50 protein-coding genes (1 of these 50 cut by a window edge) are annotated in these 56,659 nt (G+C 74.4%); 28 read left to right on the forward strand and 22 right to left on the reverse strand.

All coding sequences use genetic code 11. From position 1 onward, the window contains the following. Positions 1-47 precede the first annotated feature (47 nt). On the reverse strand, positions 48-1,013 hold the full coding sequence (locus M0638_RS17315) for a BKACE family enzyme (protein ID WP_248668254.1): 966 nt from the start codon (positions 1,011-1,013) through the stop codon (positions 48-50). 2 nt (positions 1,014-1,015) lie between these two features. Continuing rightward, a complete protein-coding gene (locus tag M0638_RS17320) occupies positions 1,016-1,960 on the reverse strand; it encodes a 3-hydroxyacyl-CoA dehydrogenase (RefSeq protein WP_248668255.1) in 945 nt (314 codons plus the stop codon). 354 nt (positions 1,961-2,314) lie between these two features. Between M0638_RS17320 and M0638_RS17325 the strand changes: the two genes are divergently transcribed. Together M0638_RS17325 and M0638_RS17330 are read left to right on the forward strand one after the other, a co-directional pair. Next, a complete protein-coding gene (locus M0638_RS17325) occupies positions 2,315-3,034 on the forward strand; it encodes a GntR family transcriptional regulator (protein WP_248668256.1) in 720 nt (239 codons plus the stop codon). Between the two features lie 28 nt (positions 3,035-3,062). Then, complete coding sequence (locus M0638_RS17330; RefSeq protein ID WP_248668257.1) at positions 3,063-3,830, forward strand: SDR family oxidoreductase; 768 nt, start codon at positions 3,063-3,065, stop codon at positions 3,828-3,830. Between the two features lie 244 nt (positions 3,831-4,074). Here M0638_RS17330 and adhP read toward each other — a convergent pair whose 3' ends face one another. The 3 genes from adhP to M0638_RS17345 all read right to left on the reverse strand — a co-directional run bounded on the left by adhP (position 4,075) and on the right by M0638_RS17345 (position 7,805). Then, positions 4,075-5,106 (reverse strand): alcohol dehydrogenase AdhP, encoded by a 1,032-nt coding sequence (adhP, locus tag M0638_RS17335; protein ID WP_248668258.1) that lies wholly within the window; start codon positions 5,104-5,106, stop codon positions 4,075-4,077. Positions 5,107-5,166: 60 nt separating this feature from the next. After that, positions 5,167-6,684: an aldehyde dehydrogenase gene (gene adh, locus M0638_RS17340; RefSeq protein WP_248668259.1), complete on the reverse strand. Its 1,518-nt coding sequence runs from the start codon at positions 6,682-6,684 to the stop codon at positions 5,167-5,169. Between the two features lie 137 nt (positions 6,685-6,821). After that, a complete protein-coding gene (locus M0638_RS17345; RefSeq protein WP_248668260.1) occupies positions 6,822-7,805 on the reverse strand; it encodes a GAF domain-containing protein in 984 nt (327 codons plus the stop codon). Between the two features lie 289 nt (positions 7,806-8,094). On the opposite strand from M0638_RS17345, the gene M0638_RS17350 reads away from it, so the two are divergent. Continuing rightward, complete coding sequence (locus tag M0638_RS17350) at positions 8,095-9,474, forward strand: LLM class flavin-dependent oxidoreductase (RefSeq protein WP_248668261.1); 1,380 nt, start codon at positions 8,095-8,097, stop codon at positions 9,472-9,474. A 189-nt stretch (positions 9,475-9,663) separates the two neighbouring features. Further along, a complete protein-coding gene (locus tag M0638_RS17355) occupies positions 9,664-10,200 on the forward strand; it encodes a cupin domain-containing protein (protein WP_248668262.1) in 537 nt (178 codons plus the stop codon). A gap of 13 nt (positions 10,201-10,213) precedes the next feature. On the opposite strand, the gene M0638_RS17360 is transcribed toward M0638_RS17355, so the two are convergent. Beyond that, on the reverse strand, positions 10,214-10,867 hold the full coding sequence (locus tag M0638_RS17360; protein ID WP_248668263.1) for a TetR/AcrR family transcriptional regulator: 654 nt from the start codon (positions 10,865-10,867) through the stop codon (positions 10,214-10,216). 257 nt (positions 10,868-11,124) lie between these two features. Between M0638_RS17360 and M0638_RS17365 the strand changes: the two genes are divergently transcribed. Both M0638_RS17365 and M0638_RS17370 read left to right on the forward strand, forming a co-directional pair. Next, entirely contained in the window at positions 11,125-12,255 is a 1,131-nt protein-coding gene (locus M0638_RS17365) for an aminotransferase class IV (RefSeq protein WP_248668264.1), read from the forward strand. Further along, the gene (locus M0638_RS17370; RefSeq protein ID WP_248668265.1) at positions 12,252-13,919 is read left to right on the forward strand and encodes a N,N-dimethylformamidase beta subunit family domain-containing protein; all 1,668 of its coding nucleotides are present in this window, start codon (positions 12,252-12,254) and stop codon (positions 13,917-13,919) included. Before M0638_RS17365 ends, M0638_RS17370 begins: the two co-directional genes overlap by 4 nt. A gap of 137 nt (positions 13,920-14,056) precedes the next feature. On the opposite strand, the gene M0638_RS17375 is transcribed toward M0638_RS17370, so the two are convergent. Then, positions 14,057-15,061, reverse strand: a complete 1,005-nt coding sequence (locus tag M0638_RS17375; protein ID WP_248668266.1) for a Bug family tripartite tricarboxylate transporter substrate binding protein — start codon at positions 15,059-15,061, stop codon at positions 14,057-14,059. 692 nt (positions 15,062-15,753) lie between these two features. Here M0638_RS17375 and M0638_RS17380 point away from each other — a divergent pair. After that, positions 15,754-16,800: a polysaccharide pyruvyl transferase family protein gene (locus tag M0638_RS17380; protein ID WP_248668267.1), complete on the forward strand. Its 1,047-nt coding sequence runs from the start codon at positions 15,754-15,756 to the stop codon at positions 16,798-16,800. Positions 16,801-17,558: 758 nt separating this feature from the next. After that, positions 17,559-19,037 (forward strand): lipopolysaccharide biosynthesis protein, encoded by a 1,479-nt coding sequence (locus M0638_RS17385; RefSeq protein ID WP_248668268.1) that lies wholly within the window; start codon positions 17,559-17,561, stop codon positions 19,035-19,037. Positions 19,038-19,366: 329 nt separating this feature from the next. On the opposite strand, the gene cysS is transcribed toward M0638_RS17385, so the two are convergent. The 4 genes from cysS to M0638_RS17405 form a co-directional block, all read right to left on the reverse strand. Beyond that, the gene (gene cysS, locus M0638_RS17390) at positions 19,367-20,821 is read right to left on the reverse strand and encodes a cysteine--tRNA ligase (RefSeq protein WP_248668269.1); all 1,455 of its coding nucleotides are present in this window, start codon (positions 20,819-20,821) and stop codon (positions 19,367-19,369) included. A 214-nt stretch (positions 20,822-21,035) separates the two neighbouring features. Further along, entirely contained in the window at positions 21,036-22,112 is a 1,077-nt protein-coding gene (locus M0638_RS17395) for a hypothetical protein (protein WP_248668270.1), read from the reverse strand. A gap of 189 nt (positions 22,113-22,301) precedes the next feature. After that, positions 22,302-23,630 carry a glutamate--tRNA ligase gene (gene gltX / locus M0638_RS17400; RefSeq protein WP_248668271.1) on the reverse strand — a complete coding sequence of 443 codons (1,329 nt, stop codon included), beginning with the start codon at positions 23,628-23,630 and terminating at the stop codon, positions 22,302-22,304. A gap of 28 nt (positions 23,631-23,658) precedes the next feature. After that, the gene (locus M0638_RS17405) at positions 23,659-24,039 is read right to left on the reverse strand and encodes a hypothetical protein (protein ID WP_248668332.1); all 381 of its coding nucleotides are present in this window, start codon (positions 24,037-24,039) and stop codon (positions 23,659-23,661) included. Positions 24,040-24,432: 393 nt separating this feature from the next. Here M0638_RS17405 and M0638_RS17410 point away from each other — a divergent pair, with 393 nt between their 5' ends. Continuing rightward, positions 24,433-24,852, forward strand: a complete 420-nt coding sequence (locus M0638_RS17410; protein WP_248668272.1) for a DUF3597 domain-containing protein — start codon at positions 24,433-24,435, stop codon at positions 24,850-24,852. Positions 24,853-25,066: 214 nt separating this feature from the next. On the opposite strand, the gene M0638_RS17415 is transcribed toward M0638_RS17410, so the two are convergent. Continuing rightward, the gene (locus M0638_RS17415; protein WP_248668273.1) at positions 25,067-26,020 is read right to left on the reverse strand and encodes a cupin domain-containing protein; all 954 of its coding nucleotides are present in this window, start codon (positions 26,018-26,020) and stop codon (positions 25,067-25,069) included. A 433-nt stretch (positions 26,021-26,453) separates the two neighbouring features. Between M0638_RS17415 and M0638_RS17420 the strand changes: the two genes are divergently transcribed. Then, a complete protein-coding gene (locus tag M0638_RS17420; RefSeq protein WP_248668274.1) occupies positions 26,454-27,290 on the forward strand; it encodes an IclR family transcriptional regulator in 837 nt (278 codons plus the stop codon). 92 nt (positions 27,291-27,382) lie between these two features. Here the strand turns inward: M0638_RS17420 and M0638_RS17425 are convergent, their stop codons facing one another. Continuing rightward, on the reverse strand, positions 27,383-27,637 hold the full coding sequence (locus M0638_RS17425) for a hypothetical protein (RefSeq protein ID WP_248668275.1): 255 nt from the start codon (positions 27,635-27,637) through the stop codon (positions 27,383-27,385). Between the two features lie 99 nt (positions 27,638-27,736). Here M0638_RS17425 and M0638_RS17430 point away from each other — a divergent pair, with 99 nt between their 5' ends. The 9 genes from M0638_RS17430 to M0638_RS17470 all read left to right on the forward strand — a co-directional run bounded on the left by M0638_RS17430 (position 27,737) and on the right by M0638_RS17470 (position 39,796). Continuing rightward, entirely contained in the window at positions 27,737-29,011 is a 1,275-nt protein-coding gene (locus M0638_RS17430; protein WP_248668276.1) for a dihydroorotase, read from the forward strand. Positions 29,012-29,018: 7 nt separating this feature from the next. Continuing rightward, positions 29,019-29,663, forward strand: a complete 645-nt coding sequence (plsY, locus tag M0638_RS17435; protein ID WP_248668277.1) for a glycerol-3-phosphate 1-O-acyltransferase PlsY — start codon at positions 29,019-29,021, stop codon at positions 29,661-29,663. A 2-nt stretch (positions 29,664-29,665) separates the two neighbouring features. Further along, positions 29,666-30,847, forward strand: a complete 1,182-nt coding sequence (gene dprA, locus M0638_RS17440) for a DNA-processing protein DprA (protein WP_248668278.1) — start codon at positions 29,666-29,668, stop codon at positions 30,845-30,847. A gap of 18 nt (positions 30,848-30,865) precedes the next feature. Continuing rightward, positions 30,866-33,589, forward strand: a complete 2,724-nt coding sequence (gene topA, locus M0638_RS17445) for a type I DNA topoisomerase (protein WP_248668279.1) — start codon at positions 30,866-30,868, stop codon at positions 33,587-33,589. Between the two features lie 340 nt (positions 33,590-33,929). Further along, positions 33,930-36,062 (forward strand): ribonuclease R, encoded by a 2,133-nt coding sequence (rnr, locus tag M0638_RS17450; RefSeq protein WP_248668280.1) that lies wholly within the window; start codon positions 33,930-33,932, stop codon positions 36,060-36,062. A gap of 185 nt (positions 36,063-36,247) precedes the next feature. Further along, the gene (locus M0638_RS17455; protein WP_248668281.1) at positions 36,248-37,720 is read left to right on the forward strand and encodes a S41 family peptidase; all 1,473 of its coding nucleotides are present in this window, start codon (positions 36,248-36,250) and stop codon (positions 37,718-37,720) included. Positions 37,721-37,986: 266 nt separating this feature from the next. Beyond that, positions 37,987-38,385: a host attachment family protein gene (locus M0638_RS17460; protein WP_248668282.1), complete on the forward strand. Its 399-nt coding sequence runs from the start codon at positions 37,987-37,989 to the stop codon at positions 38,383-38,385. Between the two features lie 101 nt (positions 38,386-38,486). Beyond that, positions 38,487-38,762, forward strand: coding sequence for a hypothetical protein (locus M0638_RS17465; protein ID WP_248668283.1), 276 nt, complete (start codon positions 38,487-38,489; stop codon positions 38,760-38,762). A 239-nt stretch (positions 38,763-39,001) separates the two neighbouring features. After that, positions 39,002-39,796 (forward strand): hypothetical protein, encoded by a 795-nt coding sequence (locus M0638_RS17470; RefSeq protein ID WP_248668284.1) that lies wholly within the window; start codon positions 39,002-39,004, stop codon positions 39,794-39,796. Positions 39,797-39,946: 150 nt separating this feature from the next. Here M0638_RS17470 and M0638_RS17475 read toward each other — a convergent pair whose 3' ends face one another. Together M0638_RS17475 and M0638_RS17480 are read right to left on the reverse strand one after the other, a co-directional pair. After that, positions 39,947-40,411: an RES family NAD+ phosphorylase gene (locus M0638_RS17475; protein WP_248668285.1), complete on the reverse strand. Its 465-nt coding sequence runs from the start codon at positions 40,409-40,411 to the stop codon at positions 39,947-39,949. Between the two features lie 4 nt (positions 40,412-40,415). Then, positions 40,416-41,045, reverse strand: a complete 630-nt coding sequence (locus M0638_RS17480) for an antitoxin Xre/MbcA/ParS toxin-binding domain-containing protein (RefSeq protein WP_248668286.1) — start codon at positions 41,043-41,045, stop codon at positions 40,416-40,418. 190 nt (positions 41,046-41,235) lie between these two features. Here M0638_RS17480 and M0638_RS17485 point away from each other — a divergent pair, with 190 nt between their 5' ends. The 6 genes from M0638_RS17485 (at position 41,236) to M0638_RS17510 (ending at position 47,052) form a co-directional block, all read left to right on the forward strand. Further along, the gene (locus tag M0638_RS17485; RefSeq protein WP_248668287.1) at positions 41,236-41,964 is read left to right on the forward strand and encodes a transposase; all 729 of its coding nucleotides are present in this window, start codon (positions 41,236-41,238) and stop codon (positions 41,962-41,964) included. Positions 41,965-42,065: 101 nt separating this feature from the next. Then, a complete protein-coding gene (gene purL, locus M0638_RS17490) occupies positions 42,066-44,357 on the forward strand; it encodes a phosphoribosylformylglycinamidine synthase subunit PurL (RefSeq protein ID WP_248668288.1) in 2,292 nt (763 codons plus the stop codon). Positions 44,358-44,371: 14 nt separating this feature from the next. Beyond that, entirely contained in the window at positions 44,372-44,602 is a 231-nt protein-coding gene (locus M0638_RS17495; RefSeq protein ID WP_248668289.1) for a BolA family protein, read from the forward strand. A gap of 22 nt (positions 44,603-44,624) precedes the next feature. Further along, complete coding sequence (grxD, locus tag M0638_RS17500) at positions 44,625-44,960, forward strand: Grx4 family monothiol glutaredoxin (protein WP_248668290.1); 336 nt, start codon at positions 44,625-44,627, stop codon at positions 44,958-44,960. Between the two features lie 156 nt (positions 44,961-45,116). Continuing rightward, the gene (locus tag M0638_RS17505) at positions 45,117-46,736 is read left to right on the forward strand and encodes a S8 family peptidase (RefSeq protein WP_248668291.1); all 1,620 of its coding nucleotides are present in this window, start codon (positions 45,117-45,119) and stop codon (positions 46,734-46,736) included. Positions 46,737-46,794: 58 nt separating this feature from the next. Beyond that, complete coding sequence (locus M0638_RS17510) at positions 46,795-47,052, forward strand: hypothetical protein (RefSeq protein WP_248668292.1); 258 nt, start codon at positions 46,795-46,797, stop codon at positions 47,050-47,052. Positions 47,053-47,083: 31 nt separating this feature from the next. Here M0638_RS17510 and M0638_RS17515 read toward each other — a convergent pair whose 3' ends face one another. From M0638_RS17515 to M0638_RS17530, 4 genes are all read right to left on the reverse strand, one after another. Beyond that, complete coding sequence (locus tag M0638_RS17515) at positions 47,084-47,935, reverse strand: phytanoyl-CoA dioxygenase family protein (RefSeq protein ID WP_248668293.1); 852 nt, start codon at positions 47,933-47,935, stop codon at positions 47,084-47,086. A gap of 58 nt (positions 47,936-47,993) precedes the next feature. Further along, the gene (locus M0638_RS17520; RefSeq protein ID WP_248668294.1) at positions 47,994-48,707 is read right to left on the reverse strand and encodes an endonuclease III domain-containing protein; all 714 of its coding nucleotides are present in this window, start codon (positions 48,705-48,707) and stop codon (positions 47,994-47,996) included. Between the two features lie 134 nt (positions 48,708-48,841). Further along, positions 48,842-49,306, reverse strand: a complete 465-nt coding sequence (locus tag M0638_RS17525) for a PaaI family thioesterase (protein WP_248668295.1) — start codon at positions 49,304-49,306, stop codon at positions 48,842-48,844. Positions 49,307-49,645: 339 nt separating this feature from the next. Next, positions 49,646-50,059, reverse strand: a complete 414-nt coding sequence (locus M0638_RS17530) for a hypothetical protein (protein ID WP_248668296.1) — start codon at positions 50,057-50,059, stop codon at positions 49,646-49,648. A 120-nt stretch (positions 50,060-50,179) separates the two neighbouring features. On the opposite strand from M0638_RS17530, the gene M0638_RS17535 reads away from it, so the two are divergent. The 3 genes from M0638_RS17535 to M0638_RS29135 are packed head-to-tail and all read left to right on the forward strand — an operon-like array spanning position 50,180 to position 52,799. Then, complete coding sequence (locus tag M0638_RS17535; RefSeq protein WP_248668297.1) at positions 50,180-50,521, forward strand: PepSY domain-containing protein; 342 nt, start codon at positions 50,180-50,182, stop codon at positions 50,519-50,521. Then, complete coding sequence (locus tag M0638_RS17540) at positions 50,521-51,198, forward strand: response regulator transcription factor (protein ID WP_248668298.1); 678 nt, start codon at positions 50,521-50,523, stop codon at positions 51,196-51,198. Before M0638_RS17535 ends, M0638_RS17540 begins: the two co-directional genes overlap by 1 nt. Then, a complete protein-coding gene (locus M0638_RS29135; RefSeq protein ID WP_248668299.1) occupies positions 51,195-52,799 on the forward strand; it encodes a sensor histidine kinase in 1,605 nt (534 codons plus the stop codon). Before M0638_RS17540 ends, M0638_RS29135 begins: the two co-directional genes overlap by 4 nt. A 92-nt stretch (positions 52,800-52,891) precedes the next feature. Here M0638_RS29135 and M0638_RS17550 read toward each other — a convergent pair whose 3' ends face one another. From M0638_RS17550 to gltB, 3 genes are all read right to left on the reverse strand, one after another. Beyond that, positions 52,892-53,263, reverse strand: coding sequence for a hypothetical protein (locus tag M0638_RS17550; protein WP_248668300.1), 372 nt, complete (start codon positions 53,261-53,263; stop codon positions 52,892-52,894). 211 nt (positions 53,264-53,474) lie between these two features. After that, the gene (gene fzlA, locus M0638_RS17555; protein WP_248668301.1) at positions 53,475-54,143 is read right to left on the reverse strand and encodes an FtsZ-binding protein FzlA; all 669 of its coding nucleotides are present in this window, start codon (positions 54,141-54,143) and stop codon (positions 53,475-53,477) included. A 338-nt stretch (positions 54,144-54,481) separates the two neighbouring features. Next, a protein-coding gene (gltB, locus tag M0638_RS17560; RefSeq protein WP_248668302.1) for a glutamate synthase large subunit crosses the window boundary here: on the reverse strand, positions 54,482-56,659 show its end. The gene runs 2,394 nt beyond the window's last position; 2,178 of the gene's 4,572 nt are visible here — the last part of the coding sequence; its start codon lies off the right edge, out of view; it ends in the stop codon at positions 54,482-54,484.

A 56,659-nucleotide genomic window follows, 5' to 3' on the forward strand; every position in this document is an offset into this window, starting at 1 on the left:
GGGGCGCGCCCCGCCGCCGGGCGGCCCCGGCGGGCCGGCGCGAGGCGTCAGAACGCCACGCGGTCGCCGCCCTTGAGCGAGAGGATCTCGCGCGCCTCGTCCGGCGTCGCGACCTCCAGGCCCAGCCCCTCGATGATCTGGCGCACGGCGCGGACCTGCACGGCGTTGGTCTCGGCGAGCTTCCCGGGCCCGGCCCACAGGCTGTCCTCCAGCCCGACGCGGACGTTGCCGCCCATCGCCGCCGCCATCGCCGCGATGGGAAGCTGGTTGCGCCCGGCGCCCAGCACGGACCACCGGTAATCGTCGCCGAACAGCCGGTCCGCGGTGCGCTTCATGTGCAGCACGTCGTCCGGGTGCGCGCCGATGCCGCCCTGCAGGCCGAACACGGTCTGGATGAACAGCGGCGCCTTCACCAGCCCCTGATCGAAGAAGTACTTCAGGTTGTAGAGGTGCGCCGTGTCGTAGCACTCGAACTCGAAGCGCGTGTCGTTGCCGGCGCAGGTGGTCAGGATGTACTCGATGTCGGCGAAGCTGTTGCGGAAGATGATGCCCTTGTCGGAGAGGTAGTCCTTCTCCCACTGATGCCTGAACTCCTTGAAGCGGTTCAGCATCCCGAACAGGCCGAAATTCATCGAGCCGAGGTTGAGCGAGGCCACCTCCGGCTTGAAGGTCGCGGCCGGGCGCACGCGCTGCTCGATGGTCATGGTCGGCGCGCCGCCGGTGGTCAGGTTCACCACCGCGTCGGTGCGCTGCTTGATGACCGGCAGGAAGGGCGCGAAGGCCTCCGGCGACTGGTCGGGGCGCCCATCCTCCGGGTTGCGCGCGTGCAGGTGGACGATGGCGGCGCCCGCCTCGGCCGCGCCCACCGCCGCGTCGGCGATCTCCTCCGCCGTGATCGGCAGGTGCGGCGACATGGAGGGCGTGTGGATCGCCCCCGTCACCGCGCAGGTGATGATGACCTTGCGCCCGCCCTTGCTCTTCCCCTGGCTCTTCCCCTGGCCCTGGCCCGCCATGCTCAACCCTCCGTCTGCTGCTTCTCGTGTACCCAGCGCTTCTTGTGCGCCCTGAGCGCGGCGAGGCGCCGGTCGCGCCAGGCCATCTTCGCCGGCAGGTCCGGCGCCGCCCGCCACTGCGCCAGGATCGCCGCCGTCGCCGCCGGCCCGTACACCTCGGGGCCCGCCGGGGCGGCGGCGAGGCGCCGGTAGAAGCCCGTGTAGCGCGCGCAGTAGTCGGGGATGCCGCCCGGCGCGTTCAGCTCGATGGTCTCGAACGGCCCCATGAAGCTCCAGCGCAGGCCGAGCCCGTCGGCGACGGTGCGGTCGAGGTCCTCGGGCGTGACGTAGCCTTCCGACACCAGCCGGAACGCCTCGGCCAGCAGCGCGCCCTGGAGGCGGTTGAGGATGAAGCCCTCCACCTCCTTCAGCACGGTGACCGGCACCTGGCCGATCGACCCGTAGACGGCGCGGGCGCGGGCGATGGTCCCGGGCGCGGTCCACTCGGCGCCGGAGAGCTCCACCAGCGGGATCAGGTGCGGCGGGTTGACCGGGTGGCCGATCAGGCAGCGCGCCCGCCCCGGCAGCGCCTCGGTGAAGACCGAGGTGCGGATGGCCGAGGAGGAGGAGGCGAGGATGGCGCCCGGCGGCGCCAGCGCGTCGAGCCGCGCGAAGAGGTCGCGCTTGATCGCCGGGTCCTCCGGCCCGCTCTCCTGCACGAAGTCGGCGCCGTCGAGCGCCGACTCCAGCGTCGGGCAGGCGACGATGCGCGCGGCCGCCGCCGCCGGGTCGTCGCAGAGGCCCTGCGAGGCGAGGTCGCGCAGACCCTCGGCGCAGAGGCCGACGGCGTTGGCCGCCACCCCCGCCGCCGGGTCCCAGAGCCGCACCGACCAGCCGGCACGCGCGAAGATGGCGGCCCAGGCGCGGCCGATCAGGCCGGTGCCGACGATGGCGACGGTACCGGTCACGACGGGGCCGGCCGCAACGGTGCCGGCCGCAACGGGGCCGGCCGCAACGGTGCCGGCCGCAACGGTGCCGGCCGCAACGGTGCCGGCCGCAACGGTGCCGGTCACGGCCGGGCGGGGACCGGCGGCGGAGCCTCGGGCATCGGGACGTTTCCTCCGTCGCGCGGCGGCGGGGCGTGGTGGCCCGCCGAGCCGGCTCTTGCTGTGATCTGTGATCACAGTCATCCTGCCTGTGATGCCGCAGCCCTGTCCAGCCCCCCGGCCGTCCCAAGGCTCGTCCGGCTCGGCCCGCGGGTCGTCCCATGGGCTGTCCCAGGGGCCGTCCCAGGGGCCGTCTCCCGGCTCGCCCCCCGGGCCATGCTGAACGGTGCCCGCGCCCTGGAGGCGGAGCCGCCGCTGGCGCGGCGCACCCTCGGCGCGTCGGTGCACGGCAGGCTGGCGGAGCTGCTGATCGCGGGCCGGCTGGCGCCGGGCGAGCGGCTCTCGCTGCGCGACACGGCGGCGGCGCTCGGCGTCTCGGTGATGCCGGTGCGCGAGGCGGTGGCGCGGCTGGTGGCGGACGGGGCGCTGGAGGTGGCGCCCAACCGCGCCGTGCGCGTTCCGCTGATGCCGCGCGGCCGCTTCCTGGCGCTCGCCGAGACGCGGATCGCCGTGGAGGGGCTGGCCGCCGCCCGCGCCGCGACGGCGCGCAGCGCGGCCGAGCTGGCTGCGATACGCCGCGCCGAGGCCGCCTTCCGCGCCATGGCCGGGCAGGCGCGGCCGGACCTGCAGCGTGCCGTGGCGCTGAACCGCGACGTGCACTTCCGCATCTACGAGGCGTGCGGCCTCGCGCCGCTGCGCGACATCATCGCCGGGCTGTGGCTGAAGGTCGGGCCGGTGCTGAACCTCGACCTGCGCTCGGACCCGGCGCGGCTGCGCCAGGGCTCGGCGCTGCGCTGCCACGCGGCGGCGCTGGCGGCGATCGAGGCGGGCGACGCGGCGGCGGCGCGGGCGGCGATCGTCGCCGACATCGAGGAGGCGGCCGCCTACATCGTCGCGCGCGGCGGGCTGGCGGCGGAGGATGCGGCGCCGGGGTGAAGGGCGCGCGGGGAAAGGGAGGAACGGGATGGATCTCGGGATCGGCGGGCTGCGCGTGCTGGTGACGGCGGGTGCCGCGGGGATCGGGCGCGGCATCGTGGAGGCGTTCGTCGAGGAGGGCGCGCGCGTGTTCACCTGCGACATCGACGGGGCGGGCCTCGCCTCGCTGCCGGCCGGCGTCGGCCACGTGGTCGCGGACGTGTCCGACCGCACGCAGGTGGCGGCGATGTTCGAGTCGGCGCTCGGCTTCCTCGGCGGGCTGGACGTGCTGGTGAACAACGCCGGCATCGCTGGCCCCACCGGCGGGGTGGACGAGATCAACCCCGAGGACTGGGACCGCTGCCTGGAGGTCTGCCTGACCAGCCAGTTCAACTGCGCGCGGCTGGCCGTGCCGCATCTGCGGCAGAGCTCCAACGCCTCGATCGTGAACCTTTCCTCGGCGGCGGGAAGGCACGGCTTCGCCGGGCGCACGCCCTACGCGGCGGCGAAGTGGGGGGTGATCGGCTTCACCAAGTCGCTCTCGATCGAGCTGGGCGGGGCGGGAATCCGCGTCAACGCCATCCTGCCCGGCCTCGTCGCGGGGGACCGGCAACGGCGTGTGCTGGAGGCGAAGGCGCAGCAGCGCGGCGTGAGCTACGCGGAGATGGAGCAGGTGGCCTTCGCCAACGCCTCGATCAAGGAATACGTCACGGCGCGGCAGCTCGCGGACCAGGTGCTGCTGCTGTGCTCGCCGCGCGGGCGGACGGTGTCGGGGCAGGCGATCGCGGTGGACGGGGACCTGCGCATGCTGTCGTGATGCGGGGCCTTTCCCGGCACCCTTTTCCAGGGAGGGCTTTGCCCTCCTCGGGTATCCTCCCACCCCAAAGGTCCGTTGGGGGGCGAAGCCCCCTTGGACCCCCCGTTCGGATTCGAGTCCCGACGGTCGAACCACCTCCCCCCCAACGAACGGGGTCTGGGGCCTCCCGGCCCCGGCGGATGGGTCCAGGGAAGGCAGCGCCTTCCCTGGCGGGGTCCGGGGCAGCGCCCCGAAACGCGTGCTCTCAGGCCGCGAGGTCGAGCACCACGCGCCCCTCGATCGCGCCCTTGTGCATGCGCGCGAACACGTCGTTGATGTTCTCCAGCTTCTCGGTGCTGACCGTCGCCTTCACCAGCCCCTCGCCGGCGAAGTCGAGCGATTCCTGCAGGTCGAGCCGCGTGCCGACGATGGAGCCGCGCACGGTGATGCCGTTCAGCACCATGTCGAAGATCGGCAGCGGGAAGTCGCCGGGCGGCAGGCCGTTCAGCGCCACCGTGCCGCCGCGCCCGACCACGCCGAGCGCCTGCTCGAAGGCCTTGGGCGAGACGGCGGTGACGAGCACGCCCTGCGCGCCGCCGCCCGTCTCGCGCTTGACGACGGTTGCCGGGTCCTCGTGGCGGGCGTTGACGGTGATGGCGGCGCCGAGGCGGCGGGCCAGCTCCAGCTTGGTGTCGTCGATGTCGACCGCCGCGACGTGCATGCCCATGGCCCGCGCGTACTGCACCGCCATGTGGCCGAGCCCGCCGATGCCGGAGATCACCACCCAGTCGCCGGGCTTGGCCTCCGTCATCTTGAGGCCCTTGTACACGGTGACGCCGGCGCAGAGCACCGGGGCGATCTCGGTGAAGGAGACGTTGCCGGGCAGGTGGCCGACGAAGTTCGGGTCCGCCACGACGTACTCGGCGAAGCCGCCGTTGACGGAGTAGCCGGTGTTCTGCTGCTCCTCGCACAGCGTCTCCCAGCCGCCGAGGCAGTGCTTGCAGTGGCCGCAGGCGGTGTAGAGCCAGGGCACGCCGACGCGGTCGCCCTCCTTGACGTGCTTCACCCCGGCGCCGACGGCGGAGACGTAGCCCACGCCTTCGTGGCCGGGGATGAAGGGCGGGTTCGGCTTCACGGGCCAGTCGCCCTCGGCGGCGTGCAGGTCGGTGTGGCAGACGCCGGACGCCTTGATCGCGACCTGGATCTGGCCGGCGCCCGGCTCGGGAACCGGCACCTCCTCGATGGCGAGGGGCTTGCCGAATTCGTGGACGACGGCCGCCTTCATGGTTCGGGCCATTCTTTTCCTCCTCCGGTGTTGTCCGGCCCGGCGCCGGGGCTCGGGGCCGGGCCGCGCGGCTCAGAAGAAGCCGAGTTTCTTCGGGCTGTAGCTGACCAGCATGTTCTTGGTCTGCTGGTAGTGGTCGAGCATCATGCGGTGCGTCTCCCGCCCGATGCCGGACTGCTTGTAGCCGCCGAAGGCGGCGTGCGCGGGATAGGCGTGGTAGCAATTGGTCCAGACCCGCCCGGCCTGGATGGCGCGGCCGAAGCGGTAGGCGCGGTTGATGTCGCGCGTCCAGACCCCGGCGCCGAGGCCGTAGAGCGTGTCGTTGGCGATCGCCAGCGCCTCCTCGTCGTCCCTGAAGGTGGTGACGGAGACGACCGGGCCGAAGATCTCCTCCTGGAAGATGCGCATGCGGTTGCTGCCGCGGAACACGGTGGGCTGCACGTAGAAGCCGTCCGCCAGGTCGCCGGGCAGGCGGTTGCGCTCGCCGCCCGCCAGCAGCTCCGCCCCCTCCTGGCGGCCGATCTCGACGTAGCCGAGGATCTTCTCCATCTGCTCGGCCGAGGCCTGGGCGCCGATCATGGTCCCGGGATCGAGCGGGTTGCCCTGCACGATGGCGCCGACGCGCGCCAGCGCCCGCTCCATGAAGCGGTCGTAGAGGGATTCGTGGATCAGCGCGCGGGAGGGGCAGGTGCAGACCTCGCCCTGGTTCAGCGCGAACATGGCGAAGCCCTCGATCGCCTTGTCGAGGAAGTCGTCGTCCTCCCGCGCCACGTCGGCGAAGAAGATGTTGGGCGACTTGCCGCCCAGCTCCAGTGTCACCGGGATCAGGTTCTGGCTGGCGTACTGCATGATGAGCCGGCCGGTGGAGGTCTCGCCGGTGAAGGCGATCTTGGCGATGCGCGGCGAGGAGGCGAGCGGCTTGCCGGCCTCGATGCCGTAGCCGTTGACGACGTTGAGCACGCCGGGCGGCAGCAGGTCGCCGATCAGCCCGGCCAGCACCAGGATCGAGGCGGGCGTCTGCTCGGCGGGCTTGAGCACCACGCAATTGCCGGCCGCCAGCGCCGGGGCGAGCTTCCAGCAGGCCATCAGCAGCGGGAAGTTCCACGGGATGATCTGCCCGACCACGCCGAGCGGCTCGTGGAAGTGGTAGGCGATGGTGTCCTCGTCGATCTCCGACAGCGCGCCTTCCTGCGCGCGCAGGCAGCCGGCGAAGTAGCGGAAGTGGTCGATGGCGAGCGGCAGGTCGGCGGCGGTGGTCTCGCGGATCGGCTTGCCGTTGTCCCAGCTCTCGGCGCGGGCGAGCAGGTCGAGGTTCCGCTCCATGCGGTCGGCGATGGCGAGCAGCACGGCGGCGCGGGCGGCGGGGCTCTGCTTCCCCCAGGCTTCGCGCGCGGCGTGCGCGGCGTCGAGCGCGCGCTCGATGTCCTCGGCGTCGGAGCGCGCCACCTCGCAGAGGATGCGGCCGTTGACCGGCGAGAGGTTGGGGAAGTAGCGGCGCTTCGCCGGTTCGATCCAGTCGCCGCCGATGAAGTTGCCGTAGCGGGGCTTGAACGGCGCCGCGTCGGCACGCAGGGATTCGAGCTTGGTCACTGCTTCCTCCTCCCGCACCCTGGATGGGTGCGCCTTGGGTGGAAACCTGGACCCGAAGCCCCCGCCACGTCAGCGGGGCGGCAAGCGCCCGTCGCGGCGCGTGTCGCAGATCTGCGACATGGGCGGCGGGATCGCGATCATTCCCGGCCGCGCAGGCCGAGGCGGCGCAGCTTGCGGTGCAGCGTGGCGCGGCTGAGGCCGAGCGCCGAGGCGGTGGCGGAGACGTTGCCGCCGGCGCGCGCCAGCGCCCGTTGCAGCGCCGCGCGCTCGGCCCGCCCCAGGTCGTCCTCCGGGGCGCCGTCCCGCCCGCCATCGAGCAGGTCGGCGGCCGGCAGCGGCCGGCGCAGCCGCTCGGCGGTGATGCCGAGGGCGAGGCGCGCGGCGCGCGTCGCGCCCACCACCAGGTCGTCCGCGTCGATCGCCAGCAGCGCGCCCGGCGCGGCGCCGCTCGGCGCCGTCTCGTCGGCCAGCACGATGCGGGCGCGGGGGAAGGCGTGGCGGAAATTCCGCTCCTCGATGCGGCGCGCCGCCTCCGCCGTGGCGGCGGCGATCAGCCCGGACACCTGCTCCGTCAGGTCGGCGCGGCAGGAGGAGACGTCGAGCGCGCCGGCCAGCTCGCCCGCGTGGTCGAAGACCGGGACGGTGGTGCAGCTCAGCCCGGCATGGAAGGTGTGGAAGTGCTGGTCGCGGTGGACGGTCAGGGCGCGCCGCTCGGCCAGGCAGGTGCCGATGCCGTTGGTGCCGGCATGCGCCTCGTTCCACAGGGCGCCGGTCCAGAGGCCCCAGTCGCGGAACTGCCGGTCGTCGCTGCCATGGCCGCGCCGCTCCACCGGCACGCCGTCGCGGTCGGTCAGCAGCACGCAGCAGCCCATGCCGCCGGTGGCCTGGAGCAGGCGCTCCATGACCGGCTGCGCCGCCGCCACCAGCGCGCCCAGCCGCTCGCGCCGCTCGCGCATGGCCGCCTCGGGCAGGATGGGGGGCGGGACGGCGCGCTCCGGGTCCAGCCGGTAGAGGGTCATGCAGCGGCGCCAGGAGGCGGCGATGGTCGAGCGGGCCGCGGTGCCGTCCTCCAGCACGGCGCGGACCTGCTCGGCATGCGGGCGTTGGCTGGGCCTCGCCATGTTTCCTCCGGGGTCGGGCACGGCCCCCGCCGTGGCGGACCGGCCGCGTCGTCGCGGCCGGGCACCGGCCGGGCAGCGGGGCCGGTATACCACGACGGGGGCCGTGCCGCCCCGCCGGAAAATTCGGCGGAATTCGATGGCGGGGGGCCGTCCCCGCGCGCCCGGCGGCCCGGCAACGCGCCGGATGGGAATGGTGCGGCGCGGCAATCGCGTTGCAATCGACTGACTGGTCGGTTATTCGATCGGTGGCGCCGCGCTCCGTGGCCGCGGCGCCCCGCGGGAGACGAGGATGACCAGGCCCATCCGACTGAACGCGTTCAACATGGCCACGCCGGGCTCGCAGGCCTCCTCGCTCTGGGGGTACCCCGGCAACGAGGTCGGGCGCTACAACACGCTGGCCTACTGGAAGGAGATGTGCGCGATCCTGGAGCGCGGGCTGTTCGACGGCCTGTTCCTCGCGGACGTCATCGGCGTGTACGACACCTATGGCGGCACCCCGGACGCGGCGCTGCGGCACGCCGTCTCGCTGCCGATCCTCGACCCGGTGCCGATGCTCCCGGCGCTGGCCGACGCGACCACGCATCTCGGCTTCGGCGTCACCTGCACCCTGACCTACGAGCCGCCGCACGTCTTCGCCCGGCGCATGTCCACGCTGGACCACCTCACCGGCGGCCGGATCGGCTGGAACATCGTCACCGGCTTCCTGCAGAGCACCGGCCGGGCGGCGACGGGACAGGCGGGCTTCGTCGACCATTCCCGGCGCTACGACATGGCCGAGGAGTTCATGGAGGTGGTCTACCGCCTCTGGGAAGGGAGCTGGGAGGACGACGCCGCCTGCCGCGACCGCGCGCGCGGCTGCTTCGCCGACCCGGCCAGGGTCCGCAAGGTGAGCTTCTCGGGCGAGTTCTTCGGCCTCGACACGATCCATCTCTGCGAGCCCTCGCCGCAGCGCACGCCGACGCTGTTCCAGGCCGGCGCCTCGGGGCGCGGCCGCGCCTTCGCGGGAAAGCACGCGGAGGGGATCTTCGTCGCCGGCCCCTCGCGGAAGGTGATCGCCGAGCAGATGCGCCAGATCCGCGCCGAGGCGGTCCGCGCCGGCCGCGCGGCGGGCGACATCGTGGCCTACGCCCTGGCCACCGCCATCGTCGCCGGGACCGAGCGGGAGGCCTGGGCGCTGTACGACGACTACCGGCGCCACGTGGACCCGGTGGCGGGGCTCGCGCACCTCTCCGGGCTGATGGGCATCGACCTGGCGCAGTACGGCATGGACGAGGTGCTGACGCACATCGACACCAACGCCATGCGCTCGGCGGTCGACTCCTTCACCTCGGCCGATCCGGACCGGCGGTGGACCATCCGCGAGCTGGGCGAGCACCAGAGCCTGGGCGGGCGCGGGCCGGTCTTCGTCGGCACGGCGGCGCAGGTGGCCGACCGGATGCAGGAGTGGATGGAGGCGACGGACATCGACGGCTTCAACCTGGCCTACGTGGTCGCGCACCGGACCTATCGCGACGTGGTGGACCTGCTGGTGCCGGAATTGCAGCGGCGCGGCGCCTACCCCACCGCCTACGCGCCGGGCACGCTGCGCGCGAAGCTGTCGGGCACGGGGCGGGACCGGCTGGCGCCGCCGCATCCGGGGGCGCGGTTCCGTTACGGCGCGGCCGTCTGAGCCTGCCCAGGCCAATGGGGGTCTCGAAGGGGGCTTCGCCCCTTCGCGGGATGGTTCCAGGAAGGGCGGCGCCCTTCCTGGCGGAGTCCGGGGCGGGGTCCGGGGCAGCGCCCCGGGGCCCTCGCCACACGAAGCGGCCGGCATGCAGCCGAACCGGCCGGGAACACGCACAGGAAAGGACCGACCGACATGGCCACCGCCCGACACCAGCGCGCGCCCGAGCTTGCGGCAGCGAGCCTCGAGGAGATCATGGGCCGCTACGTCGGCCGCTTCCGCGACAAGAAGCCCGACTGGAACGCCTTCGAGGACGCCAAGATCGAGGGCTGGAAGCGGGCGCAGCACCGCTTCATCGGCGCCGGCGGCTCGGGCAAGCACAACGACCCGAGCGTGATCCCGGCGGGGAATTTCACCCTCTCGATCATGTACGTGGAGCCGGGGCAGGGGAACGCCGCGCACACGCACGAGGTGGAGGAGGTGTTCTTCGTCCTCCAGGGCCTGCTCGACGTGTTCGTGGAGGACGAGACGGGGCGGCGCGTCACCACGCGGCTCGGGCCGTGGGAGTGCATCTCGGCGCCGGCCGGGGTGATCCACGGCTACGACAACACCAGCCTGGAGCCGGTCTACTTCCAGGTGATGCTCGGCCGCGGCCGGCCGGAGGCGATGGGCTACGCGGACGATTCGCTGTTCCAGCGCCGCGCGGCGCATCTGGCGGAGGGGGATGCGTAGCCGCGCGGCCGCCTCAGCCGGGCGTGGCGGCGGGGGCCGGCGGCGGGTTGCGGCAGTAGCCGACCACCATCGCCACCGCCTCCTCCACCTGCCGGTCCAGGAAGGCCGCGCCGGGCACGTCGGCCGAGAGGGTGACGGCGAGGGTGAAGCGGTTGCTGACGGCGTGGAAGATCAGCGAGGAGAGCGAGACGTAGAGGTGGACCGGGTCGATCCCGGCGCGGAAGACGCCCTGCCGCTCGCCCGCCTCGACGATCTCCCGCAATTGCGCGATCAGCGGCGGGTAGAGCGCGGCGGCGACGCCGGTGCGGCGCAGATAGGCGGCCTCGTGCAGGTTCTCGATGCCGAGCAGGCTGAGGATCGAGGGATCGCGCCGGATCGAGGCGGCGCCCTCGCGGATGAAGGCCTCCAGCGCCCGCACCGGGCCGACCTCGGCGACGCGCACCTGGCGCCGGGGCGCCACGAAGTCGCGGTAGCTGGCCTCCAGCACCGCCACGTAGAGCGCCTCCTTGCTCCCGTAGTAGTGGTAGATCATCGCCTTGCTGTAGCCGGCCTCGCGGGCGATCACGTCGATGCGCGCGCCGGCGAGGCCGTGCGCGACGAAATGGGCGCGGGCCACGCGGAGGATCGTCTCCTGCGCCAGCGCGGCGTCGCGGGGCCGGCCCGGCACGGCCGGTGCCCGCCGCGGGCGAGGCGTCGGCGCCGTGTTGACTGGCATGGCGTGGCGGCTTTTTCCAACCTGCTTGGCGTCGGCGCATCCTACAGCGCGGCGCGGCAGGCCGAACAGCCGGCCGGGCCGGCGTCCGCCGCCGTTCCGGCCGCCCTTCGCGCCACGGGTCCGGGACGCGGCGCGCCCTGCCGGCGGGTGGCCGCGCGGCGGCTGCCGGCCCCATGCTCGCCGGCAGGCAGCAGGACGGAGAGCGGCGGTTGACCGATTCTGGCGACGGCCCCGGCGCGCGGGGCGGCACGGCAGCGGGGCGGTTCGCGGGCGGCGCGGCCTATGTCGGGGGCCGCTTCGTGCCCATGGCCGAGGCCGTGCTGCCGGTCACGGACTGGGGCTTCACGCGCTCCGACGTCGTCTACGACGTGGTCCACGTCGTCGGGAACCGCTTCTTCCGGCTGCAGGACCACCTCGACCGCTTCGAGCGCGCGATGGCGCGCCGCCAGCTGCGGCCGCCCGAGGACCGGGCGGCGATCGAGGCGGTGCTGCACCGCTGCGTCGCGCTGTCCGGCCTGCGCGACGCCTACGTGTCGATGGCCTGCTCGCGCGGCCGGCCGCGCGTCGCCGGCTCGCGGCGGCCGGCCGACTGCGACAACCACCTGATCGCCTACGCCATCCCCTGGATCGACGTGATCCCGAAGGAGGTGCAGGAGCGCGGCGCGCATCTGTGGATCGCCGGCGTGCCGCGCGTGCCCGACGCCTCGGTGGACCCGACCGTGAAGAACTACCAGTGGAGCGACCTGACCGGCGGCCTGCTGGAGGCGCACGGGCACGGCTTCGACACCGCCATCCTCTGCGACGCCGAGGGCTACGTGACCGAGGGGCCGGGCTTCAACGTCTTCATGGTGCGCGACGGCCGCGTGCTGACGCCGGACCGCGGCAGCCTGGAGGGCATCACGCGGCGCACGGTGCTGGAGATCTGCGACGAGCTCGGCATCGAGGCGGCGGTGGCGCCGATCCCGCGCGCGCTGCTGGAGGATGCCGACGAGATCTTCACCACCACCACGGCGGGCGGCGTGATGCCGGGCGCGCGCCTCGGCGGCCGCATCCTGGGCAACGACCGCCCCGGCCCCGTCAGCCTGCGCCTGCGCGACGCCTACTGGCGCTGGCACGAGGAGGGGCGGCACGCCACGCCGGTGCGGCCGCTGGACGCGGCCCTGTCGCCCCCGGGGCCGCTGGACGCGGCCCTGTCGCCCCCGGGGCCGCCGGACGCGGCCCCGCCGCCCCCGGGACCGCCGGACGCGGCCACGCCACACCCGGGGCCGCCGGACGTGGCCACGCCACACCCGGGGCCGCCGGACGTGGCCCTGGCGCCCCCGGCCGGCGCCTCGGCATGAGCGGCGAGGCACGCGGGGAGCGGCCGGGCGGCGACCTGCGGCCGGAGACGATCTCCGGCCCCCGCCCCGGGGCATGCGCGCTCTGGGTCGAGCGGCCGGCGCCGGACGGCGCCCCGGCCGCCTGGTGCTACACCGACCGGCGAAGCTACCGCGCCGGGGAGACGGCGGTGCTGTTCCTGTCCAGCACGGCGAGGTCCGTGCGGCTGCGCATCCTGCGCGAGGGGGCGTCGCCGCGCGAGGTGGCCACGCTCGGCCCGCTGCCGGCCCGCTTCCTGCCGGCGCCGGAGCGCGCCTACGAGACCGGCTGCGACTGGCCGGCCTTCCACCGCTGGGAGATCCCGCCCGACCTGCCCTCGGGCGGCTACCTCGTCGAGATCCTGGACGCCGAGGTGGCGCGCCCGCAGCCGCTCGGCCACCACCTGGTGATCGTCCGCGGCGCGCGGCCGGCCGGGCCGATCGCCCTGGTCGCCGCGACCTCCACCTGGGCCGCCTACAACGACTGGGGCGGCGCGAACCACTACTACGGGCTGCACCCGGGCACGCCGCGCGGCCGCTCGCCGCTGCTCTCCACGCAGCGCCCCTGGGCGCGCGGCCAGGTCTGGCTGCCGCCCGGGGCGCCGCGCTCGATGAACGCGCAGCGGCCGGCGCGCCCCGGGCCGGCGCGCTACGACTGCATCGAATGGGCCTTCCTGAACGGCTACACGCGCTACTACGCGCTGACCGGCTGGGCCGCCTTCGAGCGCCCCTTCCTGCGCTGGGCCGAGCGCGAGGGCTACGGCGTGGAGGTGCTCACCCAGGACGAGCTGCACGCCGATCCCCACGCGCTGGACGGCTTCGCCTGCGCCGTCTTCGTCGGCCACGACGAGTACTGGACGCGCGAGATGCGCGAGGCAGTGGACGGCTACGTCGCGCGCGGCGGCCGCGCCGCGCGCTTCGCCGGCAACTTCATGTGGCAGATCCGGCTGGAGGAGGAGGGACGCCGGCAGGTCGCCTACAAGTACGACGCCCGCGCGCTGGACCCGCTGGCCGGCACGGCGGAGGCCGCGCGCCTGACCAGCGCCTGGGAGGACCCGCTGGTCGGCTGGCCCGGGGCGGCGACCTTCGGCGTCAACGCGCTGCGCGGCATCTACGCCGGCTTCGGCGGCATGGCGCGCCGCTCGCCGCGCGGCTTCACGGTGTTCCGGCCCGGGCACTGGGCCTTCGCCGGCACCGGCCTCGGCTACGCCGACATGTTCGGCGACGAGGCGGGCATCTTCGGCTACGAGGTGGACGGGCTGGACTACACCTTCGCCGACGGGCTGCCCGTGCCGACCGGCGCCGACGGCGCGCCGGCGGGGCTGGAGATCCTGGCCATGGGCTGGGCGACCCTGGCCGAGACCGGCCGCCCGGAGGACGACGACTCCCTGATGCTCGGCGACGGCGACGCGCGCTTCCGCGCCGCGATGCTGGCCCCCGATCTCTCGCCCGAGAGCGTGCGCCGGCACGCGCGCGGCAGCGGCATGGTCGTCAGCTTCCGGCGCGGGCGGGGCGAGGTCTTCACCGCCGCGACCTGCGAGTGGGTGAGCGGGCTGCTGGCCGGGGATTTCTTCACCGGGGCGATCACGCGCAACGTGCTGGACCGGTTCTGCCGCCCGGCCGGGACGGACGACGCCGGCGGCCCGTGAGCCGCCCAGGGGCCGTCCGGGGGGCCGCCCGGGGGCCATCCGAGGGCCGCCCAGGGGCCGCACCCGGGGGCCGCACCCGTGAGCCGCCCGGGAGCCGACGAGCGCCGCACCGGCCCGACGGCACCCTCCCCCGACCGTCAGGGCCTGATGTTCTTGTCGCGCACCAGCGTGGCCCAGCGCGCCAGCTCGGTGTCGATCCGCCGGCCGAGCGCGGCGCCGTCGCCGGCCAACGGGCTCGCGCCCTGCTCGGCGAAGCGCCCGCGCACCTCCGGCATGGCGTTCACCTGCGCCACGGCCTCGACCAGCCGCCGCGCGACGGCCGGGTCCAGCCCGCGCGGCGCCAGCAGGCCGTACCAGTAGCTCAGGTCGAAGTCGTAGCCCGCCTCGCGCACCGTCGGCACGCCGGGAAAGGCCGCGACGCGGCCGCCGCCGGTGCTGATCGCCAGCGCCCGCACCGTGCCGGCCTGCATGCCCGACAGCATGGTGGGCGGCGCCGCGAGGGCGAGCTGGATGCGGCCCGCCACCACGTCGAGGAAGGCCGGGCCGGCGCCGCGATAGGGCACGTGCGTCAGCCGGATGCCGGCGAGGTCCTGGAACACCTCCACGTAGAGATGCATGGTCGAGCCGTTGCCCATGGAGCCGTAGTCGAGCGCCTCCGGCCGGGCGCGGGCGATCGCCACCATCTCCTGTAGCGTGCGCGCCTCGAAGCCGGCCGGCACGGTGAACACCGCCGGGTAGTCCACCAGCTCGGCGACCGGCTGGAAGGCGGCGCGCACGTCGAAGCCCGGCTCCGGCAGCAGCGGCGGCACGGTGACGATGGAATTGTCGGTGATCAGCAGCGTGTAGCCGTCCGGCCGCGACTGCGCGACGTTGCCCCAGCCCACGATGCCGCTGCCGCCGGTGCGGTTCTCGACGACGAAGGACTGGCCGGTCACCTGCGCGAGGTGGCGGGCGTAGAGGCGGGCGACGTAGTCGGTGGTCCCGCCCGGCGCCCAGGTGATGACGACGCGCACCGGCCGCTCCTGCGGCCAGGGCTGCGCCGCGCCCTGCGCCGCACCCTGGCGCGGCGCGGCGAGCAGGGCCAGGCAGAGACAGGCCAGGGCCAGGCAGGTCCGGACGGCCCGGCATCGACGGCGTGGCATCAGACGGTTCCTCCTCGATCGTTCGTGCCACGCAAGGTGCGCCGCCGGCCCCGCCCCGTACAGACGGCGTGGCGGCGGGCGTCCCGCCGGGCGGCATCGCGGCGGCGGCGCGGGAGGGCCTCGGCAACCGCCCGGAAGGCATCCGCCGGCAGGTGCGCGCGGTGCCGGGCCGGCCGGGCGCACCGGCGTGGGGAGGAAGGTCGGCGGCGGGGCCCGCCCTGCCCCCCGTCCGGGCGATCCGCCTCGCCGCCGGCGGCCGGGACAGGCTCCCCGGACCCGCCGGGCCGGGCCGGAAAGCAGGCGCAGGAAAGTTACTCGCTATTAATTCGAACCCGGTGCGAGGCGCGGGAAAACCCGTTCGCCCGCCTTTAATCGTTGACACCCGAAAATCAAGAGTTGCATATACAATCTATGCTTCTTCGCGTGATTCCTTTGCGATCAAGGCGATGCGCTACAGCATTCATTTGCATGAGGCTTCCGCCGCGAATGATACACGGAAGACGAGCATTACTAAATTCTGACACACGTCTATCCAGATTTCTGGATTCACGGGTCTCGGAAAGCGATCAGCCGGCCACCCAGGCCAGCCGCCCGGCAGGGGGGCGCCGGCAGCCCTGCCCGTCCCCCCGCGGCCACGCGGCCCCTGGCCCGACACCCGCCAACCAGCCGATTTCTGCAGGAGACCCGACTTGATGCCTCAGTTGCACGAAAGGCTGCAGGTCCAGATCGAGCAGATCGTCGTCCCGCTCATGGCGGGCCGGGCCGACAACATCTGCGTCGTCGATCCGCCGGGGTACGCGAATGTCGGCGACAGCGCGATCCTGCTGGGCGAGCTCGACCTGATCGACCGCTCCTTCCCGGACGCGGAGGTGTTCTACTACGACTTCCGGAATTACTCGGCCAAGGCGAACAACTTCATCGACCAGGCCGACATCCTGCTGCTGCACGGCGGCGGCAATTTCGGCGACATCTGGCCCGCCCACCACGAGTTCCGCCTCGAGATGCTGCGGCGCTTCCCGAACAAGCCCATCGTCCAGATGCCGCAGAGCATCTCGATCTCGGACGAGGGCGTGCTGCGCGAGACGGCCGAGGCGATCGGCGCCCACCGGAACTTCACCCTGCTGGTGCGCGACCGGCGCAGCCTCGCCTTCGCGAAGAAGCACTTCCGCTGCGAGACCATCCTCTGCCCGGACATGGCCTTCGCCATGGAGCCGATCCAGCGCCGCCAGCCCAGCGTCGACTACCTCTGCCTGATGCGCAGCGACAAGGAGGCGGTGGCGGATCACGGCCGCATCCTCGACACCGTCCGCGCCAGCGGCGCCTCGATGGATGTCGGCGACTGGGTGCAGGAGGGGAACGACCTCTATAGCTGGCTCGACTACGGGCTGATGCGGGCCACCCGCTTCAACGCCTCCCTCACGGCGCCCTTCCGCCGCCAGAGCATGTCGGTCCGCCGCAAGTACGCGGAGCGCCGCGTCGAGTTCGGCATCGACCTGCTCAGCCGCGGCAAGGAGGTCGTCACCGACCGGCTGCACGCGCACATCATGTCCTGCCTGCTCGACATCCCGCACATCTTCTTCGACTCCTTCGACGGCAAGGTCGCGGGCTTCCACGAGGCCTGGACCAGCACGGCGGGCATCGCGCGCCTGGCCTCCGGGCCGGACGACCTCGCCCGCCTGCTCGCGGCGGCGCCCGCCTCGCCGGCCCCGGCCGACCGGGCCCTGCAGGCCTCCCACTAGAGCGGCCCGCCGGAGGGCGGCTGCGCCCGGCGGCGTGAATCCGCCCGGAAAACGATGGGATGGGGCGGCACGCAGTCCCGACCGGTCTGCGTTCCGCTCCAGCGGCCCCGGGTCTCCGGGCAGGCCGCGCGCCCTGCCCCGGCGTCCCGGCTGCCGCCGGCCGCGCCGGCGGGCCGGCACCCGAGGCGGGCGGCCCGGCGCGGCCGCCGCGCCGCCTCCCGGCGCCGGCCTTCCGCCGGCGCCGCCACGAACGTGCCGCCGCGGGCACGCGCCACCCGCGGCCCAGGCGCCCCCGTCCAGGTGCCGTCCATCCAGGCGCCCCCGTCCAGGCGCCGCACCCGCCCCCGCCGGCCACGGCCATCGCGCCCGTCGACGCCGACCGCCGACCACCGCCCGGCGTCCCGCCGGACCATCACCGCGGCGGGCGCTGGCCGGCCGGCGCGGGAGCCGGCATCATGCGGGCCCCGTCGCCGGGCGGCCCCGGCCCCGGCCATCCCGGCCCCGGCCATGGCCACGGCCCGACGGCACCCGCCACGGCCCCGCGCGGCGGCGATCGCCCTCCCGACGGACGCCGGACCGGCCCCCGATTCCCGGATTCCCCGACACCGAATGAGCACCGTGGCACCCATGAGCATCGTCCCATCCGGCCGCCGCGCCCGACCGCAACCGGCAGCCCCGATGGCAGCCCCGATGGCAGCACGGGCGGCGGTCGCGGGGCGGGCGCGCCGTGCCGCGCCGCGCCGCCGGAGTGCGCGGGCATGAAGGCGCAGGGGGCCCTCGGCGGCGTCGTCTGGTCGACGCTGAGCGCGGTCAGCAGCATCGCGCTCGGCTTCGGGGTGTTCGTGCTGCTCGCGCGCCTGCTCAGCCCCGCGGCGTTCGGGCTGGTGGCGGTGGCGGGCATGTTCGCCGAGATCGCCGGCACCCTGGCCCGGGCCGGCATCGCCGAGGCCATCGTGCAGCGCGAGACCCTGGAGGACGAGGCGGCGGACACCGCCTTCTGGCTCTGCGCCCTGTCGGGCGCCGTCATGTCGGCGCTGTTCTACCTGGCCGCGCCCTGGCTCGCCCTGCCCTTCGGCATGCCCGAGCTGGTGCCGCTGCTCCAGGTCCTCTCCGTCAGCTTCGTGATCTCCGGCCTCTCGGCGGCGCACGAGGCGCGCATCACGCGCGGCCTCGGCTTCCGCAGCCTGACGCTGCGCAACATCGCCGCCAACATCGCCTCGGGCATCGTCGCCGTCGGCATGGCGCTGACCGGCTGGGGCGTGTGGGCGCTGATCGCGCAGCGGCTCGTCGGCACGCTGGTCTCGGCGGTGCTGGTCTGGGTGGCGCTGCCCTGGATGCCGCGCCTGCGCTTCTCGCTGCCGATCGCGCGGCAGATGCTCGCCTTCGGCACCCGCATGCTCGGCAGCTCGCTGGCGCTGATCGCCAACGGCCGCATCCACGAGGTGATCGCGGCGCTCTGCCTCGACGCGGCGGCGGTCGGCCTGCTGCGCGTGGGCTGGCGCTGCATGGACCTGATCATGCAGGTCACCGTCACGCCCGCCGCGCAGGTCGCGATGCCCCTGCTGTCGCGCCTGCAGTCGGACCCGCCGGCGCTGCGGGCGCGCATGGTGTCGCTGGCCCAGGGCACGGCGGTGCTCGCCTATCCCGCCTTCCTCGGCTTCGCGGCCGTCGCCCCCTCGGCCATGCTGGTGCTGTTCGGCGAGAAGTGGTCCGCCGCCGCGCAGGTGACGCAGGTGCTCTGCCTGCTGGTCCTGCCCGCCGTGCCGAGCGCCTTCGCCTTCACCACGCTGAACGCCATGGGCAAGGCGCAGTGGGGGATGAACGTCACGCTGGTGCAGGTGGCGATCGGCGCGGCGCTGTCGCTGCTCGCCGCGCCCTTCGGCGTGGTGGCGATGGCGGTCTCGCACGTCGTGCGCGCCTACCTGCTCTGGCCGCTGGTCTACTGGCTGCTGGCGCGGATCGCCGGCCTGCGCGTCCAGTCGGTGCTGCGCGCGCTGAGCCGGCCGCTGCTCGCCACGCTGGGCATGGCGATCCCCGCCGCCCTCGCGCATCACTGGCTGGTCGGCCGGATCGGCCCCCTCTGGACGGTGCTGACGGTGGGTGCGGGCGGGGCGGTGCTCTACGCGCTGCTCGCCTGGCGGCTGATGCCCGACGCCGCCGAGCCGATCCTGCTCAAGCTCCGCAACCGCCTGCCGCTGCCCCTGCCGCGCCGCGCCGCGCCCGGCTCCAGCGGCTGATCCCGCCGGCCGGGGGCGGCGGGGAAAGCCCCCGGCCGCCCTCCCGGCACCCGGGAGACCCGCCGCGCCGATGGCGGCCGCGCCCGGGGGCCTTCGCCGGCGGCGTCCGCGCCCCCTTCCGGGGCGCCGACCCGGACCCCGCGCCGGGGCGCAGCCCCCTGCCCCCTCGTCCGGCAAGGCGGGGGGCAAGCGCCCCGGCCGCCTTGCCCGTCGTCGAGGCCCCGCCGTCGAGGCCCCGCGGGCCGCGACGCCGCCCCGGCCGCCGCCGCCGGGCCGGCCGGCAGCCGGCCGCCCGCGATGCCTGGGCCCCGGCGGCAGCCGGCGGCGCGTCAGCCGCGCCGCCAGCTCGTCCCCTTCGGCCCGTCCTCCAGCACGATGCCCTGCGCCGCCAGCTCGGCGCGGATGCGGTCCGCCTCGGCCCAGTCCTTGCGCCTGCGGGCCGCCAGCCGCGCCTCGATCGCCGCCTCGACCGCCTCGGCCCCGCCCGCATCGCCCTCGGCCGCGCCGCCCTGGCGCCACGCCTTCGGGTCCGACTGGTAGAGGCCGAGCACCGCGCCGGCCGCGCGGATCGCCGCCGCCGCCTGGCCCGGCGCCGCGTGCCAGGCACGCCCGATGCGCCCCAGCACGGCGGTGGCCGAGCCGCCGGTGCTCGCCACGTTCTCCAGCGTGCGCAGGTCGTGCAGCCGCGCCAGCGCCAGCGGCGTGTTCAGGTCGTCCAGCAGCGGCGCCAGCGCCCACCCGGCCATCTCGGCCACGATGGGGGCCGCCGGGTCCGTCGCCGGCGCCTTGAACAGCGCGTTGTAGAAATCGTCCAGCTCGCCCCGCGCCTCCTCCAGCCGCGAAACGGCGTAGTCGAGCGGCATGCGGTAGTGGGTCTTCAGCAGCAGCAGCCGGAACGCCTCGCCCGCCCAGGGGCCGTTCGCCAGCACGTCCCGCACCGTCACGAAATTGCCGAGCGACTTCGACATCTTCTCGCCGTTCACGAGCAGCATGCCGTTGTGCACCCAGGTGCGCGCGAAGCCCGTGCCCGGGAAGGCGCAGCAGGACTGCGCCATCTCGTTCTCGTGGTGCGGGAAGATCAGGTCGTGCCCGCCGCCGTGCAGGTCGAACGCCTCGCCGAGGTAGCGCCAGGCCATGGCCGAGCACTCGATGTGCCAGCCCGGCCGGCCGCGCCCCCAGGGGCTGTCCCAGCCCGGCAGCTCGGGGGTGGAGGGCTTCCACAGCACGAAGTCGCCCGGGTCCCGCTTGTAGGGCGCGACGTCGATCCGCGCGCCCGCCAGCAGCTCGTCCGGCGAGCGGCCGGAGAGGCGGCCGTAGCCGGGGTCGCTCGCCACCGAGAACAGCACGTGCCCCTCGGCCGCGTAGGCGTGCCCGCCCGCGATCAGCCGCTCGATGATCGCGATCATCTCGGGGATGTGCTGCGTCGCGCGCGGCTCCACGTCCGGCGGCAGGCAGCCCAGCGCCGCCATGTCGCGCTCGAACTCGGCCGCGGTGCGCGCGGTGATGGCGCCGATCGGCTCGCCCGTCTCCAGGCTGCGCGCGTTGATCTTGTCGTCCACGTCGGTGATGTTGCGCACGTAGGTGACGCGCGGGTGGCGCCGCCGCAGCAGCCGCGCCAGCACGTCGAACACCACCACCGGCCGGGCGTTGCCGATATGGGCGAGGTCGTACACGGTCGGGCCGCAGACGTAGAGCCGGACGTTGTCGGGGTCGATCGGCGCGAAGGGTTTCCTCGCGCGCGTCAGGCTGTCGTGCAGCAGGAGCGTGTCGGCGGTGTCGGACATGGTCTGGTGTTCGGAACCTGGCAGGGCCGGCCGTGACCGGAAGCGGGGAGCCGGGAGGGGATCCCGGGCGAGGGATCAGGGTATCGGGGAGGCGGGCGCCCGCGTCCAGTGGGGGGCGCGCGGGCCAGGGTCACGGCACCGGGACCATGCGTCGGGCACCGGGCCGGCGGCCGGGATCGGAAGACCGGATCACGGAACGGAACGAGGGCCGGCTTCAGGGGCCCGGATGCAGGGGCCAGGCGCCGGTCCAGTGGCCCGCCATGGCGCGCACCAGCATGCCGCGCATCGTCTCGGCGGCGCGGCAGGGCTCGAAATGCCCGCCGAAGCGGCCCGACGTGTCGATGCGCGCGAACAGGTCGGGGGCCAGGAGGTAGAAGGCCGCGAGATCGTCCCAGAGGGAGGTGAAGGCCCAGCCCGCCGCATCGCGGCGCAGGATCGCCGACACCTTGCCGGCCAGCCCGTCCGGCGGCAGCGCATAGGCCATGCCGAGGGTCGGATGGAAGGCGTACTGCACCCGCCCTTCCTCGGTGCGGCCCGGCTCGGCGGTGCCGCAATGGCTCGGCCCCTGCGGGATGTCCACCCAGCGCGCCCGGATGCCGTGGCCGGTCAGCAGCGCGAACGCCTTCTCGCAGGCGGGGCGGTCATAGGCGCAATTCCAGCCTTCCGGCCGGCCGTTCTCCTCGTCGTCGGGATAGGGGCTGCCCTGGGCGACCACCCGCAGCGGTTCGCGCCAGTCCCGGGCCAGCAACAGCGGCGCGTAGGCGAGGAAGGAGGACCAGGGGCCGATCGCCAGCACCGTCAGCCGCTCGCAGCCCGCCAGGAGCGGCGCCAGCCCGGCCGGCAGAGCGTCCCCCGGCGCGGCCGCCGCGCCGGTGCCGGCGGCGGGGGGCGCCCCGGCGGGGCCGCCGGCGGGGAAGGTGCCGTTCAGCGTCTCGGCCGTGCGGCGCCAGTCGGGCAGCCGGCGGCCGTCGATGCGCGGATCGTCCGGCGGCCGCGACGGCCCGGCGCCCTGGAGCACCGGGATGCCGGGCCCCAGGAATTCCCGCAGCGCCCGCACCCCGCCGGCCGGCGAGGCCAGCCCCTCGGTCACCACCACCGCCACGATGCGGCGATACGGCACCAGCACGGCGAGCGCACGCAGGTCGTCGAGGCCGGCATCGCTGTCCACCAGCACGCAATCGCCCTGGCGGACCGTCGGTGCCCCGGCCCCGGCATGTCCCGGCGACGACGCCAGCGCAACGAGGCCCGCGAGGATGGCGATACCCCGCCGCCATGCCGGTGCAGGCGCCATCCCGCCTCCCCCTCGCCAGGACAGGCTCGTTTTCCTGTCGCGACGATCCTGTGCTGGCGCCCCGCCGTGGACAAGCGGATTCACGGCTCCAGCCTTTTGGTTTTGCGCATTTTCCGGGTCGCCGGGTGAGGACACCCGGCCTGAAAATGCTCTGGCCGCCCTCCGCCCCGCCTCCGGGGGCGATCCGCCCTACCCCCCGCCGCCCAGCCTCGCCGCCGCCCGCTCGCGCCCGATCAGCGGCAGCAGCGCCCTGAGGTCCGGCCCGTGCTCCTCGCCGGTCAGCGCCAGGCGCAGCGGCAGGAACAGCGCGCGGCCCTTGCGCCCCGTGGCCTCCCGCAGCGCGCCGGTCCAGGCGCCCCACGTCGTCTCGTCCCAGGGCTCGGGCGGCAGGGCCTCCAGCGCGGCGCGCAGGAAGTCCTCCTCCCCCGGCTGCGGCGGCGGCACGATGCGGCCGCGCACCACCTCCAGCCAGGGCCGCGCCTCGTCGAGCATGTCGAGGTTGCCGCGCACCGCGTTCCAGAACGCCGCGTCCGCCCCCTCCGGCAGCCGGTCGCGCACCGCCTCGTAAGGCAGGCCGTGCAGCAGCTTCCGGTTCAGCGCCAGCATCTGGCGCGGGTCGAAGCGCGCCGTGGAGTGCGAGACGCGGCCGATCTCGTATTCCGCCACGAGGTCGCGCGGCAGCCCCGGATGCGGGTCGCGCGAGGTGCCGAGCGCCGCGAGGTAGCCCGCCACCGCCGCCGGCTCCACCCCGTCCCGCCGCAATTGCCGCAGCGAGACGCTGCCGAGGCGCTTGCTCAGCGCCTCGCCGTCCGGCCCGGTCAGCAGCGGCAGGTGGGCGAAGTGGATGCCGCGCGGGTTGCCGCCCAGCGCCGCCCAGAGGTCGAGCTGCACGCCGGTGTTGGTGACGTGGTCCTCGCCGCGGATGATGTGGGTGACGCCGCTCTCCAGGTCGTCCACCACCGAGGTGAAGGTGTAGAGCGGCGTGCCGTCGGCGCGCAGCAGCACGGGGTCGGAGACGGCGGGCAGCTTGACGTGCCGCTCGCCCAGCACGCCGTCCTGCCAGGCCACCGTCGCGTTGGAGAGCAGGAAGCGCCAGTAGGGCTGCTTGCCGTTCGCCTCGGCGCGGGCGCGCTGCTCGGCCGTCATCTTCAGCGCCTCGCGGTCGTAGACCGGCGGCTTGCCGCGCTTGAGGCGCAGCTCGCGCTTGACGCGCAGCTCCTCCTCGCTCTCGAAGCAGGGGTAGAGGCGGCCGGCCTGCTTCAGCCGCTCGGCGGCGGCGGCGTAGCGGTCGAGCCGGTCACGCTGGCGGAAGCGCTCGTCCCAGTCGAGGCCGAGCCAGCGCAGATCCTCCTCGATCGCCGCCTCGTATTCGGGCTTCGAGCGCTCGGTGTCGGTGTCGTCGAGGCGGAGCTGGAAGCGCCCACCCTGCCGGCGCGCCACCAGCCAGGCGGCCAGCGCCACGCGCGCGTTGCCGACATGCAGCAGCCCGGTGGGGGACGGGGCGAAGCGGGTCTTCACGCGCGCGCTCCCGCCGGGGCCGGCGCGCTCACTCCTCCGTCTCCGCCTCGTCGGCCTCGTCGCGGCGCGGGTCGAGGACGCGCCAGTTGCGGTCCTCCGCGTCGCGCACCGGGCTGCGGACGAAGTCCTGCAATTCGGCGGCGCTGCGCCAGTCCTGGCCCTCCGGCGCGCCCACCACCTCGGCGTCCTCGCCGAAGGCGAACCAGGTCTCCAGCACCTTCTCGGGCGGCAGGCCCGGGGCGCGGCAGCGCTCCACGCTGTCGCGCACGTAGCGCCGGGCGAAGGCGTTGGCCTGGGCGAGGCTCGGAAAGCCCTTCACCACCTCGACGGGCTCGGAGCCGTTGGCGCCGGAAAGGTCCCGGATGCGGACGGTCCAGCCGCCCTCCGGCGCGAAAAGATCGCTCAAGATACGCTGTCTCCGGGCGACGGGCGGGGGGGCGGGCGGGGAGCGGCGGGCGGGCCGGACGCGCCACGGCGCCGGCCTGCCCCCGCCTCACGGGCCGGAAGCTAGGGAGGCGGCCCGGACGGGTCAACCGGGGCATGGCCGCCGCGGCGGGGCCCGGGGGCCGGGCCGGCGGGCCCCGGCCGGCGGCGCGCGCCGGCGCCGCGGCTTCCCGGATCGGCCCGGCGGGATGCGGTCCCGTCCGGCCGCGGTTCCGCGGGCCGGCTCCGGCGGCCGACGGCGCACGGCCCGGTCGCGCTTGCCGGGCCGGGCCGGCGGGTTCCATCGTAACCATGCTGAACCCATCGGCAGCGGCGCCGTTGTCGTGGGCACGGTCCAATCCTGAGAGGAACCCAGACCATGAGCGTCTTCGGCTCGATCCTGTCCAAGATCTTCGGCCACGCCAACGCGGCGCCGTCGGAGGCCGCCACGCCCTCCACCGCCGGCGCTCCCCCCAGCGGCACCGCCGGCACCCCGGCGACCGGCGGGGCGCCCGCCACCCCGGGCGGCGCCGGCGCGCCGCAGGTCGATGTCGAGGCGGTCCTGAGCGACCTCGCGGCCAAGAGCGGCCGTCCCTCCAACTGGCGTACCTCGATCGTCGACCTGATGACGCTGCTCGGCCTCGACAGCAGCCTGAAGAACCGCCAGGAGCTGGCCAAGGAGCTGGGCTACACCGGCGACCCGAACGACACGGCGCCGATGAACATCTGGCTGCACAAGCAGGTCATGACCAAGCTGGCCGCGAATGGCGGCAAGGTGCCCGACGACCTGAAGGACTGATGCCGGGCGGCACGGGTCCCGACCCGTGCCGACCCCTTGCCAGCACAGGTCCCGCGCGCGGGACCGGCGCCTTCCGGCGCCGGGAGGCCGGGAAGGAAGCCGGAGAGGAGCCCGTTCGCCACGGCGCACGGACCCGCCCCGGCTCCCCGTTCTCTCGGGCATCCTCGCCCGATCGGGTGCTTCCATCCGATCGGGACTCGCATCCGGGTCGCGGTCAGGCGGCCTGGAAGCGCACCTTCTCGGCGCCGGGCTCGCCGATCACGCTCCACACCACCGCGTCGGTCATGCCGTTGTTGCGGAACCAGTGCGGCCGGCCGGCCGGGGTGAGCAGCAGGTCGCGCGGGCCGAGCTCGGCCTCGGCGGTGCGGCCGGCCTCGTCCACCCAGCCCACGGTCAGGCTGCCTTCCAGCACGAAGAAGGCGTCCTCGACGTCGCGGACATAGGGCTTCACGCCGACGCCGCGCGGCACGCCCAGCATCTCCTTGCGGGCCGTGTCGTTCTGGATGCCGCCCTCGCCGACATAGACCTTGCGGGCGAAGCCGGCGGACTCCCAGATGGTCGGCTGCTCGGTGAAGCGGATCACGTTGCGCGACATCTGCTGCTGCAGCGGGTGGTCGCTGTTGCGGTCGAAGTGGAGCGTCCGGCCGGGCTCGGCGCCGAAGGAGCGGGCCAGCTCGGGGGCGGTGTTCTTCGGGTGGTAGAGGTAGACCGGCGGCAGCGGCTTGCCCACGTCCACGCTGATCGACATCAGCACCGGCTCGACGCCGTCGTTGCGGAAGCCGTGGCCGACGTCGCGGGCGTTCAGGATCATGTCCTTCGGGCCGAGGCGCACCTCGACCACCTCGCCGTCCCGCTCCCAGCCCACGGTCAGCACGCCGTCGATGATGAGGAAGCTCTCCTCGATCTCGTGCGAGTGGCAGGCGGCGTAGTTGCCGACCGGCTTGTGGATCAGGCTCAGCGTGAAGTGCTCGGGCTTCAGCGTGGAGGTGTCGCCCACCTTGGGCGAGCCGCCGGCGCCGATGTAGCGCATCTGCGCCCGCGCCAGCTCGGGGAAGCCGGCATTGCTCGGGAAGGCGTTCCAGTCGAACGACTTGTTCACGTGCCGGCCGACGTTGCGCAGGAGTTCGTCCTGCAGGGCCGGGCGGGTCGGGTTCGTGATGACGTTCATCGGGGTGGCTCCTTCGGGCTGGCGGGTTCGGACTGGCGGGCTGGGCGTGGCGGGAGAATGCCGGTATCGGGCGCTTCCGGCAAGAAGAATTTTGCAGGCTATACCTAGTTTTATCAGTAAACTAATTTCGATATCGGCACATGTCCCCGGCCCGGCCGCCACCCGGGCCGACCCGCCGCACGAGCGGCCCGTCGCCCCGGCCCGCCATCCCGCCCTCCGGGCAGCCGGGACGGAACGGCCGGGCCGGCCATTCGGACAGGACGGGCTGGACAGGAGCGCGCGATCCGGGCCTTTCCTGGGCCTGCCGGCCTCGCGGGACGAACGCTCCTCCCGTGGCGCCGGCCGTCCGGCCGGCCGCGCGGTCACGCGCACCCGCCCGGACGCATGGCAGCGGGCCGCGCCGGCCCGCCGGGACCGAGGAGGCATGGGCCAGATGAGCAGCACGGCACCCGATCCGGAACCCGACCTCCTGCCCGGCCGCTCCGGCGAGCCGGTCGACGAGCGCTACCTGGTGCCGGCGCTGATCCGCGGCCTCGCCGTGCTGCAGGCGTTCAGCCGGGAGCGGCAGAACCTGTCGCTGAGCGAGCTGGCGGCGGCGATCGGCGTCACCCGCTCGGCCGCCTACCGCCTGGTCTACACGCTGGACCATCTCGGCTTCCTGACGCACGACCCGCGCAGCCGCAGCTACGCGCTGGGGCCGCAGGTGCTGCGGCTGGGCTACGGCTTCCTGGCGGGCCGCGACATCGTCGCCGTCGCCATGCCCTTCCTGGAGGCGCTGCGCGACCGCACCGGCTGGTCGGCGCATCTGGGCGTGCTGGAGGGGGCGGAGGTGCTCTACCTCGCCCGCGCCGCGACGCGCCGCGCCGTGGCGAGCAACGTCGAGGTGGGCAGCCGGCTGCCGGCGCACGCCACCGCCATGGGGCGGGTGCTGCTCTCGGCGCTGGACGCGCCGGCCCTGGCGCGGCTCTACGGCGGCGACGCGATGCGCCGGTTCACCGCGACGACGCCCGGCAGCCTCGCCGCCCTGTCGGCGCAGCTCGCCGAGGACGGGGCGCGCGGCTACGCGATCAGCAGCGCGAGCTTCGAGGCCGGCGTCGCCGCCGTCGCGGCGCCGGTGCGGGACGTGACCGGGCGGGTGGTGGCGGCGATCAACATCTCCACCGTCGCCGGGCAGGCCGGCGAGGCCGAGCTGGCGGGCGGCCTGCGCGCGGCGGTGACGGAGGCGGCGGCGGCGCTGTCGGCGGCGCTGGGCCACGTGCCCGGCGGCTGACGCGGCGCGGCGGGCCCGTCCGTCACGCCCGCCTCCCCTCGCCCATCCCCCCTCGCCCGCCCGCCTCCATCCGTCCCCCCTTCGCCCCGCCGTCAGTCATCCGTCCCGTGCGCGGTGCGCCTGTCCTCCTCCTCCGCCCCGACCCGCCTCGCCACCCCCGCCGCGCGCAGCGCCGCCACGACCCGCGCATCGACGATCGCGGTCAGCCGGTCCCAGAGATCCCGCTGCGCCGCCGTCGCCGCCTCGGCGTCCACCCCCGCGCCCGCCACCGCCTCGCGGCGGGCCGCCTGGCAGCGCTCCAGCGCGTCGAGCAGGGCGTCCAGTTCGTTCGTCGGTCCTTCGGGCATCCGTCCTCCGGGCTTTCCCGCCTCGCCGCCCGCCCGGGGTCTCTCCCGGGGGTTCCCCACCCCATGGCGGGAATCGGCATTGCCTCTATAACGCCGGGCATGCGCGATCTGCTGCTCACGGATGTCCGGCTGCTCGATCCGGCGACCGGCCTCGATACCCAAGGCGGCCTGCTGGTGCGGGACGGCCGCATCGCGGCGCTCGGGGCCGAGGTGGAGGCGCCGGAAGGCGCCGAGCGCGTCGCCGGGCGCGGCGCCTGCCTCGCACCGGGGCTGATCGACCTGCGCGCCAGCCTCGGCGAGCCCGGCGCGGAGCACCGCGAGACCATCGCCTCGGCCGCGCAGGCCGCCGCGGCCGGCGGCATCACCACGCTCTGCGCCCTGCCCGACACGGAGCCGGCGCTGGACGATCCGGCGCTGCTGCAATTCGCGATCCGGCGCGGCGAGCTGACCGGGGCGGTGACCATCCTGCCCTACGGCGCCGTGACGCGCGGCTGCGCGGGCAAGGAGATGGCCGAACTCGGGCTGCTGAAGGAGGCCGGGGCGATCGCCTTCACCGACGGCGCCCACGCGATCGGCAGCGCGCGGACCATGCGCCTCGCCCTCTCCTACGCGCGCGGCTTCGGCGCCTTCGTCGTGCAGCACCCCGAGGACCCGAGCCTCGCCGCCGGCGGCGCCGCGACGGAGGGCGAGCTGGCGACCCGGATGGGCCTGCCCGGCATCCCGCCGGCCGCCGAGTCGATCCTGGTCGCGCGCGACATCGCGCTGGCGCGGCTGACCGGCGGGCACGTCCACTTCGCGCATGTCTCGACCGGGGCGGCGCTGGACCTGATCCGCGCGGCGAAGGCCGAGGGGCTGCGCGTCACCTGCGACACGGCGCCGCCCTACTTCGACCTGAACGAGACGGCGATCGGCGACTTCCGCACCTACGCCAAGCTCTCGCCGCCGCTGCGCGCGGAAGCCGACCGGCTGGCCGTGGTGGCGGCGCTGCGCGACGGGACGATCGACGCCGTCGCCTCCGACCACCAGCCGCGCGACGCGGACGACAAGCGCCTGCCCTTCGCCCAGGCGGCCGCCGGCGGCGCCGGCCTCGCCACGCTGCTCGGCGTGACGCTGGCGCGGGTGCATGGCGGCGACCTCGGGCTGCTGGAGGCGCTGGCGCTGCTGACGTCGCGCCCGGCGGCGCTGCTGGGGCTGGAGACCGGGCGGCTGGCCGTGGGGGCGCCGGCGGACCTGGTGCTGTTCGACCCGGAACGCTCCTGGCGCGTCACGGCGGGCAGCCTGCCGGGCAAGGCGCAGAATTCGCCCTTCGACGGGCGGGCGCTGGAGGGGCGGGTGATGGGCACCTGGAAGGCCGGCCGCCGGGTGTTCGGGTAGCGGGACCGTGGCGCCGCTCCTGACCGCCCTGCCGACCCTGCTGCTGGGCTACCTGCTCGGCAGCATCCCGTTCGGCCTGCTCCTGACCCGCGCCGCCGGGCTCGGCGACATCCGCAAGGTGGGCTCGGGCAACATCGGCGCGACCAACGTGCTGCGCACCGGGCGCAAGGGGCTGGCGGCGGCGACGCTGCTGCTGGACGCGCTGAAGGGCGCCGTCGCGGTGTGGCTCGGCGGCGCGGGCGGGGCCATGGTGCTGCCGGGGGCGCTGCTGGGCGGCACGATGGCCTGGGGCGCCACGCCCTGGCTCGGGCTGGTGGCCGGGTTCGGCGCCATGCTGGGGCACGCCTTCCCGGTCTGGCTGGGCTTCAAGGGCGGCAAGGGCGTGGCGACGGCGCTCGGCGTGCTGCTGGCGGCTTCGTGGTGGCTGGGGCTGGCGGCGGCGGCGGCGTGGCTGCTGGTGGCCTTCACCACCCGCCTCTCCTCGCTGGCCGCGATGGTTGCCTGCGCCGTGACGCCGGTGCTGGCGCTGCTCGGCGGCTGGAAGCTGGCGCTGTTCGCGCTGCTGGTGGCGCTGCTGGTGGTGTACCGGCACCAGGGCAACATCCGACGGCTGCTGGCCGGGACCGAGCCGCGAATCGGCCGCGGCGCGTAGAGGTGGCGCGACCCCGGGACGCGACGGGCGGGCTGGACCGGCTGCGCCTGGCGCGCACCGAGGGGATAGGGCCGCGGCACTACGCGCGGCTGCTGGAGCGGTTCGGCAGCGCGGGCCGGGCGCTGGCGGCGCTGCCCGGCCACGGCGACCGCTTCCGCATCCCGCCCGAAGGCCTGGTGGCGCGCGAGGCCGAGGCGGTGGCGAAGCTCGGCGGCCGCTTCCTGTATCTCGACGACCCGGACTACCCGGCCGCGCTGGCCGCGACCGCCGACCCGCCGCCGGCGCTCGCCGTGCTGGGCGATCCGCGCCACCTCGCGGCCCGCGCCGTCGCCGTGGTGGGGGCGCGCAACGCCTCGGCGGCGGGGCGGCGGCTCGCCGAGGAGCTGGCCGCCGGACTGGCGCGCGAGGGGCTGGCGGTGGTCTCGGGCCTCGCGCGCGGGATCGACGCGGCGGCGCACGCGGCAACGCTCGCGGCCGGCGGCGTGACGGTGGCGGCGGTGGCGGGCGGGCTGGATCGCCCCTACCCGCCCGAGAACGCCGCCCTGCAGCGGCGCATCGCGGAGGCGGGCGTGGTGGTGGCCGAGGCGCCGCTCGGCACGGCCCCGCTGGCGCGGCACTTCCCCCGGCGCAACCGGATCGTGGCCGGGCTGTCGCTCGGAGTCGTCGTGGTGGAGGCGGCGCTGCGCTCTGGCAGCCTGATCACGGCGCGGATGGGGCTGGAGGCGGGGCGGGAGATCTTCTCGGTGCCGGGCAGCCCGCTCGACCCGCGCTGCCGGGGCAGCAACGACCTGATCCGGCAGGGCGCCGTGCTGACCGAGACGGTGGAAGACGTGCTGCGGCACCTGCCGGCCGGCCCCGCCGCCCCGCCCTTCGGCACCGCGCCCTCCGCCACCGCGCCTCTCGCCACGGCCCCGGCCGGGCCACGCCCCGGCCGCCCCCGCCCCGACGCCGCGCCCGGCGGGGCGGCGCAGGACGGATCGGCGGGCGCCGCCGGGCCGGCCGGGGGCGAGGCGCAAGTGCTTGAGCTGCTTGGCCCCACGCCCATGGCGGTTGACGAGTTGCTGCGCCGCTGCCACCTCTCGGCCGGAGCGCTGCAGGCAGTATTGCTGGACCTCGAGCTTGCAGGGCGGATCGAAACCCTGCCCGGCAACCGCGTTTGCCTGCTTTCCGCGCGCGCCGATTAGTTGGAACACGCCCCCGCCATGACTGATGTCGTCGTCGTCGAATCGCCCGCCAAGGCAAAGACCATCAACAAGTACCTGGGCGACGACTACACCGTGCTGGCGAGCTTCGGCCATGTGCGCGACCTGCCGGCCAAGGACGGCTCCGTCCGGCCGGACGAGGACTTCGCGATGGACTGGGAATCGGAGGATCGCGGCCAGAAGCAGGTGGCGGCGATCGCCAAGGCGGTGAAGGGCGCGCGGCGCCTGTTCCTCGCCACCGACCCGGACCGCGAGGGCGAGGCGATCTCCTGGCACGTCCGGGAGATGCTGGGGCGGATGGGCGCGCTGAAGGGCGTCGAGGTCCACCGCATCACCTTCAACGAGATCACCAAGCGCGCCGTGCAGCACGCCATCGCGCATCCGCGCGACCTCGACACGCCGCTGATCGAGGCCTACCTGGCGCGCCGGGCGCTGGACTACCTGGTGGGCTTCACCCTCTCCCCCGTGCTGTGGCGCAAGCTGCCGGGCAGCCGCTCGGCGGGGCGCGTGCAGTCGGTGGCGCTCAGGCTGATCTGCGAGCGCGAGGCGGAGATCGAGGTCTTCCGGCCGCGCGAGTACTGGAGCGTCGAGGCGCGCTTCGCCTCGCCCGCCGGCGCCACCTTCGGGGCGCGGCTGACGCATCTGGACGGGAAGAGGCTCGACCAGTTCGACCTGCCCGACGAGGCCAGCGCCATGCGGGCGAAGGCCGCCGTGGAGGCCGGCGCGTTCTCCGTCGCCTCGGTCGAGAAGCGGCGCGTCCGCCGCAACCCGCCGCCGCCCTTCACCACCTCGACGCTGCAGCAGGAATCCTCGCGCAAGCTCGGCTTCGGCGCGCAGGCGACGATGCGCCTCGCGCAGCAGCTCTACGAGGGCGTGGAGATCGGCGGCGAGACGGTCGGCCTCATCACCTACATGCGGACCGACGGCGTGCAGATGGCGCGCGAGGCGATGTTCGCGATCCGCGACCACGTGAAGGAGGCGTTCGGCGCCGACTACGTGCCGGGGGCGCCGCGCGAGTATTCCTCCAAGGCCAAGAACGCGCAGGAGGCGCACGAGGCGGTGCGCCCGACCGACGTCGCCCGCACGCCCGAGGAGGTGGCCCGCTACCTCAACCCGGAGCAGCGGCGGCTCTACGAGCTGGTGTGGAAGCGCGCCGTCGCCTCGCAGATGCAGTCGGCCGAGCTGGACCAGACGACGGTGGATCTCGCCGACGCCACCGGCAAGGTGCGGCTGCGCGCCACCGGCTCGGTGATCGCCTTCGACGGCTTCCTCAAGCTCTACCGCGAGGACGTGGACGACGCGGTGGCCGGCGACGAGGAGGATACGCGCGTGCTGCCGCCGCTGGCCGAGGGCGACGCGACGGAGCGGCGCTCGGTCGAGGCCAGCCAGCACTTCACCCAGCCGCCGCCGCGCTACTCCGAGGCGTCGCTGGTGAAGAAGATGGAGGAGCTGGGGATCGGCCGGCCCTCCACCTACGCCTCCATCCTGCAGACGCTCCAGGACCGCGAGTACGTGCGGCTCGACAAGCGGCGCTTCATCCCGGAGGACCGGGGGCGGCTGGTGACGGCCTTCCTCACCTCCTTCTTCGAGCGCTACGTCGATACCGGCTTCACCGCCGGGCTGGAGGAGCGGCTGGACGACATCTCCGGCGGCCGCGCGCAGTGGAAGGCGGTGATGCGCGACTTCTGGGAGGACTTCTCCCGCGCGGTCGGCGCCACCAGGGACCTGACCATCTCCGACGTGATCGACGCGCTGGACGAGGATCTCGGCCCGCACTTCTTCCCGCAGCCGGCCGATGGCGGCGACCCGCGCGGCTGCCCGGCCTGCCATGCCGGGCGGCTCGGGCTGAAGCTCGGGCGGTACGGGGCCTTCATCGGCTGCTCGAACTACCCGACCTGCCAGTACACGCGGAAGCTCTCCGTCCCCGGCGCCAATGGCGAGGAGGGCGGCGGCGAGCTCGCCGACGGCATGAAGGAACTCGGCACCGACCCCGCCACGGGCGAGCCGGTGACGGTGCGCCGCGGCCCCTACGGCCTCTACGTGCAGCGCGGCGAGGGCGGCGAGGACGCGAAGGGCAAGAAGCTGAAGCCGCCCCGCGCCAGCCTGCCGCGCGGCATGGACGCGGAGAGCCTGACGCTGGAGCGGGCGCTGGCCCTGCTCGCCCTGCCGCGCATCATCGGCGTGCACCCGGAGACGCACGAGGAGATGCTGGCCGGCATCGGGCGGTTCGGCCCCTACGTGAAGATGGCGCAGACCTACAAGTCGCTCGACCCGGACGACGACGTGCTGACCATCGGCGCCAACCGCGCCATCGCGCTGCTGGCCGAGGCGAAGCCGCGCGGCCGCGCGCTCGGCAACCACCCGAAGGACGGGGCGCCGGTGGAGATCCGGCGCGGGCGCTTCGGCCCCTTCGCGCAGCACGGCACGCGCGTCGCCTCGCTGCCGCGCGGCGTGCAGATGGAGGACATCACCCTCGACGAGGCGGTGGCGCTGCTGGCCGAGAAGGGCAAGGAGCTGAAGCCGAAGGGGGCCCCCAAGGGAGCCCCCAAGGGAGCCAAGGGGAAGGCCGCGCCCAAGGCGAAGGCGGCGCCCAAGCGCAAGGCGGCCGAGCCGGCGGCGGCCGAGGCGAATCCGGCGGCCGCGAAGAAGACGCCCGCCAGGCCGGCCGCGAAGAAGGCCGCGCCGGCGAAGAAGGCCGCCGCGACGCGCAAAGCCGCCGGCTGAGATGGGGCGGCGGCCGGGTGGCGGGGACCAGGGGCGGATTCCGAAACGCGCGGGGGCGCTGAGGCCGGGGCTCCGCCCCGGACCCCGTCAGGGGGCGCTGCCCCCTGTACCCCCGCCAGGGGGCGATGCCCCCCTGGAACCCCCCATTCGGGAAGAAAGCCCGGGTGCCGCCGCCGAGGTGCAAACGCCGGCGGAGGTCCAGGAAGCTGAGGTTCCTGGCGGATGGGTTCCAGGGAAGGCAGCGCCTTCCCTGGCGGTAGGGGCGCAGGGGAAGGCAGCGCCTTCCCCGCTGCCCGACCGCGCCACCCTGATCCGTTTCCTGCGCGAGACGCCGGGGCGCGTGGGCAAGACCGAGATCAGCCGCGAATTCGGCCTCGGCCACGAGCACCGCCCGGCGCTGCGGGCGTTGCTGCGCGAGCTGAAGGATTCCGGCGAGCTGCCGCCCTCCGGCCGGCCGCAGCGCGATCCCGAGCGGCTGCCCGAGGTGACGGTGCTGGAGGTGTTCGGCACCGACCCGGATGGCGACCCGCTGGCGCGCCCGCTGCGCTGGGAAGGCGCGGGGCGGATGCCGCTGGTCTACATGCACCCGGAGGCGCGCGGGCAGCCCGCCCTGGCCCCGGGCGACCGGGTGCTGGCGCGGCTGAAGCCGATCGGGCGGGACAAGTACGAGGGCCGCACCATGCGGCGCATCGGCAGCGTGCCGGCGCGGGTGCTGGGCGTGTACGAGGGCGGCCGCATCGCGCCGGTGGACCGGCGGCAGAAGGCGGACTGGGTGGTGCCGCCGGGCGAGTCGGGCGGCGCGCTGCCGGGCGAGATCGTGCTGGCCGAGCCGCTGCCGGCGGCAGCCCTGGGGCCGCGGCCGGCGCGCATCATCGAGCGGCTGGGGCCGGCGGCGGGGCCGCGCGCGGTGTCGATCGTCTGCGTCCACGCGCACGGCATCCCGGACGTGTTCCCGCCGGAGGCGCTGGCCGAGGCCGGCGAGGCCGGGCCGGCGCTGCCGGCGGGGCGCGAGGACCTGCGCGACCTGCCGCTCGTCACCATCGACGGCGAGGATGCGCGGGACTTCGACGACGCGGTGTTCGCGGAGGCCGCCAGCGGGGATGGGGGCGAGGGCTGGCGGCTGGTGGTCGCGATCGCGGACGTGGCGCACTACGTGCGGCCGGGCTCGGCGCTGGACCGCGAGGCGCGGCTGCGCGGCAATTCCGTGTACTTCCCGGACCGCGTGGTGCCGATGCTGCCGGAGGCGCTGTCCAACGGCTGGTGCTCGCTGCGGCCCGGCGAGAACCGCGCCTGCCTGTTCGCGGAGATCCGCATCGACGGCGCGGGGCGCAAGGTGGGGCACCGCTTCGGGCGCGGTCTGATGCGCTCGGCGGCGCGGCTGACCTACGAGGCGGCGCAGGCGGCGTCCGATGCCGGGGCGGACCCCGAGGGCGTGCCGGCCGGGCGGCTGGCGGCGCTGTTCGGCGCCTACCGGGCGCTGCTGTCGGCGCGCGAGGCGCGCGGGACGCTCGACCTCGACCTGCCGGAGCGGCGGGTGCTGCTGGACGCGGACGGGACGGTGCTGGGCGTGGAGCCGCGGGCGCGGCTCGACAGCCACCGGCTGATCGAGGAGTTCATGGTGGCGGCCAATGTCTGCGCCGCCGAGGAGCTGGAGCGGCTGGCCCAGCCCTGCCTGTACAGGGTCCACGACCGCCCCTCGGACGCGAAGCTGGAGGGGCTGCGGCAATTCCTCGCCACCTTCGGGCTGAGCCTGGCGCCGGCGGGGGAGCTGCGGCCGGGACATTTCGCGCGCATCCTGGAACAGGTGCGCGGCCGGCCGGAGGAACGGCTGGTGAACGAGACGGTGCTGCGGGCGCAGAGCCAGGCGGCCTACTCGCCCGACAACATCGGCCATTTCGGGCTGGCCCTGGCGCGCTACGCGCACTTCACCAGCCCGATCCGGCGCTACGCCGACCTGCTGGTGCACCGGGCGCTGGTGCGCGGGCTGCGGCTGGGCGACGGCGCGCTCGCGGCCGGCGAGGAGGCGGGCTTCGTCGAGGCGGGCGAGCACCTGACGCGCACCGAGCGCCGCGCCGCGCAGGCCGAGCGCGACGCCGTGGACCGCTACCTTGCGGCATTCCTGCAAGACCGCGTGGGGAACGTGTTTGACGCGCGAATTTCGGGGGTGACACGTTTCGGCCTGTTCGTCACGCTGGACGGGAACGGCGCCAGCGGGATCGTGCCGCTCGCGTCGCTTCCGGACGACAAATGGTTTCACGACGAGGCCGCCCAGTCCCTGGTCGGTCAGAGGACGGGCTTGCGCCTCGCGCTCGGCGAGGCGGTGGAGGCGCGGCTGGTGGAGGCGGCGCCGCTGACCGGCGGGCTGGTGTTCCACCTCATGCAGGGCGTGCCGCGCCGGCCCCGCGGGGAGCATCGGGATACCCAGGGGAACAGCCGGGGGAATTCCCGGCGGAAGCCCCCGCGGCAGTCCTAGCGGAAGCCTCCGGGCGAGCCGGGACGCGGATCGGGCGGCGGGCCGGCGCGCGCCGGCGGCGCCTTCTCGGCGCGGCGCTCGCGCTGCTGCTCCCGCTCGCCGGCGGCGGCGCCCTCCTCCCCGGGCCGATCGCCCTGGACGGCACCGCGAGCGCGCAGGAGGTCGAGGACTTCCCGCGCGACACCGTGCCGCCGGTGCTCGCCACCGCCTTCGGCGCCATCCTGGAGCGGCACCTGGAGCCGGTCGCGACGGCCGACCTCGTGCTCTGGAGCCTGCGCGGCCTCGGCGCGATCGACACCGGCATCACCGCCGAGGCGCGCGACGGCGAGGTGCGGCTGCTGCAGGCCGGCCGCCCCTTCGCCGCGCTGCCGCTGCCGCCGCCGGCTCCCCCCGCCGTCCGCGCGCCCCGCATCGCCTCGGCCGCGGCCCTGGAGGCCGCCGCCGAGGCCGCCGCCCAGCCCGTGGCGGAGCTGCTGACCGCGCTGCTGCGCGCCGCCTGGGTCCGCTCGCCCACGCTGCGCCAGGCGGGAACCGAGCGGGTGCTGCGGTCCACCTTCGAGGAGCTGTTCAACCACCTCGACCCCTACAGCCGCTACATCTCGCCCGAGGAGGCGAGCCTCGCCCGGCAGCGCCGCATCGGGATCGAGGGGCTCGGCCTGCGCCTCGCCGCCGGCCGGGACGGCGGCGTGGTGCTGGCCGAGGTGCTGCCGCACGGGCCCGCCGCCCGCGCCGCGCTGCGCGCGGGCGACCGCCTGCTCGCCGTGGACGGCACCCCGATCGAGGGCCGCAGCCTCGCCGACGCCATCGCCGCGCTGGAGGGCCCGCACGGCAGCGAGTCCGTGCTGCGCCTCGGCCGCGGCACCCGACGCTGGTCCGTGCGGCTCTCGCGCACCCTGACGCCGCCCGAGACCGTCGTGAGCAGCCGCCAGGGCGACATCCTGACGCTGCGCGTCACCAGCTTCTCGAACGCCACCGACCGGTCGCTCGCGCGGGCGCTGGCCGACAATTTCGCCCGGCACCCGCCGCGCGGCGTGATCCTCGACCTGCGGGGCAACCGCGGCGGGCTGCTGGCCCAGGCCGTGGCCGTGGCCGATGCCTTCCTGCCCGGCGGCGAGGTGGCCCACACCGACGGCCGCCACCCGGAGGCGATCCGCCTCTACGTCGCGGGCGAGAGCGACCTGGCGCGCGGGCGGCCGGTGGTGGTGCTGGTGGACGGGCGCACCGCCTCGGCCGCCGAGATCGTCGCCGCCTCGCTCGGCGACCGCGGCCGCGCCGCCATCGTCGGCAGCGCCACCACCGGCAAGGGGCTGATCCAGGTGGTGATCCCGCTGCCCAATGGCGGCGAGCTGCTGGTCACCTGGTCGCGCGTGCTGGCGCCGGACGGCTGGCCGATCCAGGGGCTCGGCGTGCTGCCGGAGCTGTGCACCAGCCTGGGCGCCGAGGCGCTGGCCGAGTCGATGCGTCTGCTGCGGGCCGGCGAGGCGCCGATGCGGGTGCCGCTGGCACGGCTGCGCGCCGCCCGCGCCCCGGTGCCGGCCAGCGAGGTGACGGCGCTGCGCGGCGCCTGCCCGGCGGCGGAAGGCCGCGACGCCGACCTCGCCGCCGCGCGCCAGCTCATCGACAGCCCCGCGGCCTACGACGCGGCGCGCGGGCGGTAGGGCGGATCGCCGGCGGGCGGACACGCCCGGCGGCGTGAATCCGCGCCGGGAACAACGAGCGACAGCGAACCGCGGTCCCGACCGGACTGCGGTTCGCCGCAGGGCATTCCCGGGCCGGGCGTCCGCCTCCGGCATCCCGGGGGAGGCGGCGGACCGGCGGGGCGCGGGCCGGCGCGGCCTGTCCCGGGCATCCTTCGCCGCCCGGCGACGTTGCACCCGCATCGCCGGGCCCGGAGGCCCGGCCGCAACCGCACGGGAGACGCCGCATGAGCAGCAACATTCCGACCAACGCCCTGGTCGTGGTCGCCGATGGCGGCAAGGCCATCCTGTTCCGCAACACCGGCAAGGGCCTGCAGATCACCCTGCGGGAGGAGCAGCGCCTCGGCCACGCCGAGATCGCGCAGGGGCCTTCCGGCTCCCGCCCCGAGGACCAGTCCCCGAAGGAGACCGACGAGGCCACCTTCGCCAAGGGCGTGGCGCAGACCCTGGAGGCGATGCATGGCAAGGGCCAGTTCGAGGCCCTGGTGCTGGTCGCCGACCCGCAGACCCTCGGCCAGCTCCGCGACGCCCTGCACAAGACCGTCGCCAACAGCGTCACCCACAGCCTGCCCAAGGACCTGACCAACCACGGCACGGCCGAGATCGAGGCGGCGCTGTCGAAGTAGCCCGCCGCAGCCCCGCCCGGCGCCGCGCCGCCGGGCCTTGTCGCTTCCGGTTTCGACACCAGATCGGCCCGGAGCGGAAACGTCCGGGAGGCGAAGGCGAAATGCGCGATCCGACATGGCTGGCCATCCCGGGGCGGGCCATCCTGGCGCTGCTCGCGCTGCTGCCGGCGGGCTGCGTCAGCCCGGCGCAGCAGGCGGCGATGGACCGCGGCCGCTGCGCCGGTTTCGGCTTCGCCGAGGGCAGCGACGCCTTCGCCGGCTGCATGATGAACCTCTCCCAGCAGCGCGACGCCGAGGAGGCGGCGGACGACCGCGCCTTCATGCAGCGCCAGGCGATCGAGAACCAGGCACGCCAGGACCGCGCCAACCGCCGCTGACCGGGGCGCCCCCGGGGCCGCGGACCAGGGGACGCCGGCCAGGGGCCTCGACGAGGCAACGGCCGCCGGACGCCCGCCAGGAACCTCGCCGGCATCACGGTCAGGGAACGCGAACACGGGCGCGGCGCGGCCGGCAGGCCCGGCCGCGTTTCTCCAGCCGCCCGTAAGCTCGCGGCCCCATGCTGCCCGCCCGGCGAACCGGCGGGCCCGTCGGGCCGGAAAGCGCGGGAGCACGCATCATGCCCAAGGCCGAGGCACTCGCCCTGGTCAGCGATTTCGCCGCCGCGACCGGCAGGAGCGCCTGGCCGAAGCTCGACCGCGCGAAGCTGGCCGCCGGCCTGACCGAGCGGATCGACGATCCCAACAGGATCCACCAGCGCCAGACCCCGCTCTGCGGCCCCTGCACCCTGTTCCGCGCCGTGGCGATCACCGATCCCGAAGCCTATGCCCGCGCGGCGATCGACCTGTTCAACAACGGCAGCGCCACGATCGGCAAGCTGAAGCTCAGGCCGGGCAGCGAGCTGCTCGCCTCCGCCCCCGGCGGCAACACCGACACGGCGGACTGGATCACCCTCGCCACGCTGCGCGACACCGACAACTGGTTCCTCTCCCCAGCCGGCCTGCTGGGCGGCAACGTCGCCGGCATCACCCGCCCCGGCACGCTGAAATCCTGGCTGCGCGACGTCGGCTTCGGCCAGATCAGGGACGAGACCTACCTGGCCGTCGCCAGCAAGCCGATCCCCACCGCGCTCGCCGCCGGGATCGGCACGGCGGGCACGCTGCACGTCGCCGGCTGGTTCGTCGCCCTGTTCATCGATTCCGAGATGATCGAGAGCAACAGCGACGCCACCGCCCTGATCCCGAACCACTGGGTGACGCTGACCTCCCCGATCGTCGACAAGGGGGTCGTCTCCTACGACGGGCCGATCAGCCTGACGGTCTATTCCTGGGGCAAGGGCGCCATGCCCGTGCTCTGCCAGACCAAGCGCAGCTTCATGGACAAGTACTTCGGCTACGTGGCGTTCAGGCGGTAGGGCGCCGCCGGCCGCTCCGACAGGGTCGGGCGGCGACCGCCCGCGCCGCGCGAGGCACCGGAAACCTGTCTCGTACGCACGACGGATGAACCTGACCTCTGTCCGCCCCCGGCGCCGCGGTCGACGGGTCGGTCAATCCCGCCCTGCGCATCAGCGCGGGAAAAGCCGCGGATCGAGGGCGACCGGCGTCTCCGGCCCGACGGCGATCCTGACCGCATCGGGATGCTCCGGGTTCACGACGGCGTTCGTGTCGCGGCCGCCCGTCACCACCGAAGGGACGATCAGCAGCGCCGACCTGCCTTCCTCCAGCCAGGCCCTGCCGAACGCCTGTGCCACCGACGTGTCGAGCGGGTCATCCCAGCCGGGATGGGCGGCCGGATCGAACGCCTCGCGCGAGACGTCGTCCGGCACCTCCGCCTCGACGCACCGCGCGGCGCTCGGCGGCGTCAGCCGGTTGGCGTGGACGAGCACCTCGACGAGGCACACGGCGAAGCTCGTGCCCGTGTAGATGGCCGCCAGCCCCGGCGGGTTCCAACGCTGGCCGAAGCGGCGCGCCCCTTCCCCCGACCAGATCGGATGGGTCCCGGTGACCACCCGCCAGAGACGGAGCGGCACCGCCTCAGAGCGCCAGGCCGTATTCGAGCGCGTTCAGGACCTGCTCGGTGCGGCGGGTGCCGAGATCGGTCCTGGCGGCGTCGATCGGGCTGCGCCCATCCAGCAGGGAATGCGGCGTCGTCATGAACTGCCGCGCCTCCTCGTCGCTGCCGAGGGCCCGGCGCGCATGGACGAAGAGGCGGGCGACCCGCTCCGTCCGCTCGCTCTCCTGCGACGAGAGCTGCCGCTCCCGGCGCAGGAGGGTGGTCTTCGGCACGACGCCCCATTCCAGGGCGGCGATCTTCGCCTTGTCCTCGCCCGCCAGCTTCTCGGCGACATGGCGAAGTGCGGAGCGCGGCAGGCCCACCTCCACCGCCTTCTCGATCAGGGCGGGCGAGGGGGGGCGGAAACGCTCCTTTTCCAGCGTTCTCCGGAACGGCCCGATGCGCACCCCCCCGTCCCCGTCGCCGATCTCGACCACGAGGACGGAGCCGTCGTCGACCTTGATCCGGAACCTCTCGCTGTCGCCGCCGGCGTTCGACCGCGCCCCCCTCGCCGGCCCGTCCTGCGCGGGAGCGGCTTCCTGCGTCAGGCTGCGGACGAAGGCGATTCCCATCGCCTCCGCGATCGCCTGCGCATCGTAACCTGCCGGCATCCGACCCTCCTCGGCCATATGGACCAATCTGGCGGTCCACCCGGTCCGGGGCAAGGCCGCGCCAGGCCCGTTCGTGCCCGTCGGCGCGCTCACGGGCGCGCCGACGGGGCATCGGCGGCGCGGCAGGATACTTCTTGCCTGGCAACAACATGATTGATATGTGTATAAATTCCTATTGCGGGTCGCCCCCATGCGCCACCACCCCTCCCGCTACACCCCGCGCCGCCCCTGGCAGCCGCTCTCCGACGCCGAGTGGTCCGCCTTCTCCCCCTACCTCCACACCACCCCGGACCCGGTCGGCGCCGCCCTCGCCGACCTCCCCCTCGCCCCCCTCCCCCTCGCCCCGGCGGACCCGCCCGCGCCCCGCCGCCCCTCTGGTCGCCCCTCTGGCCGCCCCTCTGGCCGCCCCTCTGGCCGCCCCCCTGGTCGCCCGCTCGCCGCCCCCCGCCACCGCCTCGACGCCATCCTCCGCCACGCCACCTCGGGACAGCCCTGGCACGCCCTGCCGGCCGAGTACGGCAAGCCGGACACCGTCTCCCGCCACTTCCGCCGCCTCGCCCGCGCCGGCCTGTTCCACCGCCTGCTGCCCGTCCTCGCGGACCCGCGCGCCTGCCCGCCGGCGCTGGCCGGCATCGCCCACTGGCTGCTGCGCGCCGCCCGCCTCGCCGTGCGCCTGCTCCCCGTCTCCTTCATCGCGCTCATCCGCCGCCTCGGCCTGCTCACGGCGCTGCCCGGCCCGCCCTGGATGCTGCCCGATCCGGATTTGTCCGAAACCCTCCAGAACGCCGTCCGCACCCTCATGGACCACCACCGCGACAACCCGCTCGCCGCCCCGCGCGGCCTGTTCGGCCTGCTCGGGAAACTCCTCGCCACCGCCGGCGGCCGCCGCCACGTCCCCCGCTGCCTCCACCCCGCCTGATGCCGACCTCCGCCGCGCTGCCGCACCCACCCCGACCCTGGCCCCAGCCATGCCCATCGGCCCCCTTGCGCGGCGCCCTTGCGCTCGCCAAACCTCCCGGCATGGCCGACGCCCCCTCCGTCCCGCTCCTCGCCCCCGAACGTGCCGCGGCGCTCGCGGCCGAGTTCGGCCTCAAGCCCGACGAGTACGCGCGCGTGCTCGCCATCCTCGGCCGCGCCCCGCGCCTGACCGAGCTCGGCATCTTCTCGGTGATGTGGTCGGAGCACTGCTCCTACAAATCCAGCCGCGTCTGGCTGCGCCAGCTCCCCACCAAGGCCCCCTGGGTGATCCACGGCCCGGGCGAGAACGCCGGCGTCATCGACATCGGCGACGGGCTCGCCGCCATCTTCAAGATGGAGAGCCACAACCACCCGAGCTTCATCGAGCCCTACCAGGGCGCCGCCACCGGGGTGGGCGGCATCCTGCGCGACGTCTTCACCATGGGCGCGCGCCCCGTCGCCAACCTCAACGCGCTGCGCTTCGGCTCGCCGGAGAACCCGCGCACCAAGCGCATCCTCGACGGCGTGGTGCGCGGCATCGGCGGCTACGGCAATTGCGTCGGCGTGCCCACGGTGGGCGGCGAGGTGAACTTCCACCCCGCCTATGACGGCAACCCGCTGGTCAACGCCATGACCGTCGGCATCGCGCCCAAGGACCGCATCTTCCTCTCGGCGGCCGCCGGCATCGGCAACCCCGTGGTCTACGTGGGCAGCAAGACCGGCCGCGACGGCATCCACGGCGCCACCATGGCCTCGGCCGAATTCGGCGAGGATTCCGAGGAGAAGCGCCCCACCGTGCAGGTCGGCGACCCCTTCTCGGAGAAGCTGCTGATCGAGGCCTGCCTGGAGCTGATGGCGACGGACGCCATCGTCGCCATCCAGGACATGGGCGCCGCCGGCCTCACCTCCTCCTCCGTCGAGATGGCCGGCAAGGGCGGCGTCGGCATCGAGCTCGACCTCGACGCCGTGCCGCAGCGCGAGACCGGCATGTCCGCCTACGAGATGATGCTCTCGGAATCGCAGGAACGGATGCTGATCGTCCTGCGCCCCGGCGCCGAGGCGCAGGCCGCCGCCATCTTCGAGAAGTGGGAGCTGGACTTCGCCGTGATCGGCCACATCACCGACACGGGCCGCATCGTCGTCCGCCACAAGGGCCTCGTCGAGGCCGACATCCCGCTCGCCCCGCTGGAATCCGAGGCCCCGCTCTACCACCGCCCGACGGCCGAGACGCCGCCCCAGCCGACGCTCGACGCGCACGCCATCCCCGACCCCGTCGGCCCCGCCGAGGCGCTGACGCGCCTGATCGGCTCGCCCGACCTCTGCTCGCGCCGCTGGATCTGGGACCAGTACGACAGCACCGTGGGCGGCCAGACCGCCCGCCGCCCGGGGGCGGCCGACGCCGCCGTGGTCCGCGTCGAGGGCACGGACCGGGCACTGGCCATCACCACCGACTGCACCCCGCGCTACTGCCAGGCCGATCCCGAGCAGGGCGGCGCCCAGGCCGTCGCCGAGGCGTGGCGCAACCTCACCGCGACCGGCGCGCTGCCCCTCGCCGTCACCGACAACATGAATTTCGGCAACCCCGAGCGCCCCGAGATCATGGGCCAGTTCGCGGCGGCCGTGCGCGGCATGTCGGCCGCCTGCACCGCGCTCGACTTCCCCGTCGTCTCCGGCAACGTCTCCCTCTACAACGAGACGCGCGGGCCGGACGGCACGGCGCGCGCCATCCTGCCCACCCCCGCGATCGGCGGCGTCGGCGTGCTGGAGAACCTCGCCCGGGCCACCGGCCTCGCCCTGCCGCCCGGCCACGACCTCGTGCTGGTCGGCGAGACGCGCGGCCATCTCGGCCAGTCCCTCTGGCTGCGCGAGATCGCCGGCCGCGAGGAAGGCGCCCCGCCGCCCGTCGACCTCGCCGCCGAGCGGCGCAACGGCGACTTCGTGCGCGCCCGCCTGCGCGCCGGCGGGGTGGCCGCCTGCCACGACCTCTCCGATGGCGGCCTGCTGGTCGCGGTCGCCGAGATGGCCCTGGCCGGCAACGAGCAGGCCAACGGGAAGCCCAACGGGAAGCCCAACGGGAAGCCCCCTGTCGGCGTCACCCTCGACGCCCCGCCCGCCGACCTGCCCGCCCACGCCTTCTGGTTCGGCGAGGACCAGGCCCGCTACCTGCTCGCCGTCCCCGACGCCGCCCCGCTGCTGGAGGCCGCCCGCGCCGCCGGCATCCCGGCCCGCCGCGTCGGCCGCAGCGACACGGGCGCCGGCGGGGCCTTGGTTCTGCCCGACGGCACCGCCATATCGCTCGCGACGCTGCGCGAGCGGCACGAGGGCTTCCTGCCCGCCCTGATGGCCCAACAGTGAGGGGTGCCTGACCCATGCCGATGCCGGCCGACGAGATCGAGGCCAAGATCAAGGCCGCCCTGCCCGATGCCGAGGTCCGCATCACCGACCTCGCCGGCGACGGCGACCACTACGCCGCGACGGTGGTGTCCGAGGCGTTCCGCGGCAAGTCCCGCGTGCAGCAGCACCAGATCGTCTACGCTGCCCTCGGTGGCCGAATGGGCGGCGAGCTGCACGCCCTGGCCCTGACCACCTCCGCTCCCTGAGTCCCCCAGGAGACCGCGCCCGATGACCGACCCCGTCTTCCAGCAGATCCAGACCGAGATCGACAGCAACCCGGTGGTGCTGTTCATGAAGGGCACGCCGTCCTTCCCGCAATGCGGCTTCTCGGCGCGGGTGGTGCAGATCCTCCAGCACGTCGGCGTGCCCTTCAAGGGCGTCAACGTCCTCGAGGACATGGCGATCCGCGAGGGCATCAAGGCCTTCGCCAACTGGCCGACCATCCCGCAGCTCTACGTGAAGGGCGAGTTCGTCGGCGGCTGCGACATCGTCACCGAGATGTTCCAGGACGGCGAGCTGCAGACCCTCCTGGCCGACAAGGGCATCGCCACCGCCGCCGCCTGAGCGGCGCCCGCAGATGCCGGCAGGCTCGACCGACTGCTGTCTTCTGGCCCGTCGGCGATACGCTCTCTTGAGCAGGATCGGATAGGCTGAAAAACACCTTTGAGTGAAGCCGCCGATACCCGTTCAGTCTGAAAGCGAAGCGGATATAGAAATGGATTGCTAACGAAAAAGCGGCGCCGGGGCTTCATGGAATCATCCTTTGCCTTCAGCACCTCCGCCTTGCCGGCCTATCACCCCGGGCTGCTGCTGGTACGCATGCGGCCGGCCGAGGAGGTGCCGTTCGTCCCGGCAGGGGTGATGTCTGGCTGGATCCCGATGGCCGTGGCGCCCGGCGCTCCGCTGCGGACGGAATCTGCTGCGGTCCTCGGTGCCGTGCCGCCGCCGGAAGCGGCGCAGACCCAGGGTCTCGCCGCGCTCTCCTATTTCGAACGCGCGGGGATGGTGAAGCGCGTGACACCCCTTGCCCGTCCTGCGGCAGGGCTGGAACTGGAGGTGGGGCAAGGCTTGGCGCGGGAGTTGGCCATGGCTGCCGCCATGGCATCCGAGCCGCGCCTTGCCGCGACCGCGTTGCTGGCCACGTCCGTTCCCGGCGCCTCAAGCACGGGAACGGGCAACCTCGGCGGAGTCAGCATCGTCGAACTGGAACGCGAGGAGGATGGCACGCAGTTGCGCCTGGCGCTGGCGGCTGACCCTCATGTGGCGTCGGTTTCCAGGGTTCCCGTCCGTTATCTCGCGGCGCGCCGGGCTGCGAAGGCCGCCACGGGGGCGGCAGGGCCGGTTGGCGCCGGGATTGCGGCGATACCACCGGTCGGTCCGGAACTCTGGAATCTCAACAAGATCCGATGGAGCCAGGCGCGTCAGCAAGCCGCCTTCAAAGAGGCCGATTCCATCAAGGTTGCCGTGCTCGATACCGGCGTGGATGAGAACCATCCCGACCTGAGCGGCAGGATATCCGGCTACGTGCATGCCCATCCTGATCTGCCGGGAGCCAGCAGTCCGCGCGACATAGTGGGCCACGGCACCCATGTGTCGGGAACCATCGCGGCGAACATAAACAACATGCTCGGCATTAACGGGCTGTGCAACTGCAAGCTGTATGTGTGGAAGATATTCTCGGACGTGCCCACCTATGTGGCCGGGCTGGGCTGGCTCTACCTGGTGAATCCGGTGATGTACCTGCGTGCCCTGGATGACTGCCACAGGCTCGGCATGGATGTCATCAACCTCAGTATCGGTGGCAGGGGACAACCCAGCGCCGAGGAACAGGAGGCCTTCGACGCCCTGCTCGGCAGGAACAGCATCGTCGTCGCGGCGATGGGCAATGAGCGTCAGTCCGGCAGTCCGACCTCCTACCCGGCGGCGGTGTCCGGGGTGATAGCGGTCGGTGCCACGGGATTGGACGACCGTGTGGCGCTCTTCTCGAATGCCGGCAGCCACATCTGCGTCTCGGCGCCGGGAACGGCGATCTGGTCAACGCTGCCGGGACTTCCCGGGCAGACCGGCTTCCAGGCCGTGATCGGCCCCGACGGCAAGCCGAAGCAGGGCAAGCCTGTGCGCCGCGAGATCAACTACGACGCCTGGAACGGCACCTCGATGGCCACGCCCCATGTGACGGGCTCGGTGGCGCTGCTGTTGGCCAAGCACGGCCCCATGACTCCGGCACAGGTGCGGCAGGCTCTCGCACAAAGCGTCGACAAGGTGCTGGATATGGGAGGCAATACCTGGCACCCCGATTTCGGCTTCGGCCGTTTGAACCTCGATGCGCTGCTGCGTTAACGCTGGACCTGCAACAGGGCGGGGCCAATACTTGGCCATCGCTGAGAGGTCGACACCCATGAATACGATTCTTTTCACATTCCGCGAGGGCACGGGGGACGACCGCCGGGATGGTATCCTGGAGCAACTGCGCCAAGCCGTTGGCATCAAGGCTGCCGGGCAGGTCAGGCCGAATGCAAGCCTTCCCCGGCTGCGCCGGCTCGCCTATGCCGAAGCGGCCGGCGAGGATGCCATCACGCAGGCCAGCCGGCTGCTGAAGAATCTCCCCGAAATCGAATCGGTCGAACTGCCGCCGGCGCGCGGGATCGCGGCCTGAGACGGCACCGCCGCCCAGGCGCCGCCTATCCTCAATGCACTAGCGCCATCTCCGGGATGGCCTCGCTCGCCCGCCAGAACCGTTCCAGCGCCTCGGCATGCGCGGCCCGCGCGGCGGCGTCCGCCTCGGCCACCGGGCGCGGCTCCATCGCGAAGTGCCCGTAGCGGTCCTCGCCGCGTACCAGCGAGGCGGAGAGCCGCGTCTCGCCGATGTGGCGCACCCGCGTCGGGATGTAGGAGATGCCGATGCCGATGCGGTCCTCCGTGGACCGGTTCGGCCGCGAGGCGTGCAGCACCATGGTGTGGTGCAGCGAGAACTGCCCCGGCGCCAGCGGCATCGGCACCGCCACCGCCTCGTCCACCGCCTCGGCCACGCTCTGCCCGCGCGAGAGCATGATGTTCGGGTCCTTGCGGTCCCGGTGCGCCCGCTGCCCGCCGAGATGCGAGCCCGGCACCACCTCGACGCAGCCGGATTCCAGGCTGCTCGGGCTCAGCGCCACCCAGGCGGTGACGTGCTCGTAGGGGGCGAGGCCGAAATAGGTGCCGTCCTGGTGCCAGGGCACGATGCCGGCGCTGCCGGCCTTCTTCCACCAGATGGTGTTGTGGAAGACCAGGATGTCGGGGCCGATCACGGATTCCACCGCGTCCAGGATCGCCGGGTGCCGCACCAGCTCGGCCGCCCAGGGAAACAGCAGGTAGGACTTCACCCGCGTCGAGGGCTGCCGGATGCCGGCGCCCGAGACCGGCCGCTCGCCCTCGGCGCAGCAGCGTTCGAGGTCGGCGCGGTAGCGTGCCGCCTCGGCCGGGGTGAAGGCGTCGAGCGGGAAGACCATCCCGTCGCGCCCGTAGGTCTCGATCTGCGCCTCGCTCAGCCCACCCGGCATGCCGCCTCTCCCATCGCTGTCGGCAGGGGCAGAGCAAACCACGTGCCGTCTGCCGTTCCTAGCGATGCGTGGTGACGCCCACCTGCCGGCACATGGAGAGCAGCACGCAGGACGAGCATTTCGGGCTGATTCCCTGGCAGACGAACTTGCCGAAGGGCATCAGCCGCTCGTTCAGCTCGATCCAGTAGCGCTCCGGCAGCACGCGCAGCAGGGCCGCCATGGTGCGCTCCGGCGTCGGCGCCGAGACGTAGCCCCAGCGGTTGACGACGCGATGGACGTGGATGTCCACGGCGATGGCGGGCCTGCCGAACGCCACGCCCAGCGTCAGCGCCGCGATCTTGGGGCCGACGCCGCGGAAGGCGGTCAGCCCCTCCATCGTGTCCGGCACCATGCCGCCATGCTCCGTGACGATGCGGCGGGAGAGGGCGAGGATGTCGCGCGCCTTGGGCTCGGGGAAGGTGGCGGGCTGCAGCAGGCGGACGAGCTCGGCCTCGTCCAGCGCCGCCATCGCCTCGGGCGTGCGCGCCACGGCGAACAGGCGCAGGCAGACCGGGGTGGTGGTCTCGTCGCGGGTGCGGGCGGAGATCAGGCTGGCGACGAGCTGCTCGAAAGGCGTGCCGTAGCCGCGGTCGCGCAGCTCGAACATCGCCGCCTTCGGCAGCCCGGCCAGGGCGCGGCGCAGGCGGCGGAACGCCTCGTCGATGTCGAAGGGCTCCTTGGCGCCGGCCGGGGCGGCGGGGGGCACGGCGGAGTGGACGGGGCTGGGCGGCATCGTACCGACCGCAACGCGCGAGGCGAGGCGGAAGTGGCATGACGGCGGCCGGCCGGGACCGCCTGCCCGCGAGGAGGGATCCGGCCGGGTGGTTCGCCCCGCGCCTCGTGCGGAACGGCCTCGCGGGCCGGGGCTCAGGCGCGCGGGCGCCTGATGAAGCAGGTGGCCGAGGCGCTGGCGAGCAGGTTGCCGGCGGCATCGCGCAGGGTGCCCTCCGCCACGCCGAGGGAGCGCGAGAGATGCGTCACCCGTGCCTCGGCCACCAGCTCCTCGCCCAGCGGCACCGGCCGCAGCATCTTCACGCCGAGATCGACCGTCCCGTAGCCGATGCCGGCCTCCAGCATGGTGTGCACGGCGCAGCCGGTGACCGAATCGAGGACGGTGGCGGCGAAGCCCCCGTGCACGCCGCCGAGCGGGTTCAGGTGCCGCTCATCCGCCCGCGCGCGCATCTCCACCCGCCCCTTCTCCACCACCATGCCCAGCAGGCCCATCGTCGCCGCGATCGGTGCGCGCGGCAGCCGGCCGGCCGCGGCGGCCGAGAGCAGCTCGAAGCCGGAAAGCGTCTTCGGGTCCATCGAGGGGTCGATCTGGGGGTCCATCGGGAGGTTCCTCCGCCGGCCGCCACCGGGCGGGGCCGGCAACGTCCTTGGCGGGACCGCCCCGGAGCGTCAACCACCACCGCAGGCCGCGCTCCCGCCGGCCGCCCGGGAGCCGCGTCGTCATACGGGTCCGCGCAAGTGCGGCCCCGTACGTTTCGCCGGTTCGGCGCGCAGCCGCCACGCCGGCCCCGCGCGCCATGCCGGCCCACGCCAGTCGGGACCTGCGCGGGCCGGTAGACCTTTCCGTCGGCGGAATCCGCGGCTCGGCAGCAGCCGGGCGACCGATTCCGAATGCTGGCGGGCAAAGCGTGGCGCGGATTTCCCAGGCGCTCGGGTTCATCACGCCCCCGGGCGCCCGGCCGCGTCCCGCACGGCGTCGGCGGCGGCCTCGACCGCCAGGTGGCCGGTCCAGGCATCCAGCCGCAGGCGCTGCCGCCGCCCCGCCACGTCGCGTGCCTCGATACGCCAGAGGCCGCGTTCCCAGGTCAGCGCCGTCACCGCGCCGTGCCCGGCGACCGCGGCAGCGGCCGCCGCCCCGAACGGCGCGCCGAGCGGCCCAGCCATCGGGATACCGCCCGGGGTAGCGCCCGAGGTGCCGCCCAGGGTACCGTTGGGCAGGCCCGGCTCGGCCCCTGCCCCCGCCCAGGCCTCGCGGCCTGCCCCGGCCCGCAGCGCCAGCAGCGCGGGCAGCAGCCCGCAGCCGGCCAGGAACAGCGCCAGGGCGAGAAGGTCGGCATCGGGTGGGAACGGCATCGGCGTCTCCGGCATTCCAGGCGCTTCGGATGGCCGGCATGCTGGGACCCGCCGGCTGAACCGGCGCTGAGCCGGCCGTTCAGCCCCGGTTCAGCCGTTCCCGACGAGAAACGCCCTTCCATGCGCCGCCGCGACCTCCTGCTCCTCCTCGCCCTGCTCGCCGCGCCGATCCACGCCGCCCGCGCGGACGACGATGACGACGATGACGACGATGACGACGACCACGACCGCGCGCGGCTGGCGATGCAGCGCGGCGAGATACGCCCGCTCGCCACGCTGCTGGCCGAGGTGGAGCGCCGCTATCTCGGCCGTGTCGTGGACACCAAGCTCAGGCGCAAGGATGGCCGCTGGGTGTACGAGCTGAAGCTGCTGCCGCCCACGGGCCGGCTCTACGAGCTGCGCTTCGACGCCGCGACCGGCGCCCTGCTGCGGGCCAAGGGCCCGGTGCAGGAGCGTTCCTGATGCGCGTGCTGGTGGTCGAGGACAACGCGGCGCTGGCCGCCCAGCTCCGCGCCGCGCTGGCCGAGGCGCGCTTCGCCGTGGACCACGCCCCCGACGGCGAGGAGGCGCTGTTCCTGGGCGAGACCGAGCCCTACGACGCGGTGGTGCTGGATCTCGGCCTGCCCCGGCTGGACGGGCTCTCGGTGCTGCGCCGCTGGCGCGCCGCCGGCCGCGCCATGCCGGTGCTGATCCTGACCGCGCGCGCCGCCTGGACCGAGAAGGTCGAGGGGCTGAACGCCGGCGCCGACGACTACCTCGCCAAGCCCTTCGCGATGGGCGAGCTGGTGGCGCGGCTGCAGGCGCTGATCCGGCGCAGCCACGGGCTGGCCAGCGCCGCCATCGCCCTGGACGGCCCCTGGGGGCAGGTGCGGCTCGACATCGCCGCGGGCAGCGTGACGCGCGACGGCGCGCCGGTGCGGCTGACCGCGCTGGAGTTCAAGCTGCTCGCCTACCTCGCGCACCGGCGTGGCGGCATCGTCAGCAAGACCGAGCTGACCGAGCATCTCTACGAGCAGGACTTCGACCGCGACTCGAACACGCTGGAGGTCATGGTCGGGCGACTGCGCCGCAAGCTCGGGGAGCGGCTGATCGAGACGGTGCGCGGCCAGGGCTACCGGCTGCCGGCCGCCGCGGCGTGACGCACCGGCTGCTGCCGCGCTCGCTGACTCTGCGCCTCGCGCTGCTGGCGGCGGTGTGGAGCGCCCTCGGGCTGGGAGCGGCGGGCTGGTTCGCCTCCTCGATCGCCGTGCGGCAGATGCAGGCGGCCTTCGACCTGCGCCTGAGCAGCACGCTGGACGACCTGGCGGGCGCCGTGAGCTACGAGGTGCCCGCGGGGGACCGGCGCGCCCACCCGCCGGCCGGGGCACCGTCGCAGGGCGCGGCCGCCGCGCCGGGCATGGCCGGGTCGGAGGGGGCCGGGTCGGAGGGGGCCGGGTCGGAGGGGGCCGGGTCGGAGGGGGCCGCGCCGGAGAGGGCCGCGCCGGAGAGGGCCGCGCCGGAGAGGGCCGCGCCCTTGGCCCGGCCGACGCTGCGCGTGCAGCTCGCGCGCCGCCGTTCCGGCACGCTGCGCGCCATGGCCGGCGCCGAGTTCCAGCAGCCGCTCTCCGGCAATTACTGGCAGGTGACCGGCCCACCGGACGCGGACGGGCAGGCCGTCACGGAGCGTTCCCGCTCGCTCTGGGATGCCGACATGCCGCGGCTGCCGGCGGCGGACCGCCCCCTGACCGCCGCCGACGGGGCGCGCATCGGCGAGGCGCGCGGGCCGCGGGGCGAGCAGTTGCGCCTGATCGAGCGCGTGGTGGAACTGCCCGACGCGCCCGACCGGCTGCTGCTGCAGGTGGCGATGAGCCGTGGCGCCATGGATGCCGAGATCCGCCGGCTGCGCTGGCTGCTGGCGCTCGGCTTCGGCGTGCTCGGCCTCGGGCTGGTGGCGGCGGTGGCGGCGCAGGTGGTGCTCGGGCTGCGGCCGCTGCGGCGCGTGCGGGACCGGCTGGCCGCCCTGCGCGCCGGCCGGCGCGAGCGGCTGGCCGATGCCGGCGCGCCGCCGCCGACCGAGCTCGCCCCGCTGGTCGCCGAGATCGACGCGCTGGTCGAGGGCAACCGTGCCACGGTGGAGCGGGCGCGGGCGCATCTCGGCAACCTCGCCCACGCGCTGAAGACGCCGCTCGCCGTGCTGCGCGTGGCGCTGGAAGCGGCGCCGCCCGACCTGCCCGAGGCGCGCGCCCAGGCGGCGGCGCTCGATTCGCTGCTGCAGCACCACCTCGCCCGCGCCCGCGCCGCGGCGCTGTCGGGCGCCGCCGCCGCCGATGCCGCGCCGCTCGCCGTGGCCGGGGAGATCGCCGCGGCGCTGCGCCGCCTGTACGCCGACCGGATCGACCTGACCGTGGCGGGCGATGCCGAGACGCGCGTCGCGGTGGAGCGCCAGGACCTGGCCGAGATGCTCGGCAACCTGATGGAGAATGCCTGCAAGTGGGCGCGCGGCCGCGTCGCGGTGCGGGTGTCGGCGGCGGCTGGCGGGGCCGTGGTGCTGGTGGAGGATGACGGGCCGGGCCTCGCGCCTGGCCGGCATGCCGAGGCGCTGGCGCGCGGCGTGCGGCTGGACGAGGCGGCGCCGGGCACCGGGCTCGGCCTGGCCATCGTGGCCGATCTCGCCGGGCTCTATGGCGGCCGCTTCGCGCTGGGGCGCGCGCCGCTGGGCGGGCTGTCGGCGCGGCTGGAACTGCCGGGGCGGCGGGGCTGAGGGCCTGTTCGAGAGGCCCCGATTCGAGAGGCCCCGGGGGCGGGACGACCGGGCGGCCGTTCCATGCGGGTCCGCACAAAGGCGGGCCGGTATCAGTCCGTCTCCAGCGCCGGCGCGCCGGCGCATGCCCAGTTGGCGAAGTGCGCGTAGTCGCTGTAGGCGTAGTAGGCGACGTTCCAGCCCTCGCCGCCATCGTAGAAGTCGAAGGAGAACAGCAGCGGCGAGCGCCGGTAGCGCACGACGTAGCAGAGGGTGCGCAGGGACGGGCCGTAGCGCCGCGTGCCGACGTACTGGACGTCGAGCGGCTGCCCCAGCGCCTCGACGCTGCGGATCGCCTGGGCCCGGCCATCGGTGATCTGGCCGCGCACGGCGCGGTCCTGCCCGAGCGGCGTCTCCGCCAGCAGGCGGTCGAGGAAGCGGCCCAGCCCGTCATCCACGAAGCTGCGCAGCAGGCTGTCGGCCACGGCGCGCGGCTCTCGCGCGGCAGGGACTGCAGGGGCGACGGGGGTGGCGGCGGACGGAGGTGCCTGGGCCCGGGCGCCGGGGGGCAGAGCGGCGGCGGCCCAGCCTGCCAGGGCCAGCGCCAGCACCGGTCCCGCCCGGCGCCGGCGCGCCCGCCTCGCCCGACCCGGGCCGGACGCGCCGTCTCGGTGGCGGGGCGGGGTGGCCGGCAATTCAGAAATCGAGGTCGGCGTAGTGGGCGGGTGGGGTCACGCCCGTCTCGCGGTCGGCCAGCAGCGGCCGGAAGCAGGGCCGGGACTTCACCCGCGCGTACCACTCCTTGGCCGGCTCGCTGATCGACCAGTCCACGTCGCCGATGAAGTCCAGCGCGGAGAGGTGCGCGGCGGCGCAGAAATCCGCCAGGCTGATCGAGGGGCCGGCGAGCCAGACCCGCGTCTCCGCCAGCCAGCCGAGATAGTCGAGGTGCGGCCGCAGGTTCTGATAGCCGGCGCGGATCGCGCTCGCCTCCGGGTTGCCGCGGTTGAGGTGGCGCTTCTGGTACTTCTCGTAGAGCAGGTTGCGCGTCACCTCGGCGGCGAACTTGCCGTCGAACCAGCCGACGAGGCGGCGCACCTCGGCACGGTCGGCGAGGGTGCGGCCGAGCAGCGGCGTGTCCGGGTAGGCCTCGTCGAGATACTCGCAGATGGCGTAGCTGTCGGCCACGATCAGCCCGTTGTCCTCCTGGAGCACCGGCACGGTGCCGGCCGGGTTGATCTCCAGGAATTCGTGCCGCCGCTCCCAGACCCGCTCGACGCGCAGGTCGAAGGGGATGCGCTTCTCCGCCAGGGCGAGGCGCACCTTGCGGGCGTAGGGGGACATGGGAAGGTGGTAGAGGATACGCACAGGCCGGTTATGCCATGCGGCGCGTGCTTCGCAAGACGCAACCCGATACCGATTGACGCCATGCGGCAACGGCCGGCGGCGACGGCGCCGGGGCGCTGCCCCCGACCCGGGCGGGGCAGGCGCCGACTTCCCCGGCCCCCATCCGCCGAAGGGCGAAGCCCCCTGGAAGCCCCTTCCGGGCAGCGGTTCCGCCGGCGAAGCCGGAAAATCCGACGGGGGTCCGGGGGGCTTCGCCCCCGGCGGCGGGTCCAGGGAGGCGGCGCCTCCCCGGCCGGAGGGGTCCGGGGGAAGGCGGCGCCTTCCCCCGCGAGGAGGGCGGGAAAGCCCTCCCCCGCCCGCTACTCCGCCGCGACGGCCGGCGCGTCCTGCATCGGGTGCGGCAGGTACTTCGCGTACTCCTTGGGCACGATGTGCCAGAAGCGGCCGCGCTCCTGCGCCCAGTCGTTGAGCAGGCGGGCGGCGAAGCGGCTGCCCGTCTCCTTCACGTGCCGCGCGATCAGCCCGCGCAGCGTCTCGTCCCAGTAGTCGGAGGCGAGGCGCGACCAGAGCAGCGTGTCCGGGTTCACGCGGCGCTCGAAGCTCTCGCCCGGGTCGTAGAGGAAGGCGACGCCGCCGGTGAAGCCGGCGCCGAAATTGTCGCCCACCGGCCCGAGGATCGCGACCGTGCCGCCGGTCATGTACTCGCAGCCATTGGCGCCGCAGCCCTCCACCACGGCGGTGGCGCCGGAGTTGCGCACCGCGAAGCGCTCGCCCGCTTGGCCGGCGGCGAACAGCTCGCCCGCCGTGGCGCCGTAGAGGCAGGTGTTGCCGATGATGGCGTTCTCGTTCCAGACGAGGCCGGAGGAGGGCGCCGGCCGCACCACCACCGTGCCGCCAGAGAGGCCCTTGGCGACGTAGTCGTTGGCGTCGCCGTAGACCTCCAGCTTCAGCCCGCTCACCGCGAAGGCGCCGAGCGACTGGCCGGCGGAGCCGCGCAGGCGCACCGTCAGATGCCCGCGCTGGAGCCCGGACATGCCGAACTTGCGCGTGATCATCGAGGAGATCTTGGTGCCGATCGCCCGGTGCGTGTTGCGGATGTGGTACTGGAGCTGCATCTTCTCGCCGCGCGAGAAGAGCGGCGCCGCGTCGCGGATCATGTCCGCGTCCAGCGTCTCCGGCACCTCGTTGCGGCCCTCGCGCGTGCAGTAGCGCGGCAGCCCGCCCGGATCGGCCTGCGCCAGCAGCGGGTTGAGGTCGAGGTCGTCGAGGTCCTCCGAGCCGCGGCTGACCTGCCGCAGCAGGTCGGTGCGGCCGATGATCTCCTCCATCCGCCGCACGCCGAGCGAGGCGAGGATCTCGCGGATCTCCTCCGCCACGAAGGAGAACAGGCTGATGACCTTCTCCGGCGTGCCGGTGAACTTCTCGCGCAGCGCGTCGTCCTGCGTGCAGACGCCGACCGGGCAGGTGTTGGAGTGGCACTGCCGCACCATGATGCAGCCCATGGCGACGAGGCTGGCGGTGCCGATGCCGAACTCCTCGGCGCCGAGCATCGCCGCGATCACCACGTCGCGGCCGGTCTTGATGCCGCCGTCGGTGCGCAGCTTGATCCGGTGGCGCAGCCGGTTGAGCAGCAGCACCTGGTGCGTCTCGGAAAGGCCCATCTCCCAGGGCGCGCCGGCATACTTGATCGAGGAGACCGGCGAGGCGCCGGTGCCGCCCGAATGGCCGGAGACCAGGATCGCGTCCGCCTTCGCCTTGGCGACGCCCGCCGCGATGGTGCCGATGCCCGAGCGCGAGACCAGCTTCACGCAGACCGTCGCGTCCGGGTTGATCTGCTTGAGGTCGTAGATGAGCTGGGCCAGGTCCTCGATCGAGTAGATGTCGTGGTGCGGCGGCGGCGAGATCAGCATCACGCCCGGCGTCGCGTGGCGCAGCCTGGCGATCAGCCCCGTCACCTTGAAGCCGGGAAGCTGGCCGCCCTCGCCGGGCTTGGCGCCCTGCGCGACCTTGATCTCAATCTCGCGGCAGTTGTTCAGGTACTCGGCGGTGACGCCGAAGCGGCCGGAGGCGATCTGCTTGATCGCGCTGTTGGCGTTGTCGCCGTTCTCGCGCGGCCTGGCGCGGGCCGGGTCCTCGCCGCCCTCGCCGCTGTCGGACTTGGCGCCGATGCGGTTCATGGCGATCGAGAGCGTCTCGTGCGCCTCGGGGCTGAGGGCGCCGAGCGAGATGCCGGGGGCGACGAGGCGCTTCCTGATCTCGGTGATGCTCTCCACCTCCTCGACCGGGATCGGCGTGCGGCCCTCGGTGCGGAAGTCGAGCAGGTCGCGCGGCGCCACGGGGGCGTGGCGGCGCACCGCGTCGGAGTAGCGCTTGAAGTGCTGGTAGCTGTCCGTGTCCACGGCGTGCTGGAGCAGGTGGATCAGCGAGCCGTCGAAGGCGTGCGCCTCGCCGCGCCGGCGCAGCTTGTAGAGGCCGCCGACCGGCAGCGTCACCACGCCCGGCTCCCACGCCGCCTTGTGCAGCGCCAGCACGCGGCG

Origin of the sequence: Roseomonas acroporae (genome assembly GCF_023223525.1) — a bacterium.
Classification (GTDB): domain Bacteria; phylum Pseudomonadota; class Alphaproteobacteria; order Acetobacterales; family Acetobacteraceae; genus Roseomonas_E; species Roseomonas_E acroporae.

What these genes read in the sequence shown, in the direction of transcription:
- M0638_RS17425 (WP_248668275.1), bottom strand. Translation starts at nt 27,637, where the DNA reads ATGCCCGAAGGACCGACGAACGAACTGGACGCCCTGCTCGACGCGCTG.
- M0638_RS17480 (WP_248668286.1), bottom strand. Translation starts at nt 41,045, where the DNA reads ATGCCGGCAGGTTACGATGCGCAGGCGATCGCGGAGGCGATGGGAATC.
- M0638_RS17375 (WP_248668266.1), bottom strand. Translation starts at nt 15,061, where the DNA reads ATGCCACGCCGTCGATGCCGGGCCGTCCGGACCTGCCTGGCCCTGGCC.
- M0638_RS17380 (WP_248668267.1), top strand. Translation starts at nt 15,754, where the DNA reads ATGCCTCAGTTGCACGAAAGGCTGCAGGTCCAGATCGAGCAGATCGTC.
- M0638_RS17415 (WP_248668273.1), bottom strand. Translation starts at nt 26,020, where the DNA reads ATGAACGTCATCACGAACCCGACCCGCCCGGCCCTGCAGGACGAACTC.
- M0638_RS17355 (WP_248668262.1), top strand. Translation starts at nt 9,664, where the DNA reads ATGGCCACCGCCCGACACCAGCGCGCGCCCGAGCTTGCGGCAGCGAGC.
- M0638_RS17395 (WP_248668270.1), bottom strand. Translation starts at nt 22,112, where the DNA reads ATGGCGCCTGCACCGGCATGGCGGCGGGGTATCGCCATCCTCGCGGGC.
- M0638_RS17330 (WP_248668257.1), top strand. Translation starts at nt 3,063, where the DNA reads ATGGATCTCGGGATCGGCGGGCTGCGCGTGCTGGTGACGGCGGGTGCC.
- M0638_RS17345 (WP_248668260.1), bottom strand. Translation starts at nt 7,805, where the DNA reads ATGGCGAGGCCCAGCCAACGCCCGCATGCCGAGCAGGTCCGCGCCGTG.
- M0638_RS17540 (WP_248668298.1), top strand. Translation starts at nt 50,521, where the DNA reads ATGCGCGTGCTGGTGGTCGAGGACAACGCGGCGCTGGCCGCCCAGCTC.
- M0638_RS17420 (WP_248668274.1), top strand. Translation starts at nt 26,454, where the DNA reads ATGAGCAGCACGGCACCCGATCCGGAACCCGACCTCCTGCCCGGCCGC.
- M0638_RS17325 (WP_248668256.1), top strand. Translation starts at nt 2,315, where the DNA reads ATGCTGAACGGTGCCCGCGCCCTGGAGGCGGAGCCGCCGCTGGCGCGG.
- M0638_RS17520 (WP_248668294.1), bottom strand. Translation starts at nt 48,707, where the DNA reads ATGCCGCCCAGCCCCGTCCACTCCGCCGTGCCCCCCGCCGCCCCGGCC.
- M0638_RS17350 (WP_248668261.1), top strand. Translation starts at nt 8,095, where the DNA reads ATGACCAGGCCCATCCGACTGAACGCGTTCAACATGGCCACGCCGGGC.
- adhP (WP_248668258.1), bottom strand. Translation starts at nt 5,106, where the DNA reads ATGGCCCGAACCATGAAGGCGGCCGTCGTCCACGAATTCGGCAAGCCC.
- M0638_RS17460 (WP_248668282.1), top strand. Translation starts at nt 37,987, where the DNA reads ATGAGCAGCAACATTCCGACCAACGCCCTGGTCGTGGTCGCCGATGGC.
- topA (WP_248668279.1), top strand. Translation starts at nt 30,866, where the DNA reads ATGACTGATGTCGTCGTCGTCGAATCGCCCGCCAAGGCAAAGACCATC.
- M0638_RS17465 (WP_248668283.1), top strand. Translation starts at nt 38,487, where the DNA reads ATGCGCGATCCGACATGGCTGGCCATCCCGGGGCGGGCCATCCTGGCG.
- M0638_RS17530 (WP_248668296.1), bottom strand. Translation starts at nt 50,059, where the DNA reads ATGCCGTTCCCACCCGATGCCGACCTTCTCGCCCTGGCGCTGTTCCTG.
- grxD (WP_248668290.1), top strand. Translation starts at nt 44,625, where the DNA reads ATGACCGACCCCGTCTTCCAGCAGATCCAGACCGAGATCGACAGCAAC.
- M0638_RS17315 (WP_248668254.1), bottom strand. Translation starts at nt 1,013, where the DNA reads ATGGCGGGCCAGGGCCAGGGGAAGAGCCAGGGGAAGAGCAAGGGCGGG.
- M0638_RS17495 (WP_248668289.1), top strand. Translation starts at nt 44,372, where the DNA reads ATGCCGATGCCGGCCGACGAGATCGAGGCCAAGATCAAGGCCGCCCTG.
- M0638_RS17385 (WP_248668268.1), top strand. Translation starts at nt 17,559, where the DNA reads ATGAAGGCGCAGGGGGCCCTCGGCGGCGTCGTCTGGTCGACGCTGAGC.
- M0638_RS17410 (WP_248668272.1), top strand. Translation starts at nt 24,433, where the DNA reads ATGAGCGTCTTCGGCTCGATCCTGTCCAAGATCTTCGGCCACGCCAAC.
- M0638_RS17485 (WP_248668287.1), top strand. Translation starts at nt 41,236, where the DNA reads ATGCGCCACCACCCCTCCCGCTACACCCCGCGCCGCCCCTGGCAGCCG.
- M0638_RS17470 (WP_248668284.1), top strand. Translation starts at nt 39,002, where the DNA reads ATGCCCAAGGCCGAGGCACTCGCCCTGGTCAGCGATTTCGCCGCCGCG.
- M0638_RS17370 (WP_248668265.1), top strand. Translation starts at nt 12,252, where the DNA reads ATGAGCGGCGAGGCACGCGGGGAGCGGCCGGGCGGCGACCTGCGGCCG.
- M0638_RS17515 (WP_248668293.1), bottom strand. Translation starts at nt 47,935, where the DNA reads ATGCCGGGTGGGCTGAGCGAGGCGCAGATCGAGACCTACGGGCGCGAC.
- cysS (WP_248668269.1), bottom strand. Translation starts at nt 20,821, where the DNA reads ATGTCCGACACCGCCGACACGCTCCTGCTGCACGACAGCCTGACGCGC.
- M0638_RS17535 (WP_248668297.1), top strand. Translation starts at nt 50,180, where the DNA reads ATGCGCCGCCGCGACCTCCTGCTCCTCCTCGCCCTGCTCGCCGCGCCG.
- M0638_RS17510 (WP_248668292.1), top strand. Translation starts at nt 46,795, where the DNA reads ATGAATACGATTCTTTTCACATTCCGCGAGGGCACGGGGGACGACCGC.
- M0638_RS17525 (WP_248668295.1), bottom strand. Translation starts at nt 49,306, where the DNA reads ATGGACCCCCAGATCGACCCCTCGATGGACCCGAAGACGCTTTCCGGC.
- M0638_RS17430 (WP_248668276.1), top strand. Translation starts at nt 27,737, where the DNA reads ATGCGCGATCTGCTGCTCACGGATGTCCGGCTGCTCGATCCGGCGACC.
- purL (WP_248668288.1), top strand. Translation starts at nt 42,066, where the DNA reads ATGGCCGACGCCCCCTCCGTCCCGCTCCTCGCCCCCGAACGTGCCGCG.